Below are 57,671 nucleotides of genomic sequence, written 5' to 3'. Positions count from 1 at the left end.
AGACCAGGCATCATCACAAATACTCACAAAAAAGTCGCAATCGTTTTTTTTCATTTTTCGTATTAATGATGGAAAAGAATCCTCAAAACAAATCGGACTGGAAAAATGAAGGAGAGCGTCACCCTTTCCAGACTTTAAGGCAAAACTTTCAAATTCTTTTCCCGGAGTAAAAAATTCACACTCCAGCGAATTTTTTATTCCGTCTAAAAACTTAAAATCAAGAAAGTTCGGCCAGAATTCTGTAAAAGGAACCAAATGAATTTTATTATAAACTCCTACGCTTTCAGAATCTCGCGAAAAATAAAGGGCAGAATTGTGAGTTCCGTCTTTGTCTCTATGATTGTTTCCTATAATAAAAGAAGTTTTTTTGTTCTTTATATAGTTGATTACATTGAAAGAAAGTTCATGGCGTTGTAAGTCAGAATTATGGCTATAATGATAAAGAATATCAGGTACAATTGCAGTTTCAGGCCAAACAACAAGATTTGTATAAGGAAATTTATCAAGAGCCGCATCAGTAAGACTTTCAAGAAGGCTAACATCATTCTCAAAGTCTGAAATCGTGCGGGAAGGAGCCGAAGACGCATTTTGAATCAAGGCAATTTGTATCGGATATGATTTTTTTTCAGGGAAAAAGGAAGAAAAAACAAAAAATAAAAAGCTGCCGGCCAACAAGGAAAAAGAAAAAGACAGGCTTCTGAGATTTCTGAGCAGATTTTTTTCAAAAAACACTTTTGCCACAATTGAATTAAAAAGCAAAATCACAAGGCTTACACCCATAATTCCAAAAAGAGATGAAAATTTTAGAAAAACAGGATTTTTCCACTGGCTGTAGCCGATTATTCCATAAGAAAAGGCAAAAATTCCATGAGTACGAAGAAATTCTACTGATAAGACAAGACAAGCCCTAAAAATCCAGAAAAATTCAATAAAACGCGGTGGAAATACTTTTTTAGCCCAAACAAGAAGAAAAAACAACAGCGAATCATAAAAGGCAAAGAGAAGACAGACAAAAAGAAGAGCTACTGCTCCAAAAGAAGAAAGCCACCAACAAAGGCAAAAATAGGAAAGTGCTCCGTAAGCTCCACCCCAGAAAAAAGAATGTCTCATAGGAATTCGATTCAGAAGCAAAAAAAGGGGAATATAAGCAAACCAGGCACAAAAAGAAAGACCGTCCTCAAAAAGGAAGGACGGCTGACTAAGCGCAAAAAGTGCTACAGAAAGAAAAAAGAACAGCAACGAAAGCGCTTTATTTTTCAACAGGAATCCCCAAAAGAGCTTTTTTAAGTTCCTGTCCAGCCCGAAAAGCCGCAACATAATGCGGATCTACAGAAAGAACCTCACCAGTTTTTGGATTTCTTGCTTTTTCCCGACCCTTTCTCAAACGAGGCTCAAGAGTTCCAAACCCACGGAGCTCTATCGTTGCACCATCTTTGAGAGCATTTTTGAATTCATCAATAATTCCCTCAAAAGCTTCTAATAATACTTTTTTTTCGATTTTTGTTGTCTCATGAACCTTATCAACAATATCACTCTTCGTAACCTTTTTAGTAGACATACATACTCCGTCTAAAAAAAATGCTATCTGAAGTATCTTATAAGATAAAATCAGATAGCTTTTAGATAGCTTACCGTAAATCAGAAGCTATGATTCTTAGTTTGCAGCAGCAAATGTTACATTATACAATTTCTGCATACGAGAAACTTTTCGAGCAACAGCATTGCGTTTAAGGACACCTTTGCTACGAGCTGAGTCAAGGCGAGAAGTCATAGTAACAAGCTTCTCCTGTGCAAGTTTAGCATCCTTTGCCTGAACAGCTTCGATAAACTGTTTTACATAAGTACGGCACTCGCTTTTGATAGCTTTGTTGTGCAAGCGTCGAACTTCGCTCTGTCGGAATCTTTTCTGTGCAGATGTCTGGTTTCTTGCCATAAGGTAAAATCCCCCAAAATAATTTACAATCTAAAGTTATAAAAAAACCTTGCAAACGATTTTTGTTGCAAGGTGTAAGTTCATCTCCTAGCAGAATTGAACTGCTGTTGTCGGGATGAAAACCCGATGTCCTAACCACTAGACGAAGGAGACATCATTGCAACTCTTGTCGAGCTGACTTAGATACTATATCAGAATGAAAAAAGTTCGTCAACAAGAAAAAGAGTTTTTTTGAAAAAAAATCATTCTTCATCATCTTTTATACCGTATTCTTCAAGCTTGCGGTGCAGGGTTTTGCGACCGATACCTAGAATATCCGCAGTCTTGCTTTTGTTTCCTTTGTTGGCGGCAAGATTTTCCTGAATGATGATTTTTTCAGCCTCGTCCAAGCTGATTCCCAAAGGAAGGGAAATGCTTTCGACGGAAGAAGCCCTGCTCACGGAAGGCGGCAAATCTTCAAGGGTGATTTCTTCTCCGCTTGCCATAACGACCGAGCTTTCTACACAGTGCTGAAGCTCACGGATATTTCCCGGCCAGTCGTATTTGTAGAGAGCCGACCGGGACTGATTGTCAAAGCCCGTGATGTGCTTGTTATTCTCTTTGTTGTATCGCTCAAGGAAGGAATTTAAAAGAAGGGGCAAATCGTCCTTTCTCTCCCGCAGAGGCGGCACTTCTATATGGATTCCGTTAAGGCGGAAATACAAGTCCTCGCGGAAACGGCCAGCCTTGACTTCTTCCTCAAGATTTTTGTTGGTGGCCGCAATGACGCGAACATCTACTTCGATGGGAGACTCCCCTCCTACCCGCTCGAATTTTCTCTCCTGCAAAACCCGCAAAAGTTTTACCTGAACGCTGGGATTGATTTCACCGATTTCATCAAGAAAAATCGTTCCGCCATGGGCAAGCTCGAATTTTCCCTTGTGCATGCTTTCCGCATTGGTAAAGGCACCTTTTTCATGGCCGAAAAGCTCGCTTTCAAGAAGGGTCTCGCTCAGAGAAGAACAAACAACAGGAATAAAGGCCTTATTGCTTCGGGAAGAAAGATTGTGAATGGCATTAGCGACGACTTCCTTACCAACTCCGGTTTCGCCGGTAATCAGCACGGAAATGCGGGCATCAGCCACTTTTTTTACAAGGGTCATCACCTTCTGCATGGCAGCGCTCTTTCCGATTACCATGTCAGCCTTTTTTTTGGAATCTACCTGCTTCAAGAGTTCGGCGTGCTGAATCGAAAGTTCACGGCCTTCAAGGGCTCTTTTTACGATGACTTCCAGCTGCTCCAAATTAAGGGGCTTGGTGAGAAAATCGTAAGCGCCGTCCTGCATGGCCTTAACCGCAGCATCAATTGAGCCGTGGCCGGTAAGCACAATCACCGGGATTCCTGGCATTTTAGTGGTGACCTCGCGCAAAACCTGCTCACCGGAGATTGAGCCGGGCATTCGCAAGTCAGTAATCACCAGGTCAATGTCGCCTTTGGAGATAAGCTCCAAGCCTTCCTTTCCGTTTGCGGCGATTTTGACATTGTAGCCGTCCATCTCAAAGTCGGCGGCAAGTCCTTCCCTGATATTTTTTTCGTCGTCTATGATAAGAATCGTGAATTTCATGCCTTTTCTCCCGAATCAGAGCAATTTTCCTTAAAAGTGAGTAATTTTTTCTCGATTTGAGGAATCGGAAGGGAAATAGTGAAAACAGTTCCATCCCCCAAATCAGAAGAAACCGTAATATCGCCGTTGAATTCCTTGATGATTTTGTAACTCATGGCCATTCCCAAACCAGTTCCGTTGGATTTCGTGGTGAAATAAGGCTCAAAAACTCTGGAAAGAGTCTCTTCGTTCATGCCGATTCCGTCATCTTTGAAAGTGAGGATATAACGGTCGCCCTCGATTCCGGTTTTTATGCTGATTTTTCCGTGAATCCGGCTCTCGTCATCGTCGAATTTCTTTTGAATGGCAGAAATTGAATTTTGCGAGAGGTTCACGATGACTTCGCGGAAAAGTTTTGCGTCCAAAAGCAGGCGGACATCGCAGGAACACAAGTCAGACTGCAAGTCGATGTGCTTTTCGGTGAATTCCGGCGTAAAGAATGAAATGAATTCGGAAAGAATTTTATTGGGATTGGCAAGCTCCAGTTTTGCAGAAATCGGACGGACTGCCATCAGAAAATCAACGACAATTTTATTGAGCCGCTCAATTTCCTGGGTAATCACATCAAGATAATCCTCGGCATATTTTGCGGGAGGAAGAAGACCGTCCCCGTCCCGCTTTTTTTTGATTGCCTTCTGCATGAGCTGAATATGAATGGAAATCGCGCCCAGAGGATTTTTTATTTCGTGGGCAACGCTGGCCGCCACATTTGTCAGTCCTGCCAGAGTTTCCATGCGGTGAAGGAGAATTTCCTGATTGCGCTTTTCGGTCACATCATCGATTCGAATGATTGAGCCGATGAGATTTTTGTTCTGATTCTGATTCTGGACAAGCGGCGTGACATACATGTCGATAAAACGGACAGAGCCGCTGGCCGTGGTGACAGTGAATTCATCTGAAATATTGGTTTTATCGTTCTCGAAAGCGTTTTTTAAGAAGCGGGAAATATCCTCGTCGTCAATCAAAGTCCAGACAGAGATTTTTTCGGATTTTGCGTCCTCAGGATTGCTGAAAAAAGGCAGAAATCTCTCCGCCGCCTTGTTGATTTTTAGAAGACAGAAATTTTCGTCAACAATGACAAGGCCTGTGGGAAGACTCTGAAAGATTGAGTCCAGCATATCAATCTGAGCATAGCCGTCTTCAACCAGAGACTGAATCTGGGAGGGAGAAAGTTTTTCGATTTTTTGTGAGACCCGGCGGGAAAAATCTGTCATAAAGAAGCCCCCGACTGAGCCCAAGCCCTTTTTACGCTGGATAAATCACGGGAAAGCCGCTCAATGGCAGCGCCAGGAGAAATGTTAAAGACAGTGACCGAGTTGTAACATTCCCGGCAAAAGCCCACGATTTTCGCGCAAATTTCGCTTCTGGCAGCAGAATTTGAGTCTCCACGGGCACATTCCAAAATCCCGGTGAGGAAAATTTTAAGCAAAAAGCGGGGCTCAAAGGAAGCGCACTCTTTTACGATTGCGTCCGACAAGGGAATCTGACCGGTCATCAGGTAATTGAAATATGAAGAGGCTGATTTTTTGATTTCAGCAGGCTTTACCGGCAAAAAAAGCTGCAAGTAATCATTGATAAGGAGATTTTCTTCCTCTCCCCTTGCATGGAAAACCCGCTGAACCACTTCTCTCTGCTGGGGAGCGCTTCTCTCGCTGAAATTATATGTTCTCACGCGGGAAAGAATGGTGGGCATAACGGCTCCCCGGTTTGCCGTAGTGAGAATAAACACCATGTCTTCAGGCGGCTCTTCAAGAATTTTCAGAAGGGCATTACGCACGCTCTCAAGCATTCTCTCCGCGTTTTCGATGATGAAGATTTTTTTACCAGAGACGCTTTTCATGTGAGCCCAAGAGGAAGCCCTGCGAATCTGATTTATGGGAAGAGAATCGTACATAAAAGACGCGCTCAATTTGTCACAGTTTTTTACGATATCATCGCAGATTTTTTCAAGTTTATCAGAATCTGGCAAATCTTTTTCGGGATTGAGTTTTTCCATCTGCTCGTCGATTGCGGCAAGAATGGGAGCGAGTTTTGAGAGTTTATCATCGCCCTCCCACAAGATTTGGGAAAAACGCAGGGTCAGTTTGCGGACAGAACGGATAAAAAGATAGCGTACCGCCGTCAAAAAGCTGGAATTATCGAAAGAAGCCTGCAAAAAAGCCCTCTTTGCCGCAAGAATCTCAAGGGAACAGTCCCTGGGGCCTGCCAAAAGCACATTAGTGTTTGAAAGCTCCTTGTTTTTTTTGCAGGAAGGACAGTCACAGAGCCAGTGCCCCCTCTGATTGTATTTATTCTGGCCTGAGCAGGAAAGAATTCGGGCAATCTCCAAAGCACAGGTGAGTTTTCCTGAAGAAGAAGGCCCGCTCAAGAGGATTGCTCCCGGAAGACGATTGTTGAGAATATCCTCACGCAAAAGAGAAGAAGCGTTTTGATAGAGAAGATTATCGAACATTAGGCCAGCATCCCCCTGATATATACGATTGGCTGCTCAAGATAAGGAAGAAGAATCTTTGCCACGGTGCTTGACGACAAAAGCGAGTCAAAATCGAACCAAATCTGCGCCTTCATCAAAATCAAAATACAAGAAACGATTAAAAGCCCTTCAAGAGCTCCGAAAGCCAAGCCCAAAACACGGTCAAGGCTCTTCATGATTTCGCCGGAGAAAATCGCGCCCACGATAATCTGAATGATTTTGACAATGAGAAAGGCCGTGATGAATATCAGAATAAAGGCAAGAACTATGTCCACGGCTGGAATCTTGATGATTTTTTCGATGTGGGGAGCCAGCATACCGCAGAAATAGAATCCCGCCACCACGCCTGCAATCACGGCGAGTTTTCCGAACAATTCCTTAATGAGACCGTGAATCATTGCGACGAAAGCAAAAGCTGCGATTATAATCAAAAAAACAATGTCGATGAAAGTAAAGGTCATTTTTCACCCCCCAGAGACTCTTCCCAGACGATTTCAGCGATTTTTTGAGCGGGGCGTTTTCCTTCTGAAAGGGATTTTGAGGCAAGGCTTGCATTCATGAGGAAAGCCGAATCGCTCATTTTTTCGAGAGCGGCTTTTAAATGCTCGGAATCGGCCTCACCGCCCAAAAGAAGGAGAGCCGCCCCCTTCTCCTCAAAGAATTTAGCATTATCGACTTGGTCTCCCCTGGTTCCGCTTCCGCAGAGAGGAATCAGGACCATGGGCTTACCGAGAACGGAGGCTTCCCAGATTGAGTTGGCACCCGCCCGGCTTAAGATTATGTCGGCAGAGGAAATGACATCGCTCATCTCCTTGTAAATGAAAGGATGGAGGAAATAGCCCTCGTGATTTTGCGGCATTGAGTCCGCGTCCCTTGCCCCGCACTGATGGACGACATTAAATCGCTGTGTAAGCCAGTCAAGGTTTTCGGAAACGAGCAGGTTAATCTGATGGGCGCCCAGACTTCCTCCCAGAACGAGAAGAATTGGCTTTTGGGGATTGTAATCAGACCTGCCCTCAAAGAGGAATTTTTTACCGTTTTCGGGATTCGTGGAGTAAAAGACCGGACGCACAGGATTTCCCGTAACGAGAGCTTTTTTTGCCTTTGCCTCACCGAGATATTTTTTGGTCTCTTCGTAGGAAAGAAGGATTTTTGTGGCGAATTTTGAATTCAGTCTTGTGGCAAGCCCAGGCGTAAAATCGCACTCATGGGTGAAAACCGGGATTTTTAAAAGAGAAGCCGCCATACAAGGGGGAACGCTGACAAATCCGCCCTTTGAGAAAAGCACGGCCGGCTTGATTTTAGCCAACACAAAAAATGACTTTACGAGACCTGCGAAAATCTTAAAAAGATCGGTGAAATTTTTAAGGGAGAAATTGCGGCGCAACTTTCCGCTGGGGATTCCGATAAAAGTGTCAATGGAGCCGGATTTTTCCACCAAATCCTTGTCCATGCCGCTGGAATTTCCCAGCCAGATGATTTTTATTTGTTTATTCTGCTTTGAGGCGAGAGAACGAAGCTCGTCAGCGACGGCAAGCCCCGGATAAATGTGACCGCCAGTTCCTCCGCCGGCAAAAACGAATGTATTTTCTGATTTTTTCATTTTATTCCCTACAAAAAAAAGCCATATCAGAATCAAAAGACTCCGACATGGCTCATTATGACACAGTTTTAGAGAATATACAATTAAAACTACATCTTGAAGCGAAGGCTCAAAGCTCCACTCCAAATGCTTGTGTCACCTCCAAGATGGCGAAGGTCGGCACAGGCACTTGCGGTAAGCTGCATGAATACAAAATTGAAGCCAAGACCGCCATAAATCTGAGGCTGAAATCCTCCGAAGTTATCAGATGATACAGTTCCCTTTCCTGAAGTGGGATAGGCTGTACTACTGATTTCTGTTAGATAATCACCTTTGAATTTCCAGCTCCAGTCGTTGCTGTATTTAGAGACGATTCCCCGGAAGCCCAAGAAAGGAGTAAAACCAATTCGCGCAACAGGAATATTAAAGGCTTTTGAAACTTGAATCTGACCATACAAAGTCTGAACATCATAATCAACACTCGCCTCTGCATTATCCTGACTTACAGAGAAAGCGCCTTTATTGTAGGAATATCCCAATCCTATGGAAAGTCCTGGTGTAACAAGCCCGTCTTCAATGAGAGCGTATCGGACATCAGCGGCAATCGTAAAGAATTCAACCCCTACATCAACATCTGAAAAACTGATGTTGTTAATATCCAAAGTCATGAAGGAAAGACCGACATCAAATGGAAGTATCGCTCCGCCAACACGAATATCTGCATTCAAAACAGGAAAAAAATAAGAATTTTTGACTCCGCTGATTCCCAGCTTATCGGCGGCTTTTGCAAGCCCTTCCGTATTCAAGTGGGTTGCGCCTGCGTTAATACCAAAGGCAAAATGAGGAGGAACTGCCGGAAACAATTTACCTATGAAGGCATCCGCATAAACATTCTGCTGAACGGCGGCCTGTGGAACTGCAAGGGCAAGATTCTCAGAAAAATCCGTAAGTCCTGAATTAAAGACAGCGATATAGGAAGGATTATACTCAGCTGCATAGTCTGACGCAGAATCAGCAAATGAATAAGAAGTAAATGCCGCGAACAAGACGGCAGAAACAAATATTTTTTTTACGATTTTCATAGTATCTCCTTTCTGTAAGGAATTTTCATTTATAAGCACATTATAATTGATATTTTTCATATTTCAATAAAAATCACTTATTTTGAAGTTTTTTCAGAATTTTTTCACCCACCTTCCAGTTGTCGCCGGCTCCCATAGTCACGAAGACATAGCCGTCAGGGAAATCTTTTCCGCTGGGGGCAGACAGGAAAGAAAGACCGACTTCCACCGCCTGATCGAATTCACCGGCATAAGTGACATCGCCGTGATATTTTTTGGCATGGTCTGCCAGAATCTCTCCGGTGACTTTTGCCGCGCTGGCGTCTTCCCTTGCGCTTCCGTAAATCTTGTTGATAATGACTTTATCAGCAGAATCAAAAGATGAGGCGAATTCCTCAAGCAAAGCAGCCGTTCTCGTGTATGTGTGGCTCATGAAATCCACGATTATTTTGTGATTCTTGTAAAATTCCTTAAAACCTGCAAGAGTCGTTTTTATGGCCGTGGGATGGTGGCCGTAATCGTCAATGAAAATCACATCCTGACCGAGAGGAGTCTTTGCCCGACCGACTATTTCACTGCGCCTCTTTCCGCCGGCAAAATTTCTAAGACCGCGCTTTAAGTCTTCGATATAGTCTTTTGGATTTTTGCCCGCGCTCTTTAAAAGCTCACATGAGAGAGCCAGAGCCGCCGCCGCGTTACGAACATTGTGGTCGCCGGGAACGCAAATCGCACACTCGCCTAAAGCCGCAAGCGTAAAATAATGGCTGCCGTTCTCGACCCGGCCGAAAGTGAGCTTGTAATCGCCCTCTGCCTTTTCGCCGTAAGGAATGGCAAGTATGTCGCTTCGTTTTTCTTTTGCCAGAGAAATTGCCTGACAGGCTCCCATGTCATCGGCACAGTAAATGACCTGCCCGCCCTGAGGCAATTTGCAGATATAGTCAACGAAAGCCGAGCGTATATCCTCGTAAGTTGGATAATAATCCTGATGGTCGCTCTCAACGCTGGTAAGAATGATTTTTTTTGGCTCAAAGGCCATGAAATGCCTCTGATACTCACAGGTCTCGGCCACAAAATACTCGTGTCCTTTTGTCATAACGCAGGAATCCCCGAAGCTCTTGATAATAGAGCCTGCCAGAACCTGAGAATTCAGGGGAAGTTCTTTTAAGAGAGTGCCGACCAAGCCGGTGGTGGTGGTTTTTCCGTGAACGCCGCAAACACCGCAGGAATAAGAAGTGCTGCTCACCGCTCCCAAGGCTTCAGAATAAAGCATCATGGGCAAACCGCGCTTTTTTGCCTCGATAAGGTCGGGATTTTTTTCCACCGAATAGGCGCTTGAGTAAATCACGAACTGCACGCTGTCGGTGATGTTCTTCTCTGAGAAAGGCAGGGCTGAAATTCCCACCTTTTCAAGAATTTCGTCCGTGTAAAAACGCTCTGAGACATCGCTTCCAGTGATGACGGCCCCGCGGGCATGTAAAATCTCAACAAGGGCGACCATTCCCGTGCCCTTGATTCCGACAAAATGAAAATGAACTCCCGAAAATTCACTTGGGAACTTATATTCTGCCATTTTTTTCCTACTTCCTGTGGTTTATTTTTAAACCTGGAAATTATCGATTTGATTTCCGATTTGACTGATTGACTGCTTCATTTTATCAGAAATCGAGCCCAATGCGCTACCTGTTTCGCGGATTTTTATTGCGCTTGAACTCATGAGCATGACGCTGTCTTTCATGACTCCTGTAGCGTCCTTTAAGCGGCGGACTTCCTCAAGAATCTGCTTATTGCCCTCGCTCATTTCCGCGCTTGCCGTTTTGACTTCGGCCGTGCTGTCACTCATGTTGCGGAGGGCGTCCACAATCTGCTTGCTGCCTTCCTGCTGCTCTTCCATGGCACTCTTAATCTGGCGCACCAGCTGGTCGGTTTCTTTAATGCCGTCTGAGACAGAAGTGAAGGTCGCACTGGTCTCCTCTGAGGCAGAAACCACTGATTCGATAGAAGCCTTGATTTTGTTCAGCTGATCGCCAATTGTCTTTGACTGGACTGCACTGGTTTCAGAAAGCTTGCGGATTTCATCGGCGACGACAGAAAAGCCCTTGCCCGCCTCGCCTGCGTGAGCCGCTTCGATAGCCGCATTCATGGCCAGAAGGTTTGTCTGCTCGGCGATTGTTGCGATTGCCGCATTTGCTTCCTGCAGCATGACAGACTGCCGTTCAATCTCTACGATTCGCTCGCTCATTTCGTTCTGTTTTTCGTTTCCGGTTTTTGCCCGGTTTTCAAGCATTTCAAATGAGTTGGCCATTTTAGCCACAGACTGATTGACGCTTGAGATATTTCCAATCATCTCTTCTACTGCCGTTGAAGCCTCGCTCACACCGCGGGACTGGGTATCAATCATGCGCTCCAATGACTCAATATTTGAGGCGATTTCGTTCACAGCCCCTGCCGTCTCGTCAACGCTGGCCGACTGATGACCGATTTGATTCTGTACGCTGTCGATATTGGCAAGAATATCAGAAACAGAACGGGTATTTTCCGCAATTCCCTCCTGCATCTCACTTCCCGCCTCACTCAAATCATTTCGGGAAGACTTAACATCCTTCATGATATTCTGCAATTTTTCGACGAAAGTGTTGAATCCGCCAGAAACAGAACCGATATCATCATTTGAATGAACTTTGATTCGCTGGGTAAGGTCTGCGTTTCCAGAAGCGATTCCGTTAAGATTCTTGTCGAGGATACGGAGAGGCTTTAACATGCGGTAGACGGAAATTCCAGATGTCAAAATCAAAACAAGGGCAATTCCCAGGGCAAAAGCAAACATGATAAATGCAAGGGAACGGCTTGTCTCATAAACCTGAGCAGAAGGAACGCAAATCGCCATGCTCCAGGGAGTGCCGTTTACAGGCGAGTAGACCATAAGCTCATCACCTGACGGAGCATAAACCCAGCCGGTTCCGCTTTCACCGGCAACCATCGACCTGGCAATTTCCGGAAGACCCTTATATTCGGCATTAATCCGGGTAAAATTTTCCCTCATGACTATTTCGTGATTTGGGAAGGACATAATAGTTCCGTCCCCGGCAAGCAGAATAGCATAGCCGTTCTCGCCCACTTTAATTGCGTCAATAGCTTCTGACAGACGGGAATGAGAAACAGCTCCAGCAATAAAGCCGATTGCCTTTTTATTAATGCTCACTGACTTGCAGACATAATAGGCCGCATCTTCATTGCTTGTTCCGACAGGATTACTTATATACTGGGATTTTCCGCCGTTCTTCATGAACTGAAAATATTCCGTGCCAGAAACATCACTAGTCTCGCCCTCATCATTTGTAGCGATTCCCGTCTCATAATCACAGAAGGCTATTTCTTTAAAATCAGAGCTGCGGATTTTACGGTGGGCAACAATCCACTTTACCAAAGCCTCTTTTCCCTCACCAAACTGAACAGGATCTGCCATAGTGTACATGCGGAGCTGTTGCATGAATTTTGAATTACGATAACTCAAGCCCTGAACCTCCGCCTGAATCAGTTCTGTAGTAGAAGAAATATAAGTTTTTTCAGTACCCTTTCGCACTGCTAATATCGTAGCAAAAGCTAATACTGAGATTAAGACAACAATCTCAACTCCAAGCCGTATTCCAAACCTAAGGGATAAATTTTTCTTTTTCATACGCACCTCAACAGATAAATTTTTCATTGCACATTCTAACATATTAAGTAAAAAAGTAAAGGATATAAAAAATAGAGGAATTCAAAAATTCACCGTTAAATTTCTCTTTCACATTCCGATAATCATAATATCAGAACAAACGCCATGAGCGTGGAATGGAGAAAAATATGGTAAGAAGTCTTTGGACAGCAGCAACAGGTATGAACGGTCAGCAGCAGAATCTTGACACGATTTCAAACAACCTCTCAAATGTCAACACAACTGGATTCAAACAGCAGCGAGTTGAGTTCGAAGATCTTATCTATCAGAATGTGAAACTGGCGGGAACTCCGGCGACAGAAGATACCGTTACCCCGGTCGGAATCCAGCAGGGTGCGGGTACGAAAGTCGCGGCAACCCAGCGCGTCTTCTCACAAGGTTCTCTCCAGGCCACAGGCGTTGACACTGATGTAGCTGTCGTAGGCGACGGATTTTTCCGCGTAATGCAGTATGACGGAAGCTACGCCTACACAAGAGACGGCACTTTCAAAATCGACATGAACGGTCAGCTGGTCACTTCAAACGGACTCCGCGTTCAGCCTGAGGTAATCATGCCGGAAGGCTACGACATTCACACCCTTACCATTGACGACACAGGCCGCGTCTCAGTGAAGATTTTCGGTCAGGACGACCCTGTGGATGTAGCCCAGCTTGAGCTTTACCGCTTCCCTAACAACGCGGGGCTTGAAGCCGTCGGCGACAATCTTTTCAAGGTTACGAACGCTTCAGGCGAGGCAATCGCGGGCCGGCCGGGCTTTGAGGGCTTCGGCGTAACCAAGCACAAATTCGTCGAAATGTCGAATGTAAGCGTAGTAAACGAAATGGTTCAGATGATTGTTGCCCAGAGAGCCTACGAGTTCAACTCAAAGGCCATCCAGACCACAGACTCAATGCTCTCAACGGCAGTAAATCTTAAGAGATAATTAGAATTTAGACGCGGATAAACGCAGATGAACACAGATTATATATATCCGCGTGTATCTGTGTGAATCTGCGTCAAAAAATGAAGGGGATTTAATATGACAATCGGCGGTATTTCGGCAATTACTAAAGGCGAAGGCGCTTCTCTTAGCGCTAAGATTTCTTCTGAAAAGGGAAAATTCGACGCCCTTGTGAATGAGGCTAAATCCCTCGCTAAAAACGAAAATGCCGGAGTCGGTAAAAATCTTTCTTCCTCACAAACTTCTTATGACGGCCGCTTGAACGGAGACTGGACATCAGGCTTTACAGGAAGCTTCATGGCCGAAAGCGACAAACACGCCCTGCCTCAGGGAGCCGCCGCAAATCAGGCAAATCCCCATGTCGCACCAAGAGAAATCGACCGGACATCAAAACTCTACGAAAAATCCCTTGAGATGGAATCTTATGTGGTCAAAATGATGCTCTCATCAATGAGAAAAACCGTGATGAAAGCGGACGGCGAATCAAGCTACGCAAAAAACATGTACGAGGATATGCTCTACGACGAGTATGCCACGATGATGACCAAAAATGCGGGATTCGGCCTGGCAGACCAGATGTATCTCCAGCTTTCTCAGGGCGGAATCGAAGCCTGAAGTTCAGCGGAGTATTTTTAAGCCTTTTTCTTGCTTCGTTTTTTGGGAATGGTAATCGTGTAAGTAATATTCTTTTCGATTTCCTTCCCTGCCTCAAGCTCAATATTCCAGCACAAGGAAGCCACAAAAACATTTCCAGAGACAGTCGGAGTATCGTTTGATGTTGAAGGTCGTCGGAAAATAATGGGCATACAAACAAAATCACAAGGATCATTCGGAGTGTAGACAAATGAAATATCATTTGACGCATCTGTAATCTGGATATCGGTGACTCTTTTTGTAAAACGCGGCGAATCCTTCATTTCTATTTCATTTTTTTCATCGGCAGAAATTAGCGCGACCCTGTAAGAATTTGCCTTAACGGAAGAAAAATCAGTCTGAGCATAATTCGATTCAACTACAAAAACACCCTTTAGATCGAAGGGACTGTCATTTTTTAGAATGTACTGAATAGTAAAGCCAGTTGAATTCGCAATATATTTTTTTATAAGGGTGATAGAAGCCTGAATCGGAGAATAAGTGCCAGTTCCTGAAAACTTTATTTCATGACGGTGAGCATCAAAATCAAGCTGACGGAAAATAACCTGAGAAAAAACACCGTTCCCTGTGGGAGCACCACGCCGATAATCAGAGAATTCATCCAATGAGAAAAGATGGTCGATAAAAATTCCACGATGATATTTGTCGTCTACTTTGTCAAATTGCTTGATTCGGCTGGGAGAATCAGCATAATTTCCAGTATTGTGAATAATATCAAGTTCAGAAATCTGCGCTCCATTTGGAGAAATACAAGCATTGTACTGTTTCATTGCACAGATATATTCATTAAAACCGTCGCCGTTATAGTCATAGCTTGAAACAGTTTCCTTAAAATCACCGTTCTGCGCTTCGCGGACAAGTTTTTCTGCTTCAGTAAGATTTCTGTATGCAAGCTGGCGGACAGCGCTGTTTGCAAAAACACCGTCCGGGTCACAGACATAAGCCTCACCGCTCTGAGCAACCCATAATTTCTCGCGGGCAACCTTTTTTCGAATCTTATCTCCTTTACACTGATTTATAAGCAAAGAAATATAGAGCATTCTGTTGTAGAGGGCTTTGTTCTGCGGATATGTGAGCAAAAAATCAAAAATCGTTGGCTGGAAAAATGGTATTCCTGTTGACTCTTCGTAGGGGCGTTTTGCCCATTTCGCTACATCACTTTGAATTCCTGCTGGAATATACGAAGGAATTCTTGTTTCGGAACGATGTAAAAATTCCAAAGGCGTAGTGATTTTTATAGAATCCGGGAAGAATTCCTGAACGGCAGAAAAAAGTTTAGAAAGCCATTTTGATTCATAAAGCTTCTTAAACTGATTCTCATCAATTTTAATCGCAACGACCCGCTCTTCAGTAAGCATATTGTATGAATCATCTTTCGTGAGATAATTCACCGTATCAAAAAGATTGCGCAAATATTCCCTCGGCGCGATAAGCATATTCGGAATAAATTCGCGGCTCACAGCTATCACGGAAAGGCTTTTCCCCTGCTCTGTCACCAAAAGCGGAAGATAACTTTGTTTTTCTTTGGGAATGAGAGAACTGTCCAAAAAAACATATTCCATTCCGCATGACTGAAAACAAGGAATAAGGTTATTGTCCCAAATAGAGTGAGAGACGGTCATTCCGCGGGGGCGCTTGCCGATATAACGGCGAAGTTCCGATGTCATAAGCTCAATCTGACCAGTCCTGTCCTGTGAAAAAAGAAGCGGGAACAAAGGATTGTAATAGCCACCGCCAAGGAGCTCAGCTTGTTTTTGGCTGGAAAGTTTTGAAAGCAACTGGGTGAATTCTGAATGCTCGCGACCTATCCATGAAAGCAACTGCCCTGACAGAGAAATAGAAAAACAGGCATTTTTCTGCTCAAACAAAAAAGAAACAATATCTTTATAGATATGCTGGTATTTTTGCTCGAAATCATCTTGATGAGAAAGGATAGATGAGGTTCCTGTTACATAAAAACAAATGTTCAGAACTTTCATAAAAAACTAATAAACCTTTATCCCACCACCCAAGAGTTTATACCATACGCTCCAGAATTTAAACCCTTTTTTATTAACTTCCTCATTTTTTTTCACATAAGGCTCAAGGCGAATCAAATTCACAGGACAATAAGAGAGACATTTTCCGCAACCATTGCAGGCCGGAGAAATTTCTGCCCAGTTATCGCGGACAGAAATAGCCTGCTGAGGACAAACTTTTACACAATCGCCGTAGCCAATACAGACTTTGCTTGACTTATACTCTGATGAATAAATATCAAAAAGGAGACGGCAATTTTTCTCACCTTTGTAAATCAGCCGCTTCTGCAAGTCAAGATTTGAAGGCTTTTCTACCACAGCGACTTTTTCAAAATCAGGCTCAACAGTGGGATAGTCCAAGTCCGAAGAAAAATGCAGCTCTGTCGAAAGCATATTTGAGATTCCCTCGTATTTAAGGCGCAAAGCAGGAAGGAAAAAACAAAAAAGGTAGAAAATAGCACCTGAAATAAGCAAAAGCATAAGAAAAAGAAAGAAAAGAGATAAAATCATTTCGCACCACCTCCAAGATACAAATTAAACCAAGAGACATTAACACCGCAGATTGCGATCATCACAACGGCAAGGCACAAAAGGAATACGCAATAAATCTTTAATCCGCCCTCGACCGTATAAAAACTGACTCTCTGACGCACACAATGGAAAACCAAAACCATAAGATAAAAGGAAACGATGCTTGTAGCTGAAATTATCACGGCGGAACCAAGTGAAATTCCCTCAAAAAGAGCGAGGAATACGCTGAGAAGAGGAATTGAAAAATCTATAGGAGACTGACGAATTCCCACCCCGATAAATATTTCCGTAAGAGTTGAAAAAAGAATAAAAATCAAAGTCGCCACAAAAGGAAAAAGCTCTGTTAAATTGACCGGAACAAGAAGCCAGTTTATCAAAAGATAACTCACCGAGGTCGTAGAAGATGCGGCAAAAACTGACTTAAAGCAAGTCAAAAAAGAGGAAGAAAAAGAATCATCATGGGAAATTGATTTGTTTATGCCAATACCGTAAAAAAGAACCGCAGAAGCAGACAAAAGGTAATATATAATGGTAGCAAACATAATTATCGCAACTCCTCGCCAAAGTGATTTACCGGAGAATTCGCAAATATACGAAGTTTACGCAACAAGAAAATGTACAAAGCCAGAAGAGCCGAAATAAGAACCAAACTTCCTGGAATAGTAGCTATAAATGAACTGGCGTAGGCCGAATTCGTATTGTAGGGAAAATGAATTACAATCAAATGCTTCCAGCCAGGAAATGTAAGCGTTCCATAACCAAAAATGTCACGGATGAGGAAAAAAACAAGGGCAAAAAGTGTAATAAAGTAAGATTTTTTCATGTTTGAGCGAAGATGATTTTTGAGTCCGTAATCATAATTCAAAAAGAAAAATTCAATGATTACAGATGCCAGCGCCGGAAGAAATATGCAATATCCCAAAGTAAGAGCTGCGACAGGACAAAAAATCACCAGAAGTTGCTTGCAGAAAATGGTAATCGCAATAACAGCGAGTGAAAGAATCGCATTCCGCATATTCGCCAGATTAACATGATAAATTCCGTGGAAAATAAGAGTCATACATGCCGTCTGAATATTAAAAATAACAAGGAGAATCAGGGCGTAAGCAAAACGGCCTGGAACAGGTATCAAAAGTGCGAGATTCGTTGCGATATACAAATAGATTTTTTTATTGTCAATCATCAGTCTTTCCTTAGTACGACGAAGTTTTCTTTATGATTTTAGGTATCATGTCTTCCCAGTAATTCATAATAGTGCTGGAAATTTGCTTTTCAACAATCGCCTCTGCTTTTCCATTATCAATTGCATACCCGACAAAAGAAACTCCGGAATTTTCATTATAAATGAACACTGCAGGCAAAGGCCCCAGCAATGAAGGAATACGGACTATTATGCCGTAGTACATTTGATTCTTTCTTTCATCTTTTTTAAGCAAAGAATAAACTGCGACATTTGAGGAAAGGGCAGAATCTAACTGAAGGTTTCGGCTCACAGTGTATGTAGCCTCCGGGTATGAATCAAGAACTCTCTGCATTTCTATGGCAAGCCCATTCTTCCATGAATTCCGCGCGATTAAAGTGAAAATAACAAGGAGAACAGTAAAGGCGATGATGATTCCGAAAAAAGTGGAAAAAACAATAAGATTTTTTTTCGTTTCGGCTTTGATATTAAATTTATGCATCGAATCCCTCCCTTACAGCCTTTGCCTGCTCCAGCAAGACAGAAGCCGTATATTCTTTGAAGAAATGATTCTCAACGCTTTGGACAAAAAGAGAAAAAATATTGGTGACAAGAATGATAAAGACATAGCCTGCCGGTGAAAGCCCGATTCCAAGAATAAAAAAGGCAAGAATTCCGGCAAAAAGTCCGTATAATGTTTTTCCTCGATTTGTGAAAGGTGTCGTACCATGCCACTGAAGCATAAAGAATGTACAGAAAAGTGTTCCGCTTGAAAGCAAGGCAAGGATTACATCGCCCTGAAAAACAGTTCCGCTATAGAAAAAAGGCAGGGCAACTTTTACCAGGAGTCCATAAGTCAGCAAGAAAACACCGGGAATAATCGCAGGCAAGACATCAGTTCCCAGTAAAATAATCGATGAAAGCAATGTGAGCAGATTAAAACGGAATGCGGGAATATTTGCGTGTGAATCCCATAAGAGAGAAAAATAACCTTCAGGAATAGAAACTCCAAAAAATGCGAAAAGCCTTTTGTTCAAAAAATTAGTGACAGCAACATCAAAAGAATTAAGCGGGAAAGTTCCGTTTTTTATAAGAGACAAGGCAATATTCTTTGATTGCAAGGTTTCAAAAGGAATCTCAAAAGAAGGGAAAAAACTAGTTCCGATAAACCAGCAAACTGCAACCGTAAGTGCGACAGGATTCACCCAAGAATTCGCAAATCCGCCGAGCGTATATTTATTGAAAAACAGAACGGAAAAACTGACAAAAAAGACCGCCAAGGGAGGAAATCCCGACGGAAGCATAAGTCCTATCATAAGACCGCGAATTGAGCTTGCCATTATGACAAAAGAACTGCGGTAATTTTTTTCTTTATTGATAAAATCCACCGCATAAGAAGCCAGCAAAGAAGACAAGACAATTCCTACTGATGCAAAACTCTTTGTAACAAAAAGCATCACAAGCTGAAGAAGAAGCAATGAAAGAACGATATAAGCCTCTGTTCTTACGGATGGCCGCAAATAAGAGAAGGGACTTAAAAAAACGGATGAATAAAGATGTTCGTTATTCTTCATGGTAAGAATCCTTTAAGATTGAAATGGTCTGGACAAGCGGAAGCCGTGACGAACATACCGCGTTACACAATCCGCACTCGCTGCACAAAATTACAGACTTATAGGCATTTTTGTCGGCTTCGCATGCGTTTTCAAGACTGGAAAGATGAGCAATTCTGAATAAATTTCCGGGCCACAAATGAACCGGACAGATTTTGCGACAGTTTCCGCAGCGAACGCAATTCTCTCCGCACTGAAAAGTAACTTGACGGGCAGGAACAAACTCCACGGACTTCATTCCCCTGCTCACAGGAATATCAAGACTGCTTACCGCCTTTCCAGAAACAATTCCGTTGATGATGATTTTTGAAAGTTCCCGCTTAAAGCCGCCACACTGCTCCACTATATCTCTAAGCGGAGTTCCAACGCGAACATTAAGCATAGCCGCAGAATTCAAACAATCTCCTGTCACATGCACGAAAGTCGATACAAGCGGTTTGCGGAGCGCAACAGCATTATAGGCATTCAAGGAAGTACAAGAATCGACAAACAAATCTTTTTTACCAAGTTTTTCGACAGATTCAGATTTATTTGCCTTTTTGACAGCAGCCGTTATATCATGCATTGTCCCTGCAGGGTACTTTTTCGTATCAATTCCTATGCAAGAAAAGTCAGTGTCCGCACCGAAAAGAGCAAATGCTCTTTCTGCAAGCAAAGAATCGATTCTGTCTTTTAAATTATTCTTATCGGTGACAGAATATGCGAGAATCACAGATTTTACGCCGAAAGCGCGCGCTATAATGCCAGTGCCCTCAAGGACTTCGGCGAGATAATTAGAGGCCATAAAAGACTCTGTGACAAAACTTGGGTCACAGTCAAAAAGCCGAACAACGACAGCAGAACTATTTGCATTTTTTGTCTTTTTTATTTGCGTGGCAATCGGAATCAGTTTTCCGAAGGAATTCACCACTCCGGCTTCACGCAGGAGAAAAAGAATCGTCTGAGATTCATAGGACTGCCATTCCTGAGCTACAGATTTTTTTCCAAGATATGAGAAAGCACCGTTCAGGGCAACAAAGGCACACAAGCCCTGCTTTCCGTTACTGTACTGCATCTGCTTTATTTTTTGTACGATTCCAGGCACAGAAGAGTGGATATGCAAACCTTTAGTTTTTGCAATGACATCACCTTCTTTTACACGGTCGCCTTCACGAACGAGAACTTCGAGACCTTCCGTATCATCCTCAGAAAGCGGAATTACGGCTACTTTTGGCAGAAAGCCGTTCACTGAAGAGGAAAGCAAATCTTTATCGACAGAAATAAAATTAGATGCTGAGACCATAGCGTTTTCTTCCCATAATGTAATGGATTCCAAATGCGGCTGGAACTGCAATGAAAATAAGGAGCAAAATCAAGCCAAACCTCTCCGATGAAGACGATGAGGCATTGCGGGCATAGCCAAAACGGGCATTTTTCCCTTGTCTAAGCATCATCTTCTCAAGGGCAGGATACTCAAGTTTTTCAACGGCTTTATAAATTGATTCCCGGAATTCAGAATTATAAACGAAAGCCGGATTATTTGCGGCAAGGATCCTGCCGTTCTCTTCGCGGTAATCTGTAATTGAGACAACCTCACCTTCAGAAGGTTCTTTCCATTCAAAATCACCGATTTTTCTGTAGGGGAAAGTAACCGAATTCCAAGTCCAGGAAATAAAATCAGACAACTGAACAATTTCAGAATCTCCCCGACTTACAGGAGCAGGAAGGGATGGCATTGTCGCTGAAGAGGCAATCGATGACACATTACCAGAAAGCTTAAAGCAGAAAGAGAGAATGCAGAGAGAAACAAGAAGGGCGCCAAGCAGGCGGATTCCAAGCCGGCCGAACAGGGGAATCATACGCGCACTTCTGATGAGAAGAGGCTTGAACGGATAGCGGGCCTCTCGCTCCTGCTCAAAAAGCGAGTAAAGGTATACAAGGCTGACCGCTCCAGCGGCCGCAATAATATAAAAAAGAGAATGCAAGGGAGAAGAAAGCAAAAGCCCCAGCACAGGAAAAATCGAAAACAACAAAATCGCGGGACTGTTCATGGCGATTTTCAAAAAATCCTTGCGTCCCCAGATTCTATGGAAAATAAAGAAAGCGAATAAATAGAAAGACGAGGCAGCAGAGACCGTGTACAAGGGGCGGGAAAATGCCAGAATGACAAAAAATGCAGTTCCAGCCGTGAAGAGAATTCTTTCGTTTGAAAAAAAGACAAGAAGCACAAAGAAAAGAAGACAGATAACCGGAGCAATCCAGGGAAAGGAACTTTTGCCGTCCGTGCCGGCATTCGTAGACTTAAAAGCCGCCAATTCCCGGATCGAGCGGTCAAGCTGGCTACTTTGATTTTCTGGAATATAAAAGACCTGAGCCTTTTGCGCTCTGTCGGTAAAAAAAGCAGAACGACGATAAATGTAGGAATTCTCATCCTGAACCTGAACTGGCGAAATAGAAGAAACAATCGGAAGACGCTGGCGTCCATAAGAGATGACAGAAGAGCAGCCGTTTTTCTCAAGGATAGCGAGGATATCAGGTTCAGTAAGTTCTTCCGTGTAAACATAAAGCACACGGTAGCCCTTCCAAAACTGACTTACCGGAAGAGAACGAAACTGACAGAGCAAAAAAAGACTTATTACAGAAATGACAATCGGAATGATATGTTTCGACTCAAATTTCATTTTTAAGCTTATCCCCACCCAAATTTAATTTACAGCACGCAGAAGGCAATTCCGATGAAAAAACCAAGAAGACTTCCGACAAAGGCTTCCATCGGAGAGTGACCATTTACTTCCTTTAGTTTTTTGTAATTCTCCAACATGCCCTTTTCTTTAAGGAGTTCGCCTATTTCGTTGAGGCGGCGAGCCTGCATTCCATTGGCCCGGCGCACACCGACCGCATCACGAATCGTAACAAGATAAAAAACGCAGGCAAGAATAAAAACATCAGAATCAATGCCGGAACGGTAACCGATTGTTGTACAAAGACAGGCCGTTATTGAAGAATGGCTTGACGGCATACTCCCTGTTCTCCAAAAAAGAAGCTCAAAGAGCTCCGACAAACTGTGAACATTCCCCGAAAAAAGCTTGATAATAGCCTTGATGAATTGCGCGCACAACCAACTGAACACACATGCTAAAAAAACGGGACTAGAAAATAAGGTCTGTAAGTGCAATCCTGCATTTGATAACATGGAATTTATTTTATCAGTCTGTTTTGTTTTAGTCTATAATATAAGAAAAAATCACTGTATTCATTGTTGCATTTTATCATCTAAGAAGCGGACATCCTCTTCCCGGATTGAAGATATTTTTGCACAGGCGCAAAGCTTATCCCTCTCATAACTTTCGAACATATCATCAACGACACAGGAGACATAGACTTTTCTTTGCTTAATGGGCCCCGTAATAGGAAAACAAAGAAGAAGGGCATATTCACAGCCGGAAGCAAGCGGCATATCAGTTTTTTTTGCGGCAAAGACAATCCTTGAAGAATCAACATAAATAACCTTAGGTGCGTGAATCCGCTCGGCAATATTCTCGTTTTTTTCCGCGTTTTTCTCCGAAAGATATCTCTGAACGACCTTTTTATAATCATTTTTTGTAAACAGGGGGTAATTTTCATCAAAATCACAGAGAATATCCGTCTTCTGACTCTTATTCATGCCATTCTGCGCAGAAGACTCATAGTACACAGTAACAGAAAATCCTGAGCGGCTTTCAGGAATCTCATCAGGAAGCTTGTGGATTACAGAAGGAATCACAAGGGCAAGTCCGGTCGAAGCACGCTGAACCCTTGTGTCAAAATAAAGGGCAAGTTTGTTAAAATAAAACTGAACCCTGACATTTTTCCCAAAAAAAGACTCTACCGCACTTCCAGTATTTCTAAGAAGAATAATCCCCTCACCTAGCACTTTCATTTGTTCGGAGCGAAGAGCTACCGGGAAAGTCACGGAAAGGGATTCCGATTTTTTTTCCGGGAGATTTTCATTTTGAAGAGACAGGGTAAGAGGAGCGTTGCCATCCATTAGATATTCGAGCACAAGCTGTCTCTCAATGCCGGTGAGTTCATTTTTTTCCATTGAGAATCTCCCAATCGGCTATTTGAACTTGGTCAATCTGCCAGTTACCAGCCTTCTCGAAACAAAAAACGCAGAGGGTTAAGGTCGCCTCCGGTGCAAAAAACTTAATTGGAACTTCATAATAAACACCATCTAAAAAAGGTTCTCCCAACACGAATTTTGAGAAAAACTGTTTTTTGGAAGAATCATTAAAATCAAAGCAAGAAGAAAAAATCCTCTCAAAATCAGAATAAAAAATCGCCAGCGAATAAAGGCATTCTTTTTCAAAAAAAGAATCAGCATCTTCATTTCTGGCGATACTTTCTGAAAATGATGTAAGCATACTACGGAGAGGCTTTGAAATCAGGCTGGTGTCGAGAGAACCGAAAGAGCCGAGCGTGGGGAAAATTTTACTTGAACCGGAAGGAAGGCTTGCCAGCACAATAAGAGGCGAAAGATTCAAACGAGCAGAAATTCCTTCGACAGAGGAAACGGAGACTGTAAGCCTTTCAGCCTCAAGTTCTTCAGTCCACAAGGTCGCAGAGTCTAGTTCATTTGCAAGATAGCGAAGCGTAGAATTCTCATCATACCCGTCATTCTCCGACAAATTATTTGAGCAGGCGAAGAAAAAAAACAAGAGAAAAATGAAATGCAAAGTCAACAACAGGCGACGCATAATTCAGTATACCTTATATATCGGCTGATTTGAAGTAAAAAACTGGCAAAGAAAAGATTTTTCCGTCCTCTTTAATTGAATTCGCAGCAAACAATTGCATGGCATGTCAACGAAGATGGAAAACTTGAAAAGGATTAGTATTTATCATACAATCCTCGTATATATTTTCAATTTTAGAGGTACACAATGGCTCTTACGCTTGCCGAAAAAATCTTGCAGGAACACATAGTTCCAGAAGCCTGCCCCAACATCGATTTCAAAAAGGGAAAACCAATTCCACGAGGCGAGGACATCGCGATTCACATTGACCAGACGCTCACTCAGGACGCTACGGGAACAATGGCTTACTTACAGTTCGAGACAATCGGAATTCCCCGCGTAAAGACAGAGCTTTCAGTTTCATACATCGACCACAACACCTTGCAGACCGACTTCAAGAACATGGACGACCACCGATACTTGCAGTCAGTGGCAGCAAAATACGGACTTTATTTCTCCCGACCGGGTAACGGTATCTGCCATCAGGTTCACCTGGAGTCTTTCGGAAAACCGGGCAAAACACTTCTCGGCTCTGACAGCCACACACCCACTGGCGGCGGAATCGGCATGATTGCAATCGGTGCGGGCGGCCTTGATGTGGCCGTGGCTATGGGCGGAGGCGCTTTCCACACACCCATGCCAAAAATCTTCGGCGTAAAGCTCACCGGCAAATTAAAGAAAGGCGTCGGTGCCAAGGACATCATCCTTGAAGTTCTCCGCCGCGAAACCGTAAAGGGCGGAACAGGCGCAATCTACGAATACTTCGGTGAGGGCGTTGAAAAACTCACTGTTCCCCAGAGAGCCACAATTACAAACATGGGCGCGGAGCTTGGAGCCACCTGCTCTATCTTCCCGTCAGACGCCTCTACAAAGCGCTTCCTTGAGTCAATGGGACGGGGAAGCGACTGGAGCGAGCAGAAGGCCGATGAGGGAGCCGAATATGACAAATTGATTGAAATCAATCTGGACGAGCTTCACGCACTGGCAGCCTGCCCTCACAATCCTGATGTAATCGACAGCGTTAAAAACCTCGCCGGCAAAAAAGTCACCCAGGTCGTAATCGGAAGCTGCACAAACTCTTCTCTTGATGACCTTGAATCTGTTGCCGCAATCGTAAAAGGAAAGCACATAGCACCAGGAGTTGAGGCCGGAATCGCACCGGGAAGCCGCACTACCCTTCTTATGGCAAGCAAAGCCGGAATCCTTGAGGACTTAATCGAAGCTGGTTTCCGCATCCTTGAATCTGCCTGCGGTCCTTGTATCGGCCAGGGCTTTGCTCCCAACAGCGAGGGCGTAACTCTCCGAACATTCAACCGTAACTTCAAGGGCCGAAGCGGTACCGCCGACGCAAATGTATATCTCGTTTCGCCTGAGACAGCCGCAGCAGCAGCCGTAACAGGAGTCTTCACAGAAGCAGAAACTTTGAGCTATGAAGACCCGGCTTACAAGACAGGAGTCAGAATCTCAATGCTTGACGGAAACGATCCTCGATTGTCTAGCCCAATGGTCTTAAACTGCGCAACAAACCGTGCCATGGTTATCCCGCCGCTTCCTGAAAGCGAGGCTAGCAAAGTCGAAATCCTTCGCGGACCTAACATCAAGCCCTGCCCTGCCTGCCGTGAATACAAGTCAAATCTCTCCCTCCCGGTCCGCCTCAAGGCAAGCGACAATGTCTCAACCGACGACATCATGCCGGCCGGAGCAAAAGTTCTTCCATTACGAAGCAACATTCCTGAGATTTCAAAATTCACCCTGGCCCGTCTGGACGAAACTTTCTACACCAGGAGCGAAGAAGCAAAATTCGCTGACTGCTGTGTTGTGGGCGGCGAAAACTACGGACAGGGTTCAAGCCGCGAGCACGCAGCCCTCGGACCTATGTACCTGGGAGTTCGTGCCGTAATCACAAAGAGTTTTGCACGAATCCACAAGGCAAACCTCATAAACTACGGCATCATACCCATGACTTTCGCAAACCCGGCTGACTACGACAAAATCCAGCAGGGAGATACCCTTGAGCTCAAAGACCTTGACGATTCCCTCAAAAACGGAAAGCCGTTCAAAGTCCTCATCAACGGCAAGACCGAGATTGAGTGTGTGAACGACATAGCTGCCCGCTCAGCAAAAATCATCATGGCTGGTGGCTTGGCTGCCTACACGCGAAAGGGCGGAAACTAAGGTAAAATCTCCAAATACTCTATAAATTCATTTGCTTATAAAGAATTTATGAATTATAATAAGGTGTGTTCTGTTCGGGCACACCTTTTTTTTGGAGAATGTTTTATGAATGTACACAACATGATGGAAGACTTAGTCACGGCAGAAGTAAATGCGCTCTATGAGCAAGTCAAAAAAAGCAGTGCACCTTGGCTAACTTGTGATTGTAAGAATTGCCGCCTTGACACAATAAGTTATGTTTTAAATAGAATTCCACCACGATATGTAGTCTCAGGCCGTGGCGTCACTCATTCAAACGAAATTTTTGCTGACCATCAGCTCATAGCCGATATTTCTGCGGTAGCAATGGACGGTATGCGCGTTATCTCATCAACAAAACGCCCCTTCCATTCACTCCCTAGGGAAGAATGTGAAGTTCATCTCGAAGAGAACCCTAGTTTCAACTTTCCCACTTTTACAGGCACCCTCCTTGACGGAAGCACCTTTGAGCCTATTTCCGGGGCAAAAATTCTTCTCAAACTCGACGGAAAGCCAGTGGATATGGTCGATATGACTTGGGCAAACCCAACCCAGACTTTCCAGAGTACTAAAGGGGCTTTCACTTTCTGGGCAAGGCCTATTCCTGCCGAAAAATCAGGAGAAAGCCGCAAATTCGAGTTTGAAGTCGAAATCGATGCGGAAGGCTACGAAAAATCATACCACTATTTTGATGTGCCGATTATCAGCGATCCAAGCACAAAAACAGAACTGAATACGGCCTGTTCAATCAAAATCCGTGATGTGGTTCTCTTTAAACGCGAAGTTTTCGAAGAAGGCGAAAAAGCAGAGTCAAGCAAGGAAGAAGCAAGCGAAAAAAAGCCAAAGCCTACAAAAAAATCTGCAAAGAAAAAGGCTTCAAAAAAGAAGTAGATTTATATCAGAATAGGAATTTTACCGATTGACGCAAATTCCCTATTCTGATAAAATGACTCCATTCTTCGGGCAGTTAGCTCAGTTGGTAGAGCCCCTGGTTTACACCCAGGTTGTCGGGAGTTCGAGTCTCTCACTGCCCACTTTCAAACTCAAGGTCAGCCTTGAGTTTTTTTATTTTACCTAAGGGATTCGATGTTGAGGCTTCCGCCTTTAACGAAAGGAAGGACATTCTCGCAGCGGGCGATTTTCGTCCGCACGAAGACAGGGCCTTTTACATCAAAAGCCTTTTTCTGCCAGTCAGGATCCGCGTCCGCGTCAACAGACCTAATTCCGAAGCCCTCTGCGATTTTTAGCAAATCCGGGTTTGAGGCAAAAGTGCTTGCAGAATAGTGCTTGTCGAAGAGATATTCCTGCTGCTGTCGAACCATGCCCAAAGCTCCGTTTTCAAGGACGATAACTGTGACATTAAGATTATTCTCTGCCATTGTGGCAAGTTCCTGAATGTTCATAAGGATTGAGCCGTCACCAGAGATACAGACGATTCGCTTGTCTGGCTCGGCAAAAGCCGCTCCCAAAGCCGCGGGAAGACCAAAGCCCATAGTTCCCAGAGAGCCTGATGTTAAAAACTGCCGTGGTCGCTGAACGTCAAAATACTGGGCGGCCCACATCTGGTGCTGGCCTACATCAGTTGTAACGATAATATCATTTCCAGACGGAAGGGAGGCGATAAATTCCCGTGGATTACGGTAATTTGCCCCGCCCTTCTTGCCGCAAGTTTTCGCTCCGCAGCAATCTGCCGCTGCGCAGGACATTTCAAGCTGGATTTTCTCCTGATTTTTAAGCTCAATGCAAGAAGAAAGCCATTTTGCCCGCTCATTCTTAAATTCTGACAAATCAGCTTTTTTAAGGGCGGAATTCAACTGTGAAAAAGCATCAACCGTACTTCCGACAAAACTTATATATGAAGGAAGGATTTTATTTATTTCAGCCGCATCGATGTCAATGTGAATTATTTTGGCATTTGGGCAGAAGCCATCAGGTACGCCTGCTGCGCGATCATCAAAACGACTTCCTGCAGCAATAACTAAATCTGAATCATAGGCGGCCTTACCTGCGGTGAATGTGCCGTGCATACCCACCATGCCGAGGAAAGAAGGACAAGAACGGGGAACGACACCCAAGCCCATGAGGCTTGAAATTACCGGAATATCGTAAATCTTGAGGAATTCGGCGATTTTTTCGCCGGCCTCAGGAGAATTACAGCCGCCGCCCACATACAAAATCGAATTTTTTGCCTTGGCGAGAGAAGCGACAATATTATCGATGACAGAAGGAATTTCTGAATCTTTTGTTTTATTGCGCACTGCATGAGATACATATTCATCATAAATACGCTTGAAAGATGTGTCAAAATCTGACGGAACTTCACAAAGCTCAGTCTGAACATTGCGGGGAACATCGATTAAAACAGGCCCCGGTCGGCCGCTCTCTGCGATTGCAAAAGCAAGGGGAACAGCAGTAAGAAGCTCCCTGGCGCTTTTGACCATGACAGAGTGTTTTGTTATTGGGAAAGAAAGACCGAAAGTGTCAGCCTCCTGAAAAGCGTCAGTTCCGATAAGATTTGTGTTTACCTGACCGGTGAAAGCCACAAGAGGAATTGAATCACCTCGGGCATCGGCAACTGCCGTAAGAAGATTCATGGCTCCGGGGCCTGAAGTTGCCATACAGACAGCAGCCTTACCAGTAACGCGGGCAACCCCCTGAGCCATAAAGCCCGCCGCCTGTTCCTGACGGACAAGAACATGCTTGAAATTTGAGACAAAAAGTTCGTTGTAAAGGGGAAGAATCATTCCGCCGGGAAGACCAAAGACGACATCAATTCCGTTCTGCCGCAAGAGATTGATGATAATCTGAGAACCGGTCAACAGTGCCATAGAAGCCTTCCTTAACTGATTAGAATGTCGTTTAAAATAAAAAAAGTTGGCAGTTGTCTACTTTCCCGCGGTTTGCAGTATCATCGACGTAAAGGTGCTTGACTTCCGTGTTCGGAACGGGAACGGGTATTGCCACCTCACTATGACCACCAACGAATATAATACTATCAAAATCAGAAAAAAGTGTCAATACGATTTTCCTGAAAAATACAAGTAAATTTTATTTATGAATATCGAGATTGCGCTTATTCCATGTAGAAGGATTGTAAAGTTCAAGTTCTGTGATTTCCTTCCAGCGGTATTTTGGGAATGTTGGGGGAAAAAGCGGTTTGGGAGCAGGCTTCCTCCTTTTGTTGTTATCCTCAACGACTTTTAAAAGATATTCCGAAGTCTGCAATGATGCTCTCTCATCGCCTTCAGGGACTTTTACAAGATAAGGAGAACCAAATGCAATGATTCCGCCGTCAGAATCATACAAGGGTGTTCGATCGAATTTAGATGACTTCTGAATATTACGGATTTTTGTGCTTCTTCCTGTGGTACACTGATACACGCGGGAGCCAATTCTGAGATATTTATCAACAGAGAAAATTTTATCGCCGTCGGAAAAACTCGCTTTTTCGTAGGAATATGCCATTTCTGAAAGCCAGTAACGAATCCGATAAATTTCATTTCCGCCGCCACTTACATAATATGAAACAACTTCTTTGCTGAAAACAGGAGGCGCAATCATAATCCCGGAAGCAGAAGATGCGGCCCGGTAAAAACCGTCAGAATTTGATTTTTCGCTATTTTGTTCAGGAGTCAGACGCAAATCAGTTACAGAGGCGCTGTCTTTAATAAGGAAATCAAGGTAAATCTTTCCGTCAATAATGCAAATAGGAATGAGGACAGGGATTTTTTCGTGAGGATATTTTACAGAAAGCTCGTAGACGCCAGCCGTTTTTGAAGGATTTTCAACAATCGTGATATAGGAAATCTGAATGTCCTCTGCAGGACTTGTGGTCGTGTCGTTTCGGTCGCGGGATTTTAACTCTGAAAAGGAAGCCGGTTCGGCTGCCCGATCATTGTACCATTGATAGAATACACGCAAAACGAGGGCGAATTCATTTTCATTTGAGAACATAACGAGGCGGTCACTTCCCTGCCAGATTCCCTGCAAAAGAGAAGGAACTCGCTCGCTTGCAAGGCGGACAGAGACTTCTGGGATTCCGGCAGGCTCATTACGAACAGAAACAAGTCCTTCGCTTCCACTTGATGTCTGGGCAAAAAGTCCTGCCAATAAGAAAAAAAACAAAAACAGAGAGATAAACTTCTTCATAAATTATATTTACTTTTCCTTTCGTCCAAGGATTCCAGCCCTAGAAACAGGCCAAAAGCGATATGATGCAGAACCTAACATTCTGGCTCTGCTTACATATTGTGGAGCCATATTAGAATCATAATAAAGACTATATTCGTCATGAACTGTAAGCGGAGTTTTAACAACCGAGTAAGAATGACGCATATCAAGGGAATTGAAACGGTTGTCTCCCATCATAAAGTAGCAGTTCTTTGGAATATACTGAGGATTTCCATTCTCATCATTGGCCGGAAAAATCGGCATGTTACGATTATCAAGGATTTTCGTATAAAAATCCAGTTTTTGAAGCTCTGAAAAATATGAAGCGCGCAGTTCATCAGTCTGGAAACCAACATCAGAGACGCCACTCTTATACAATTGAGCATTACGCAAAAATAATTTTCCAAGAGTCAGTTTAGCCATTACATTCAACTTGAAATTTGCCTCCGAATACAAATCGCCCGAAAAATTCGGAATCGATTTTGCCCAATCCGTCATAAATAAAGCAAACCATTCAGAACCATTCACAGAGGAAAGCAATTCCGCACTCATATAGGTGCTGTTTCTGGCTAGGGTCTCCAAAACAAAATTATTTTTTGAAATTGAGAATGTTGCGTTTCGGTTCGTTTTAATCGTTTTGAAAACGGCGTCAAAATCCTCTGCAATTTTTTTAGCCTCTGAGGCCGCAGCGTCAAGAGAAAGATTTCGCCGTTCCTTTTCGCATGAAATCATATTGTCATAAGCCTTCTTTTCCTCAGACAAAGCCTCTTCCAAAGAGTAGTTCCAATGAAATTTATCCCGCCCGATTCCGCTCAATTCCTCACGATAGATACATGTAATAGGAAGTTTTTCGATTTTAAGTTCATTTTCTGATAGATTATATAAATCTTTTAGCTCATTTATGTTCCATGCCGCATAATCAGCGTCATCTGTGACCGCCTTGAATTCAGGAGAATCTTTCGTTCTGGCATACAAAACTCCGTCCTGCATCATAAGCTGCTCCCCTTCCAAACCACGAACTCTTTTTACAAGAGGATCTGCCTTTTCCCTGCCGTATTCGTCCACATTGAGATTCACCTTGGTGAGCGTGCACATATAGACAAGCTGGGAAAGAAATGTATGAACTTCGCTTTTTCGGTCATTGGCGTAGTGGGGATTTCGGAAAACGACGATGTCCCCCCGCTTGTATTTTTTTAAGTAAGGAAGCCCCACATCAGAAAGAGGAAATTTTGGCCCGCTAAGGGTTTTGAAGACAACGACCCGGTCTTTTATTAAAAATTCAGGAACCATTGATTCAGAAGGAATCTCATAGAGCTGAACGATGAAAATATTAAGGAGCAGAACCATGAAAACGGCCTGCACGAGAGCGTCTATCCAGCTTAAGATTTCGCGGACAGTGGATTTTACGAAAGATTTATTCTTGGGATTCTTGCGCTCAACCTTTTGCTTTTCGACAAAGGCCGCCCAGTCAGAGCTGACTTTTGAAATATGCTTGGGATTAAGGTAATGAAGAATCACTAGAGTCGTTCCAGAGGCTAAAAGCCAGAAGAGCACGGAAATCACATCAAGGGCAAAGCTCGTGCCGAATTCTCCTGCCCGGCGGAAAACAAAGGCGACAAGAAGCACATAAGGAAGATACTGCAAAAGTTCCCGGAAAACAGGAATCATAAAAAGATTCTGCTGGAAAAAAAGTTTTTTAATAGAAAAAAAGGCAAGGGACGCCGTAAAAACAAGGGCAAGAGGAAGGGCAATCAGGGAAATATCAGCGTGAAAAGAAAGCAAGGTCAAAGAAAAAAGTGCGGAAAAAGAAGCACAGGCGAAAGTCAGCCAAGAAAGTCTTTTTGTATTCATAAGGAAGAATTATAGCGTATATGAAAAAAATTGTCATTCTCAATTATGACATCGCAATTATGAATTATGCATTAGTAAAGGATTTTGCATTTTCAGTTATTATGCTATAATTAGGCCATGCAAGAACAAAAAAGTCTTTCAGATTTTGATTATTTTCCAGCCGAAAAGAGTCTTTCAAAAGTGGCCGAAAAGGCCTTTAGCCGGCTTTCATTCACATTCACGAAAGAGCACCTTGAAGCAATCATTCACTCAGCCCTTTCCCCGGATGCCAGCGACAACGACCGCTATGTCCTCGCCTGTATGCTAAAAAACGCTCAGGTCGCCTCTCAGGGAGTCTTCCCCCTTTGTCAGGACACTGGAATCGCAAATATCTTCGCATGGAAAAAAGGCTCTTTTGCAAGCGAAAATGCCTTTAAGGAATTGACCGAGGGGGTCAGAAAAATCTACGATGAAAAAAAGCTCCGCTTTTCAACGACAGTGCCGTCATCTTTTTATGAAGAATTTGACCCGAAAAACAATCTTCCGGCGCAAATCTCGATTTTTGAATCAGACTGTGCCCTTGCTCCTACCCCTTCATTTGTAAAGGATGCCCCAAAAGACTCATTAAATTTTCTTTTCTGCGCAAAAGGCGGCGGTTCATCGAATAAAACCAGTTTCATTCAGGGAACAAAAGCCTTTCTCACAAAAGAGCGTTTTTCTGCCCTCATGAAAGAAGAGCTGGAGCATTTCGGAACCAGTGCCTGCCCGCCCTACACCATTGCCATCGTAGCAGGAGGCTTAAGCCCGGAGCAGAATCTTCTGGCACTCAAACTGGCCAGCATGGGCGCCTACGACGGCATGACCTACAAGGCCAACGAATACGGCTTCAGGGACAAGGAACTTGAAGAGCTGGCAATAAAAATCGCCTCGGAGTCAGGATACGGCTCGCAATTCGGAGGCAAAAAATTCGCCCTCAGCGCAATTGTTGTCCGACTGCCCCGCCACGGAGCCAGCTGCCCGATTTCTTTTGGAGTCTCATGCTCGGCTCACCGCAATTTAAAGGCAATCCTCACAAAAGACGGCCTTTACCTTCAAAAAACGGTGGCAAATCCCAGCGAACTTGAAGGATTTGAAAAAGCAGTGGCTATGGCAGAAAAAAACACAGAAAATGGCGCAAAAGCCGAAAACGAGCGGATTATCACGAGTGAAGGAAACATTTCCTCAGTTCTTGAAACCCTTGACACTGCAAAACCTGGAGACAGAATCATCTTAAACGGGAAGATTCTCGTAGCCAGGGATGCCGCTCATGCCCGCTGGCAGAAATTGCTGGACGCAGGAAAACCACTCCCGGACTACACGAAAAAATACCCCATCTGTTACGCCGGCCCTGCCCGCACTCCGGAAGGCAAAATCATCGGAAGTTTCGGGCCGACCACAGCAGGCAGGATGGATGTCTACGCGGAAAGCCTTATGAGCCGGGGTGCGGCACTAGTCACGCTGGCAAAAGGAAACCGCAGCAAAGGCTGGACGACCGCCTGCAAAAAATACGGCTCTTTCTATCTGGGAACTCCCGGCGGAATCGCAGCCCTCATTGCAAGCGAATATATCGTAAGCCAGGAAATCATAGACTACGAAGAATTGGGAATGGAAGCAGTCCGTCTGGTTGAAGTGCAGAACCTCCCCTGCTTCGTCATCACAAACAAAAACGGAGAAGATTTTTATGAGCGATAAACTTCCTGTATTTGACAGAAAAGCCGCCCTTGACCTTTTGGACAATGACGAGGACTTGCTTCAGATTCTCATTGATTCTTTCCTTGAAGAAAATAAATTTGAAAAGAAAGTCCTAGAAAATCTAATCGCAAGCGGAAAGATGAGCGAGGCGGCAAGTTATGTCCACGCAACAAAGGGAGCCGCCCGCCAGCTCTGCATGGAAAAACTCAAGACATCAGGGCAAAAACTTGAAGACCTGCTCCGCGGAAAAAGCGATGGAGAAGCCCAACCTCTGGTTGAAGAAATGTTTGAGGATTATAAAGAAGCGGTAAAAGTCCTGACAGAATAAGCGGCAAGGAAATTCCTGTAAAGTGCTTCTGAAAACTCTTCTAGGCTCATATTTCTTAGCTGGCAGGCCTTTTCATAGACTCTTTTTATGTCTTGGGGGAAAGTCTCGGACTCGCCCTTTAAAGTTTGATAAGGTGCGTCTGTTTCAAGGAGAATGTTTTCAAGAGGAAGATTTTTAAGGCAATCTATGGCTGATTTTTTGCCATTTAAAATAGGTTTTCCGAAAGAAAAATAAGCATTGACTCCGTGATTTTTAAGGGATTCGGCCTCGCGAAGCGTTCCTGGAAAAGAGTGAAAGACGACGGCAGGGAGTTTTTTCAGTTCTTTTGAATAGGTAAAGATTTTTTCGATTGATTTTCTGAGATGAAGCACCAGAGGAAGATTGTACTTTTTAGCCAGAGAAAGCTCTTCGTTAAAAACGATTTCCTGCTCACGGGCGCTGGCTTTGTAGTCCGGCGTAAAAAAATCGAAACCGCACTCCCCGATTGCGATGATTTTCCTAGAGAGACAGAGAGATTCCAGCAAGGAAAGCATGGAAGAAAAATTATTTTTTATAAAGTAAGAAGTTACAATCTGTGGATGAATGCCGTAGGAAATAAAAGCGCAAGGGTATGTAGCTGTGGCGGAGCCAGTCGGAAGCGAAGCGGACGACCGAGGGCTACCGAGCGGCGGAACACCCGACCCGAACGGAAAAGCGCACGACAACGAGAGTGCGCGAGTGAGGGATGCGCCCGAAAAAAATTCAAATTCTTCCTGAGAGTGACAGGATGAAACGCAGAAATACTGCTCATTTTCGCCAAAATGCGGCTCTTTGGAGTGAGAAAGGTGGATATGAGCGTCACAAAATATCGTTTTTTTCAAAAAATCACCTTAAAAAAGCAAAAAAAGCTAAATGTTGCTTTCAGTATACCGAAAATATAAGTGTACGGCATCGCATTAGCGGTGGAAATTTTGAAAAAGTTGTCCAATTTGGGCTGGGAGAAAAATATGGGAACATACACACTTAAAAGCATTGGAAGCAATTCAGATTACATGACTGTCGTTCGTGAAATGGATGACGGATATGTCGTTCGCATCGTACGCGACAAAGACGGATACGATGATGTGACCACAGACTACATCAGCAAGGCTTTGTTTGAGAGTTGTGTTCGCACAGGATATTTGACGAAAGTATCTGAAACAGAAAAAATCGCGGTAAACGCGTAAATAAAACTCGACAACACAAAAAAAAGCGGGCTCTCGGTGTGAACCTGCCAAATAAGTCGCTGTGAGCATAGCTCAGGCGACTTTTTGTCAGAACCACACCTACGCCCGCTTTTTTATTGCATTTTCGGGTAACCTCGACTCCAACTTTCATCTTCCACAATCTTACAGGCGGCCTCGAATCGCTTTTCTACGCTCATTTCCTGGGGAAGCCAGTGGATTTGGATTCCTTTTTTTTCCATGCAGCGGAACCAAGTTTCCTGCCTTTTCGCGAACTGACCGATAGCCAGCTGCAAGAGATTTTTCATTTCTTCTTTGGATTTGTATTTTCCCTGTAAATAATCGCTTACGAAACGGTATTCAAGCCCCAAGGCTTCAAGGCGGCTCCACTCTGCCCCGTTCTCGCTTTTGTGGGCGTGGAGATTCTCAACTTCCTCGATGAGGCCTTCTTCCATGCGGTCGGAAAGTCTTTTGGCAATTCTCTCCCGAACTAAAGTGCGGTCGAGGGTTGTTCCAAGCACCAGCGGTTTTATCTCTGGCCGGGAAGCACGCAGCTTTTCCCGCTCAAGTCTGCACTCTTCTGAGATATTGAATCGGTTTATGAGGATTGATTTTATCATTCGCTCCTTGTCACCGAATTCGGAAGTGTTGTGGAGCTTTTCTTTTTCACGCGTGAGGATTTCTTCCAGCTCTTTTTCACTCTTCTTTTCAAGCTCTTCCCGCTCGCCAGGCTTTTCGACAAAGGGAATCATGTCGTAGTGCTGAAGGATTGAATCGACATACATGCCGGTGCCGCCTACGCAAATTGGGAGTTTTCCCCGGCTTGTGATGTCGGAAAAAGCTTTGTAAAAATCTTCCTGAAAGTCAAAAAGATTGTACTCTCGCTTTAAATCGCATACATCGATGAGATGATAGGGAATGCTTTTTCCGTTCAGAGTGTAGTCCGCCAAGTCCTTGCCGCTTCCGATGTCAAGACCTTTGTAGACCTGTCTTGAATCCGCGCTGATAATCTCGCCGTTAAAGCGGTCGGCCAGGCGCACACCGATGGCGGTCTTTCCCACGGCGGTAGGGCCGATTACGAAAATGCAGTTAAAATCTTTCACGAGTGTAATATAACATATTTCCGGCTTTTTTGCACAGAAAAAGCAAAGTTAGTCAGTAAAAAGAAACTGGCTCTTAATTGACAGTATACTTTTTTTTTATATAGTATTTCTAAATCATTTCTATTTTAGGAGTTAAAAATGAAAAAAATTTTAGCATCTCTTACATGCGCCGCATCCCTTTTGCTCTCAGCATGTACTTCAATCGAAGACTTGGGAAGATTCACTGTAATCTCATCAAAAAATGTAGACTTGTCACGGCTCGGTGAAATGCAAAGAATGCCAGAAAAAACAGAAACAAAAAAATATAACGCACGATTTCTCTTCATCAAGTACAGTAAAATATCTGACTCGTATGTTCTTGAAAACGCTTTGGACAGTGCCTTGGAATCAATTCCAGGAGCAGTTGCCCTTGTCGATGCAAAAGTTCAATACTATAAAAAAACCGGATTTTTAGGAATCACAGGAAAATGGGGCTATAAATTTGAAGGAACAGCCCTCATTGATTCTGCTATATTCGGTGAAAGCAATTTACCGACTGATAACGGAACGATTTTCGTAATTTCAAATGAAACAGACGGAAAACTTGCATTCGTAACCGAAAAAGAATTCAATTCTGTACTTGCTGAAATGTCAGAACTTTAAGATTCAGATGACCGTATTTCATTGCCGAAATACGGTCTTTTTTTGTCAGGAAAATTAAAATGAAAAAAATTATCACGTTTCTTCTTATTTCGCTGATTTCGATTTCAGCATTTTGCAAAAACATAAGCATCAAAGTAACTGGAGAAGATTACAATAAAATCAGAATCCACAACTATTCTTCTTTTGAAAAAATTAGCGGAATCGTAAAGAAAATGGAAAAATCCAATAACGGTTTCGGAGCACCGAGTATTTTAGACAGATTTACGGTCGAAGGTATTGACGGCGAAACTGACATAAAAGGGAAAATCAAGGAGGACGGTTATCTGGTCATCGTACTCGACAAGGAATATGATGGCAAAATCAAAGCAAGTCTGTCTTATAAAAACTATCCCGGCTATGATATTGTCATCATAAATTTTGAAGACAAATAAATTTGTTTTCACCTTTAACCAAAAATTAAACCGCACCGACGAAAGTCGTTGTCGGCTTTGAAAATTATGTTATGTGATATTAATCTACCACATATAATCCATGTAGTCTGTTATTTTCCTTGTCAAAGCAGTTTTGTATTATCGAATAATAAGAATCGTCACCATATTCAAAGTTTCTGAACAAAGAGAATGCAATCAAATCAGCAACTTGTATAGAACGCGAAATTGATGAGTCCAAAAACAGAGGAACTTCTGCAAAATTATTCAGTTTTTCGTTCAGTCTGTTTCCAAGTGTCTGATAGATTTTTGACCAGTTTTGATACTGATTTTCCATTTTGCTTTTATCAAAAATAGCAAGCCCTCTGGCAGACTCATCATGTTTCAAGAATTTCCGTTTTAAGTATTTGTCAAATCGGCTTGTAAGTTGAGAGAATAATTCCTCAGGAACATCTTCCGCTGAATTATTGATTACAGCACCAAACAAGATAAACTGTCTGGGATAATTCTCTTTTATATAATTGAGAGTATCTTTTAAAATCGCCTCTCTTTTATCTTTTGGAAAACCTCTCCAAACTCCTTTACCGCTTCTGATAGGACTTGCATGAAGTTCTAAATCAGATCTTCCTATGTGTTTTAGCATGATTTCATCCACAGCTTTTTGAATCCAAAAAGTTTGGTTCTCAAAGGTTGAGAAGCCTGCCAAAACACTGTATTTTACATTCGGATCTGATGAAACTCCTGAGTCATCTGCATACAAAAGGTACATAAAAACTTCCAAGACAAAAAAAAAGAGAGCCAAGCGAGAAACCTCGACGCACCACTTAAAGGCAGCACTCTTGACCCTTGATTAAAATATAACTACGGTTTTACAAAAAGTCAATACTTTAATATTTAACTTAATTTGTGAATGGTCTGTTAAAGTATTTCCATGTGCATATAATGCAATTGCAAAAATAAAACTCATGGATAAAAGAAAAAAGTTTCTTTATGTGTTAATTCTTAACAATGGATATTGATTAAATACATCAGCGCATATTAAATCTTCATTTAAATTAATCAGTTTTAAAACAAGAGGTCGTATAATCTTCTGTGAAAAGGAGCTCTTTTTCATTTCTTCCTGAAAAACTTCAGATTCTTCTAATGACAAAGTTATCTCCGAATTAGAAATTTCAAAACAACCAAGCCCGTCACATGAAATACGCTCAAGGAAAACCATACCATTTTGTATATTAAAATCTATAAAACAACTACCATCATAGCAGCCCAAACAATATTCTGCAGGGCGTGAATCAGGCATGTTATAAAGATAAAAAGTCAAATTTTTACATATTTCAAGTTCTCTTGAAAATAATACAGATTTAGTTTTCATATAATCTATCATTATTTCCATGCAATGCTTAAAAGCATCGTCATCTTCTTTTAGGCTATTGTAACTATCTTCATCAAGATATTCTAGAAAATGCCAAATGTTTACACATTCTTCATTTTCTGTAACCAAATATGGAACAGTACCTCTTCTAATATATGAAACAAAAATTATAGGACTGAATTTATCATGTACATAACGATATTGTATTATTTTATCCTTTTTTAAATAAAATGACGATTTACAATGATATCCATATTCTTCAAGAAAAGAATATTCTTTAATGAATTTTAACTTCAACTCTTTTATATTTGGAAAATAATAACAAACTGATAATGTTATGCAAAATAAAATAACAAGACCAATCAACCAAGGTAAACAATACCTTAATCTTTCTGACGTATCTGTAAGTCCAGGAGCGTTGATGCATAAAAAGGCTATCATAGTGAGTGCGTAAAATGCAAGAGATATTATACAAATTGTCTGAGGTTTATTTGGAATCCCCTCTATTCTTGTCTTCATACTTTTAAAACCTAAGCGCCCCAGTGCGGGCGTCCACATAACCTTTGTTATGCTTTTATTTATTCTATGAAAATCTACTTCGTGTAGAACTATTATTTTCAAGCTCCCTTACAAGTACAAATCATATCATCCCATAAATATTCTATGTTTATCAATATCCCATTTATTGTTCTTATATGAATTAATTGACCATTTTGAAGTTCTTCTATTTCATGAGATTCAATTAAGGTAGAGTTATTTATTGCATATCCTAACGATTTATATCCTGGATCTGATAGACAAGTTCCATAAAAATTAATTTTTTTTATATTAGAGGTCATAAACATTTTTTCGAGTTTATTTAGAAATTCTTCATAAGACTTTGTTTTAAAAACAGTCTTATTTTTTTTTGTCAAAGATTTTGTAAGTTGAAAATGCAGGAAATCCATTATTTTCACAGAATATTGAATAGTCATGTTTTCCATAATAAGTTATACCATTTTGTTTGAATAATTCATAAGAACCAATTGGCTTTATATTAGAAACAGAAAGTTTTCTTATTACTAATAAACAGGGAAAACAAATTATAGGGAGACCTAAATAAAAAGCTAACGCAATAATAATTCCCTTTTTTATATTTTTTCTTTTTAATTTATTTAATGCGATATTTCTTTCTTCTTCGGATTTACATTCATTTATTATCTTTTTTTGAATTTCAGAATTTTTTTTGAGTTCTCTTGAAATCAATTTATATATTACGAGAGCAGTGCAAATAATAAAAATACCTATAATCGAAAAAAATATAAACTTCATTATTTTTTTTATTTCCTAAAGCGCCTCAAGTAGCGGGCGTCCACATAACTTTCAGTTTACACGACCCGGCAGACCGCGCACTTCAGGTATTCTGACTTCGGGTAGCCCAGCAAAACAGGATGGTCGGGGCCGGCTCCGTATTTTGCGAGAATCTGCACCCGTTTTTTTGAGTCTTCGGCGGCTTTCATGAGCATTCCGTAAAAATGCTCGGCATCGAAGAAATATGAGCATGAGCAGGTGACGAGGATTCCCTTTGGATTCAAGAGGCGCATGGCACGGAGGTTGATTTCCTTGTAGCCGCCATAAGCCTTTTCGATATTCTTGGCGCTTTTGGTGAAAGCCGGCGGATCGAGGATAATCAAATCGAATTTTTCGCCTGATTTCTCGTATTCTTTTAGCAAATCAAAGACATCGGCACAGACGGCCTTCATTTTTGAGCCGGCTTTGTTCATCTCAATGTTCTTCTTGACCAGCTCCACTGCCTCCGGGGAAATATCCACGGAAATGACTTCCTTTGCCCCGCCCTTAAAGGCATTCAAGCCGAAGGCACCTGTGTGGGTGAAGGTATCCAGAACCCGCTTTCCCTGAGAAAGGCTTCCTGCCACGCGGCGATTGTCTTTCTGGTCAAGGAAGTAGCCGGTTTTCTGACCGTTTGCAAAATCCACCTCGATTAAAACATCGTTTTCACAGATAGTGATTTTTTCTTCCCTGACTTCACCGTCCCAGCAGCATCTCAATTTAAGGCCTTCCTTTTCTCGGCTGGGAGCGTCGCTTTTCTCGTAGACTCCGTAGGGCTTAATGATTTTTCGCAAGGCGTGCATGATTTCCTTTCGGAAGACCTCACAGCTTAAAGTTGAGAACTGAACCACGAGATAGACATTTTTGTTCACATCGACGAAACGCTCGACGATAAGGCCGGGGATAAAGTCTGTCTCGCCGTAAACAAGGCGGTAAGAATCCTTTATTGAATAATGCAGCTTCCGCAAATCGTAGGCGGCCTGAATCTTCTCGTCATAAAAAGCCTGTGCGTCTGCCATAATCTGGTCGGCGTGCTCGCTTCCAATCAGGCGGACGGTGATTTTTGATTTTTTGTTGATTACGCCGCTTCCCAAAAAAGCTCCGCCCTTGGCAAATACTTCAACGACGCTTCCGTCTTTTACATCGTCACAAGCACTACATTCTGCCAAAGAGGCCTGCTTTACGCCCTCAGCAGAATCATATTTGATGTGAGAAATCTCGTTATCAAAAACCCAGGGAAAGCCCTGCTTGATTTCCTCTTCTTCATTCTTGTTCAAAAAAATTCGCGCGTACATAAAGACAGTATAGATTTTTTTTCGGGAAGAAACAACTGAGATTCCTAAATAAAATTCCGTAAAAAACGCTTGACAATGAAAAAAAAAAAAATGTATAATAGAATTTAGATTTTATTCAAAAGGAGTGTATTATGAATAAAAAACTTCTCGCTGTTAGTGCAGCATTGTTGATTAGTACTAGTGCAAGTATGTTCGCAGACAACATCGGTCCTGGTCTCGGTCGTGTCTTGCTCAAGGGCAAACAGGGAAAACTTTGGGAATTCTTGGGTACAACCTTGAACGGTCTTTGTGGTAACGGCATGTTCGCTCTCACGACAGGTACATTGGGTTATGAAGAAGGAGCGGCTATCGCGCTCGCTGATACAAACCGCTTCATCGCCGATAACATGGACAACCTCGCACAGGATATTGCTATGGGCGATGGTGAATATTTGGATGTTTTGGCAGATATGCTCGCTGTGTCTGACAAAGCAACTTTCAAGAGCACACTTCAGGCAAACTTCAACGACATCTACTCATCAAGCGATGTTTCGGCAACAGAAGTTAGTGCGAAAATCTACGCTCTCGTAGGCTAATGTGTTAGTCTGTTCCATACAGAAAAAAAGCAGACGGTTAGTATGCCGTTTGCTTTTTTTGTTTTTATTTCTGATTCCCGCAAGAATTTTTTCTCAATCACAATACGAAGATTCCCTTATTCAAAAGGCGAACGATCTTTCTTTATACAAAGATGATTACTGGCTTTTGCTCGGTCATTACAAGCGCACGCTTACAGGTTACAAGAGCCTAGTTGACGGAGAGGAATTTTTTCTCGCCCCTGACGGAAAGCAAAATCCAAAGTCAGAAATGGAAGCTACGATAAGGGCATTCTTCTCTCCAAAAGAAGACGGCAAGGAACATCCGACTTATGTATATTCAGCCCGCTACAAATGGCTGTGCCAAAAACTCGAAATCGACAAATCCCAGATTCTGTATGACGGTGACAAAGACTATGAAATCGTAAAAAGTCGCATAAAACCGACTGCCATATACCTTGTTTTTCCTGCCGCATATATGAACGACCCTGCCTCTATGTTCGGTCATTTGTTCTACCTGATAGAAAGCGAAAACATTCCTCATCTTGCGGGGCTTTCCGTAAACTACGGCGCGATTGCCACAGACCCGCCGAGCCTCATATATGCGATAAAAGGTCTTTTAGGCACTTATCCTGGAAGATACGATATAATTCCGTATTATCAGCAGATTACGAAATACAGTTACCTTGATATGCGCGACACATGGGAATATAAACTTTTACTGACAGACGATGAAATCGACTGGCTTTTGCGCCATATAATCGAAATGACTTTCACCTACTCCGACTATTATTATCTTAACGAGAACTGCGCTTATTGCATGCTTTTTCCGATTGAGGTCGCCCGCCCCGCAACAAAACTAACCGACAAATTCGGAATGATTGTAGAGCCGATTCAGGTCATTCAGAGACTTCAAAAAGAAAAATTGCTTGACGAAGCCCAATACAGACCGTCACTTTACAGCAAAATGCAATACGAAAAATCTTTTTTGACCAGAAAACAAAAGAAATTCATAAAAAAACTCTGCTTCGGGAAGGCAGATGTGTCATCGCTTCCATCTGACGGCATGAAAAAAGAAGAGCTGGCAAAACTCTGGGAATTCAGTGCGGATTATCTGAAATATCTTTTGTCGGAAAGTAAGATTACACAGCAGGAATATCAAAAAAGATTTCTCACAGTTCTTTCAGAGCGCAAAAAAATTTCCGAGATGGAGTCCCTGTCGAAAAATATTCCGGTTCCAGACGAGCAGCCGCAAAAAGCGCACGGGTCTTCGATGCTTTCGCTAGGAGGCGGAGTCGTTGACAAAAACGCTTATGGAGAAGCGAGATTCCGATTGCTCACGCACAATCTCATGGATACAGATTCAGGTTATACGCCAAATTCCCAGATTGAATTTCTTTCAGGATGCGGAAGATATGATTTTTCGCAGGAAAAATTTTCATTGCGCTATTTTGACCTTGCGAACATAATTTCTCTCCCTGTCAGCGATACTTTCATGAAGAAAAAGTGCATTCAGTTCCGCACAGGACTTTCTCAAAATCTCAGCAAAGACGGAACTGAAGACTTAGCATGGCGACTAAAACTCACGCTCGGATTAAGCACCTTGCTCACAAAACATAACCAAATCTATTTTTTCTTGGGTGCGGACACATTTTTCTCGCCAGTCTATGACTATTGGGCAGACGCGCTCGCAGGCGGAGAAATCGGTATTATCACGAGCGCAGGGATATGGAAACAGCACCTCCATGCGACGGCATATCAGTCGCCAGTCGACATAAAACACACCCAGTTCAGCCTTTGCGCAGAAGAACGAATCGCCCTGCATCAGAATGTCGCGCTGAAAGCCTACTACAGTTTTTCAGGAGATTTCAGGCAAACATGGCATGAGGCGGGCGGCTCGCTGAGCATATATTATTAAAGAATAATTCCTAAAATCCATACTCCACGTCTTCGCTTTTTTTGACGGCGGGCTGGAAAATCTGGGTCATAACTTCCATTGCCTGACGAACCGGGATAAATGTAATGCCTTTTTTAACATGATCAGGAATGTCGTCCAGGTCCCGCTCGTTGGCTTTGGGGATAAAAATCGTCTTGATTCCGTTTCGGCGGGCAGCCACAGTCTTTTCACGAAGGCCACCGATCGGCATTACAGCTCCCGTTAAATCAAGCTCGCCCGTCATGGCAACATTCGGCTTTATGGGCCGGCCTGTCAAAAGTGACATTAAAGTCGTGGCCATGGTGATTCCCGCACTCGGACCGTCTTTGGGCGTTGCCCCCTCAGGAATGTGAAGGTGAATTGTATTCCGCTCGAACCACTGGGCTTTTTTGATGTTGTGCTCAATCGCATACTGTTTGACCCAGTTCATGGCAATCTGGGCAGATTCCTTCATTACATCTCCCATCTGGCCGGTGAGCTGAAGGCCTCCCTTGTCGCTTGGGAAAGTGATTGACTCGATTAAGAGTGTGTCGCCGCCCATGCTGGTCCAGGCAAGCCCTATTGCCGTTCCCGGCCGGTCAGCCTTTTTTATTTCGCTTTCGTCGAAGACAGGCTTTCCAAGGTACTTGTCAAGATCTGGAGCGTCAATCACAAAAGTCTCTTTTTTGAGGGAGCCGATTTCCTCATCGGTGACGGATTTAGTGACAGCCCCAAGCTTTTTGCTTTCGGCAGGAATTCCTGTGAGAATCTGGGTGATGAGTTTCCGGTGGATTTTATCGACGCACTTTTCATAATGGCGCACACCGGCTTCACGGGCATATTCCTCGGCGATTCGGAGCAATGCTTCCTTGGTGTATTTGACCTGATTTTTAGAAAGGCCGTTCTTAACAAGATTTTTGGGAATAAGGTATTTTTTTGCAATCTCAAGCTTTTCCTGATCGATGTAGCCTGCAAGGGAGATGATTTCGGCACGGTCAAGGAGAGGCTCAGGGATTTTGTCCAGTGTGTTTGCCGTAAGAATGAAGAAGACATTTGAGACATCAAAAGGCAAGTCCAAGTATGAGTCGCGGAAACTAACATTCTGCTCAGGGTCTAAAACTTCAAGCAAGGCAGAAGCCGGGTCGCCGCCGGAGTAGCTGGCTCCCATTTTGTCAACTTCATCAATCAAAAAGACCGGTGACTTTGTTTTGGCGATTTTCAGGCCCTGAAGGATTTTTCCGGGCATTGCTCCGACATAAGTGCGGCGGTGGCCTTTTATTTCAGCCTCGTCCCGCATTCCGCCCACAGAAAAACGGTAGAAAGGCTTGTTCATGGCCTCGGCGATTGAGTGACCGATGGAAGTCTTGCCCACGCCCGGAGGCCCCACGAGAATCATGATTGAGCCCTTGTTGTCTTTTTTGAGCTTTCGGACGGCAAGATATTCCATGATTCGCTTCTTAACATCGTCAAGGCCGTAGTGGTCGCGCTCCAAAATCTTTGCAGCCTTTACCAAATCATAATTTTCCTTTGACTCGTCCTTCCATGGAAGGGTGCAGACAAGCTCCAGATAATTCCGTGAGACAAAATACTCGCTGGAACTTGGATCCATGAGTTTGAATTTCTCAAGCTCGTTCTCAACCGTGTCTAAGATTTCTCCCTCGAATTCAAAATCAGCGATTCTGGCCTTGAATTTCTGGTAGTCAGAGCCGTCCTCGCCCACTCCCAACTCGTCCTGAATCATTTTCATTTCTTCACGGAGGAAGTATTCCCGCTGGTTCTTCTCAAAATTCTCGTTGAGTTCGTTCTGAATCTTTTTCTGGATTCTAAGCAGATCCTGATCTTTTTTGATGTAGACCAGAACCTGCTCCATTCGGGCGCGAACATTGGTCTCTTCAAGGACTTTCTGCTGGTCAGCCTTCTCAACATTGAGGACAGAAGCCACGAAGTCAGCGATTTTACCGGGATTATCGATATTGACCATGTTAAGGCGCATTTCCTCGCTGAAAAGAGGATTGTTCTCGCTGATTTCCTTCATTTCGCTGATGAGGGCGCGGGTAAGTGCCTTTACCTCAAATGTGTCGAATTCTTCGTCTTCAAGATACTCAACGGCGGCCACAATCGGGTTCGACGCGCTCAAAGTCTTCCTGATTTTGAAGCGCTTGATTGTTGAGATAAAGATGTTGATTCCGCCGTCAGGAAGGTTGATTTTGCGCACGATACGGGCCACGGTTCCCACCGTGTACAAATCCTTGATATTGGGAGTCTTGTCGCCGTCTTTTGAATCATCGTCTTTTAAAAGAACAAGGCCGATAAATCCGTCACCCTCGTAGACGCTCTCCACGGTTTTTGCGTCTTCGGGAGAGTTAATCATAATGGGCGTGAAAATGCCAGGGAACATGGGGCGGCCCGCCACAGGAATTATGTTCAGTTTTGGAGGCAAAAAATCCTCGATGGGCATGATTTGTGCGTCCTCGCCCAAATCCTTGAGGGAAACCTTTCGGGTACGCTTACCTTTTTTTTGGGATGAGGAATCAGACTTTTTTTCTTCAGAAGATGCATCGGGCAAATCGTCAAGATTCACCTCAACATCAAAATTATCCTTCATAAAATCTTTGAAGGCATCTTTAGATTTTTCTATATCTTCGTTGTTTTCTTTATTTTCACTAGAAATACTTTCGCTTTCTTTAGTATCTTTGTTTTCATCGTCGTGTTTAGCCATACTATAAATATAATGGAAAGAAGGGCTATCGGCAAGGAAGTTTTTTACTTCTCAAGCCCGGCGTTCACAAAAAGAGTGTCCTGGTACCAGTCAATAATCATGCTGAATTCTTTTGTCTTGTAGTCGGGGCAATCAGCGTGGATTTTCATAACCTTGCCGCTGGTCAGTTCTTTCTGGGGAACTTTCTCGAAGGGAACGAAAGCGCCGTTGTAGAGAACCGTAAATTTCGTCTTGTTAGTAAGGATTTCGCCACTTTTCGCATCGAAGGCGCGGGTCTGCACCGTAACGGCTCGCACTACCCTCTGCAAGTTGTCGAAATTCATATTCACGCTCTCGCCGTTCACTTGAAAACTTGACCACATCACATAAGAACCGATGAGGATTTTGACCCGGTAAGCTCCGTCTTTTAAATAAACAGGCTTTATCGACAGGTACTTGATGTTCTTGTTTGAGCTTTGAGAGACAGTCTTTCCGCTTTTTGTCCTTGAGATAAGGCCTTCGCTCTGCTTAAAATCCCGCTGACTTCCAGGCACTTCCGGCAAGTCGGGGTCACTTTCGTCAAAGAAATAGGCTTTTACAGGAATGTCCATGCCGTAAATGTTGTTCTGCACTCCTGCCACCGGGGTGACCAGATTGAGGGTGACAGGCTTGTACCAGGGACTTAAAATCGATGCGTGGAAAATTCCCGCGTTCCAGGCATACATCCCCAGACAGAAAAGAGCCACTGCAGAAAGAGCATAGCTTGCGATTTTTACTCCCAGCCGGCTCTTTTTTTCAAATTCAGGGATTACGAACTGATTTTTCGACAAGATGATTTGAGCCAGGGAAATTCTGATTGCGTGGGTGTCGTAGTCCCTCAGGTATTTCTTTACGATTTTGATGACAGAATCGATGGACTTATAGCGTTTTTCAGGATTAGCCTTGAGCATTTTGTGAATCATGCGGCATATAACCACGGGAATTGACGGGTCGATTTTCCGGGGATTGATGTACTTGCCCTTTTTGATTTTTTCAAGATTTTCAGCACTGATTGTCGAAGGAAAGGGCTTAGAACCAGTGAGCATTTCATAGAGCATGACGCCCATGGAATAAATGTCTGCCCGATTGTCAACAGAACGGGAATCCATAATCTGCTCAGGGCTCATGTAGGCGGGGGTTCCCAAAGTGACTCCTGTCTGGGTGACATCTCCCGCAACCTTGGTTACAATCCGCTCTGATTTTGTGACCGCGATTTCCTCTATGTCGTCGCTGGCGGCAATTCCGAAGTCAGCCAGTTTCACTTCGGCACGGCGGCTGATTAAGATATTTCCGGGCTTAATGTCACGGTGAACGATTCCTCTTGCATGGGCGAATTTGAGCGCGTAGCAGGCGTCAAGGAAGACAAGAAGAGAAAGTTCCGTACCAAGCGACACCTGTTTTTCAATGACTTGGGCAAGGGAAAGACCATCAACGAATTCTTCTACTATATAATGGCTGTTTCCCTCAACGAAATAATCAAAAAGATGCACGATATAGGGACTTTGCATGTCAAGGAGAATCTGAGCTTCCCGCTTGAAACGCTCCCGAATGGTGGCATTGCCCTTTATCGTGAGTTTCTTGAGAATGACCATGCGGCGAAGAGTCGGATGAACGGCCTTGTAAACAGCCCCCATGCCGCCCTTAGCCACAAGCCCCATAATTCTGTACTTTCCAATCATCTGAGGAAGATTCTCTGCCATCATTTTCTCCATATATAAATTTCTCACAGAGTTCAGGAGTACACAGAGAGCTTCTTTTTAAGGGAGTATTTTCACAAACCATAAGAAACTCTGAGACCTCTCTGCCCTACGAGCATAGCTCTTCGGGAGAATCGCTAAAATTGCTTTGCAATTTTTTAACGCTCCCTATCCGTGAGGAATTTTTATTTTCTTTCTATATCTATAATATCCCGCTCTGGATCGAAGTCGCTCTCTGGAAGAAGCAGGGCCACTTGCTCCACATCGGGATTATGAATCTGAATCAGGCGGTCGCCTTGACGCAGGGCGTACTTCCCCAAAACCGGGCGGTGACCTGTAAAATACAAAGCCTCTTTTTGCGCTGATTCCGGAAGCAGCTCCCTGAAAAGATGCTCCACAGTGCCGTCCTCTGCAGCATCGTTTGCCGTCCATGTGAGGGCAAAAGTGACGATTGAGCGGTCTGCATGATAATTTATAATCTGCTCCCTAGAAAAAAAAGTCGCAGGCTCGGCGTGGCTCACCAAAAAACGGGGAAAAGCGGCGCAAACAGGAAGGGCTTTCTCAAAACAGGAAATTTCATGCAGAATCAAGTCATCGTAAAAATGACGCAAAAAATCAGCCACCATGTTGCCCTCGTCACAGAATTTTCGGAAAGGCACATTGCCGTATTTTTCCCGGTGGTTTTCATTCGTCACATTCTCATGATTTCCTTTTAAAATATGAAAATGAGAGGCAAAGGCTGATTTTAAAGAAAGAATAATTTCCAAAAGGGAAAGATTTTCCAGCATTTCCTGACGCAGAGGTTCATTTACCAGATTCCCCGCCATGCACTCTAAAAAAGCGTTCTTCCACCGCTGTCGGCCACGGTTCTCCGAGTGAAAAATATCACCTACACAGCAAAGAAAAATCCGGCCTTTCTCCAAAAGTGAAAGAACTTTCTCGCCATTTAGTTCAAAATCAAGGATGTCAAGGAGGAATTTTCCCCGACCGTGCAAGTCAGGAATAACAATCACCGGAAGAGAAGCATTTTTGGAATCAGTAAAATCAAGAAGACCGCCGGCATTTTTTTCATCATCTTTGGGTCGGTAGTCCGCGTTTTCCCCCTCAAGCACAGAAATTCCCCCTTCCAGAAGAGAAAGAAGAGCCTCATGACTGGGAAACTGGGGAGAATCAAGATAAGACTGAAGGAGAAAGCGAAGATTTGACAAGGGCGTCCCTGTTTTAAGACATTACCAGTGTCGTTGCGCCTATCGTGATTTTGTCGCCAGGATTGAGCTTGACATACTTATCCGGCGGAATGCGATGACCGTTCAAGAAAGTGCCGTTTGTGCTTTTTTCGTCTTTCAAAAAGTAAGCGTCACGGATTTTCTGAATGGTCGCATGCTGACGGCTGGCCAGTTTGTTATCGATGACAATGGAACATTCAGTTGAACGGCCGATTGTCATCTTCGCCACAAGATTAATCTTCTTTTGATTGAACATTAAATAAGAGACAGGCGCACCCTCAGCTACCTTTTCCAAGTGCTGTCCGATTGGGCTCGTCGTCGCGATAGTTGTATCATTTGCCATATGGCTTGATTATAACACCACATGCCGATTTTTACAAATTATTTCCCTAAAACAAAAACAGGCTCCCAGCGTGAACCTGAAAAAAAGTCGCGGTGAACAAGTTCAAGCGACTTTTTTTCAGAACCCCGCTTCCGCCTGTTTTTGCATTAGCTTACACATGTAAACATCACATGTGTTCTACTCAAGCGTGAGATCACCTTCTTTAATCCAGCCGATTTTGCGGAGGAGGAGGCCGAAGGCCCAGCTTAAAAGGCCGGGGAGGATAAAGCAGACCAGGATAAGGCCAATCCAGTCGAATGCTGACGGGGAAATTGCAGCCGCTCCGTGGGCAAGAGCCGCCTCGCTGGGTGAGTACCAGCCTGCAATCACGCCAATCTGGCCTACAAGGCCGCAGGTTCCCATGCCGCTAGAGACAGCCGCGCCGTTCATTTCCATTTTGAAAAGGCAGGTTGCAATCGGGCCGGTGATTGCCGAGGCAAGCGTAGGCGGAATCCAGATTTTCGGATTTTTGATGATATTCGGCATCTGGAGCATGCTCGTTCCCAAGCCCTGAGAAAGAATGCCGCCCCAACCGTTTTCGCGGAATGAAAGGACTGCAAAGCCCACCATTTGGGCAGAACAGCCGGCCACAGCAGCCCCGCCCGCCAAGCCTACCAAACCGAGAGCCGCACAGATTGCCGCAGAAGAAATAGGGAGAGTGAGGACGATTCCCACGAGAACAGAAATGATGATTCCCATTACGAAAGGATGAAGTTTTGTCGCCCAAACAATGATATTTCCGATTGAAGAAGCCGCAAGACCGATATAGCGGGCAAAAAGAACCGTGAGAAGAGCACCTGAAAGAATAGTCACCAAAGGAGTGACGATGATGTCAACCTTTGTTTTTTTGCTGACCAAGTTACCAAGCTCTGCTGCCGCAACTGCAATCACGAGGACAGCCAAAGGACCGCCCGCCCCGCCAGTCACATTTGCCGCACTGCCGACCGCGACCAGTGAAAAAAGAACCAGGGCAGGAAGCTGCATTGCAAAACCGATACCCACAGCCATTGCCGCGCCGACGACATGACCGTCCGTGGCAAAGTTTCCCGCATCGACTAAAAACTGAAAGACAGGATTTGTTCCCAATCGAAGGAGCTGCTGCCCCAAAGTCTTGATGATTGTTCCGATTAAGAGGGAAGCAAAAAGTCCCTGAGCCATACCGCTGAGAGCGTCAATAAGATAACGCTTGACATACTTGTTCATACGAACTCCTTGTTCAAAAGAACCTTGTGAGAGAATAAAAAAATTGGATTTTTCATTGAGTCACTTCTGATGTAGACCTAGGAGCCTTCGTGAACCCGTTAGACAGTACGCATGAATCTTAAAAGAAGCGGCGAGTCTGTCATCAGTCATCAAAACCGTAACATCTGATTAAATATGTCAGAAAATGTAACAGAAAACTAGAAAATATGCTACTATAAATTATGAAAAAAGGAATCTTTTATGCCGTTAGCACCGGAGCGGGAAATCCAGAACAGATTACATTTGAGGCCATTCGAGTTCTGCGTGAATGTGACGCGATTTTCTTCCCGGAAAGCGAAAAAAACACCATCGCCCTCCACTCAATTTCCCAAATCTCAGGACTAGACCTTTCCCGAAAATCGCTCATTCCCTGCCGCTTTTCCATGACGGACGACAAGGAAAAATCCGCCGCCGAATATGGGAAAGTCGCTTCTGACTGCCTGAAATTCTTACAGGAAGGAAAATCTGTGGTCATGCTCTCCATCGGCGATGTTTCCCTCTACTCCACTGCCGCCCGCACTGTCCGCCTTATACAGAAGGCCGGATTTGAAGTCAAATTTATTTCCGGGGTAAACTCATTTTCTGCCGCCGCCGCTTCCAGTGAAATTTCTCTTTGCGACAGGGATGAAAAACTCACCGTAATTCCGGGAGACGCATTTTTCTCACAAGGAAAGCTAAAATCCGCCTTAAAAGACGAGGGCACAAAAGTCTTAATGAAAATGGGCCGCCACCTAAAGGAAATTATCTCGATTTTGGAGAAGCTGGACATGATTCAAAATGCCACGCTGATTCAAAAAGCCAGCTGCCAAGACGAAAAAATCTTCCGAGGCAAAGAAATCGCCGCCATGACAGAAGAAGACATAAAAGCGTCATACCTTTCCGTTATGATAGTAAAATGCTGATTGCTAATCGCTAATTCCTAATTTCAAGTTTCTGTGCTATACTTCTCTTATGAAAAAAAATATTCTTTCTATATTTCTTGCGCTTTTTGCTTTCTCTGCTTTTTCTCTTTCAAAAGCATTTGATTATAAAAATTACACGCTCACGGCCTACTATCCTGAAAGCGTCCAGCCGGGAGATGCGGTCTTTATACGCCTTTGCTTTGAGTCAAAAAACAAAAATTTCATCAAATCTCTTCCCGCTGCAAAGGAATCAGGCAGTCTTGAAATATTCCGAGTTAAAGAGGATGGAAATCTTAACGAAAAGGCGACTTCAAAATCACTTTTTTACAAAATAGAAGAAAACAAGACAAAAAAACTTCTTCGCTCGGTGCTGCTTTCAGGCGCTCCTCTTTCAACTTACGCAAAAACCGGAGACTATTCAGCAGAAATTAAATTTTCGGTCCTTGGGGAAGAAAACAAAATCTCCCTTCCCGTAAAAATCATCGAAAAAGAATTCGTCTCGGAGACCATTCCCCTCAACGCGTCAAACACGGCAATCAAAACAAATGTCTCTTCTGAGCGCATGGATCAAATCAACCGACTCAACAAGATTCTGGACACAAAAAACGCAGACGCAATATATTTTGACGCCGCTTTTAATCCGCCGAATCCAGCTACACGGCGAACTTCTTTCTTCGGGGACCGCCGTATTTACGCATACAACAACGGAAAATCTTCCACAAGCCTGCACTACGGAATCGACTACGGAGTTCCCACTGGAAGCGAAGTCCGTGCCTGCGCCGGCGGAAAGGTCGTTATGGCAGAAGACAGGATTTCCACAGGATGGAGCATCTGCATTGAGCATCTTCCCGGCCTTTATTCCCTTTACTATCACATGAGCGAGCTTAAAGTCGAAGTCGGGCAGATGGTAAAACAGGGAGAACTTATCGGGCTTTCAGGGGCCACTGGCCTTGCCACAGGTCCTCACCTGCACTGGGAAATGAGATTAAACATGGAAGCCGTAAGCCCGGACTTTTTCGTAAGTGATTTTACCTTTAAAGAAGAGGCAGGCAAAAAGAAAAATTAACTTCCGTTCACTAAGCGAAGGAATTCCTCTTCATTGATAATAGGAATTCCGAATTTGGCGGCTTTAACATTCTTGCTGGAGCCGCTTTCCGTGTCGTTGGTAACCAGGTAGCTCAGGTCTTTTGTAACGGAAGATTTGCAGCTGCCTCCCGCTTTTTTGACCATAGCCTCAGCGTCAGTCCTTTTCATAGTGCGAAGCTCGCCTGTAAAACAGAATGATTTTCCGCTCAGGGCTCCGCCACCGATTTCCTCGATTTGAATAATGCCATTTGCCACAAGGGAGCGCATTTCCTCGGCGTTTTCAGCCAGCCCTTCCACAAAGATTTTGGCGGTGATTTCGGCAAAGCCGTAGACGGCGGCAATTTCTTCTTCGCTGGCAGAAAGGAGTTTTTCGAGAGAATTGAAGCCAGCGTCAATGAGTTTTTGTACCATGGTTTCGCCCATTCCCTCAATGTCAAAGCCCGCGATAAAGACAGCAAGTGCCATTCTGCGGTGATTTTGTATGCTCTCATAGACTTTTTTTGCGCCAAGGGAATCTTTCTGGCTTTCTATTGACTCTTCGTTTAAAAAATAAGGGACAAGGCTTTCTGTCGTAAGGGAGTAAATGTCTGAAATTGAAGAAACTTCCTTATTTTTAAAAAGGGAGCGCAAAAGAGTGTCGCCGAAGTCGCGGATATCTACCACGCCAACCCATTTTTGAAGCTGGTGCAGCACTCTCTTCTCGCAGGATTTATTTGGGCAGAAAAGCCGGCTTCCCTCGTCCCGAAGTGGACTTCCGCAGACAGCGCAGGTACTGGGGAAAATAATAGCGCTTGTTTTCTGCCCTTCTTCCTCAGGCAGAACGCTTTCGATTTTGGGAATGATTTCTCCACGCTTTACGACCACAACCTTGCTTCCGATTTTGACTCCCAGAGAGCGCATGGTGTCGGGATTTGCAAGGGAAGCGCGCTGAACAGTGGTTCCGTTTAGCTGAACTTCGTCAAAAATAGCCACCGGGGTGTAGGTCGCGCCCGACTCGCTCCACTCAACCTCGCGCAAGACAGAGACTGCCTCTTCAAGGGAAAATTTAAATGCAATCTGCCGGTCAGGGCGGGCGCGGCTTGCGTCTGCCAAATCAATCCGTCTCTCTTTTATGACAAGACCGTCGATGTCGTAGTCAAGGCTTTTTCGCTCTTCCATTACTTCTGCCCGATAAGAAATTACATCTTCCGCGCTTTTGCAGATTTTTAATGGAGAAGTCTTAAAGCCCATGCTTTTAAGCCAGCTGATTTTTCCCTCTTCGTCTGAAAAAGGACTTTCCCCTTCCGTGGCAAGGGCATCATAAGTCATAAGAAGGAGATTTTCGCTTCCGCTTCCGTCCTTTCTCTTCATGAGACCGTTGGCGGCATTACGGCAGTTTGCCTTGTCGGAATAGAATTTTTCGTGGACGGTGTGGCTCATAATAACTTCGCCGCGAATTCCGCCCGTAAAATCGATTTTTTTGTGTTCACAATCAAAGAGGGCTGCCTGAACGCCCTGCATTTTTTTTGCGTTGGCCGTGATGTCGTCTCCAATCGTTCCGTCGCCGCGGGTAACAGCCCTCATAAGCTCGCCGTGAACATATTGAAGTTCCAAAGATGCTCCGTCCAGTTTGTACTCAACCAGATATTCATCGTAAGCGTGATTTTTTGCCCATGCCAAAAATTGTTCCGGGTTCGCCGCCTTTTCCTGGCTTCCCATAGGCATAATGTGGCGGATTTTTGCAAAGTTTCCGCTGTCGGCTCCGACCCTTTGCAAGACAGGATTATTCGGGTCAAGGGATTTCAGCTCATCCCAGAGCCTGTCGAATTCTGCGTCGGAAATTTCTCCCTCGCCGTTGTAGTATGAGTCCTGATATTTTTTGATGAGTGTCGCAAGCTCGCTGATTCGAGCCGATTCGTCAATGTCAAATAAATCTGCCATAGGTAATCCTTTTTTTATCAGACGCAGATATACGCAGATACACACAGATTTATTGTTTGGCCATCTGCGTTAATCAGTGCCATCCGCATCAAATTCTTTCAAACATCATTTCGTTGATGACACGGTTTGCGTCAATGCCTTTCTGCTCGAATCTCGTCTCAGGCCTCCATTCCTGGTGTGGAGCATAGCCTTGGTAGCGATTTTTAAGTCCCTCAGTCGCCGTCAGTTGCTCCATGCCGAACTCTGCATAAGGAAGCCAGTCGGTCACAAAATAGAGATAGCCGCCTTTTATGAGCTTTTGTGTCATTAGGTCAGTGCGGGGGCGCTGAATCAGTCGGCGCTTGAAATGGCGCTTTTTCTGCCAGGGATCTGGAAAGAAAATGTGGAAGGCAGAGACGCTTTGGTCAGTGAGTTGATTTTTAAGCACTTCCATAGCGTCATACTCAATAATCCTGAGATTTTTAAGTCCCCGGTCACTGATTTCACCAAGAAGTTTTCCAACGCCTGGTTTGTGGACTTCAATTCCTATGTAATTGATATTTGGATTTTCACTGGCAATGATTGCGGTGGCCTTTCCCATGCCGAAGCCTATTTCGACCACCACAGGATTTTTATTTCCGAAGATTTTCTCAAAATCAAGCTTTTCTTCTGAATAAGGAAGGCAGAATTGGTCATGAAGCTCCTCGTAAGCCTTTCGCTCACTGGCCGTAAAATGCCCCTGACGGAGGACGAATGTGTGTATCTCCCGATGAATTCCGTCGGATTTTCGAACTATTTCATTATTGTTATTATCGTCACTCATTTTAATACCTTTTTTCCGTTTTCAACTTTCAGTTTTCCGTTTTCAAGTTTTCTGCCGGCATCATACAGATAATACTGTTTCCTGGTGCGACATAACAAATTCGTTTAGTACGGGCAAGTTTGTAGTCTCTGAGAATCGCATCATTATTTTTCCACGAACTTTTTGCCTTTCCCATAAAAAGAAGCTCGCCAGATGCATCGTAAACAGCAACATTCTCCGTAACATTGGAGAGAATTTTTTTGCAAGCAGTGGAATTTGCCGAAAGCAGCTCTTTATCGTAATTTACCGAAAAACGGATCGAATCCTCACTGCCAGCTGCATCTTTATACAAAAGCATATATTCTCCAGTCGGAAGAGAATCGCCTTCAGGTACATTTAGATTCAAAGAATAAGCATAGCTTTTATTCAGGCCTGTGAAAATTCCAGGTTTGGCAACTGACCATGTATAGCCTGATTCAGTATTTGAAATCGTAAAATTATCCGCTCTCTGTATGTCGCTCGTAACCTGAACAAAAACGGCAAGGCGAACGGAAGGAAGCGATTCACTGTCAGAATAATCAAAAACTACCGTAGCGGATGCAGATACAACATCGGCCTCGCTTTCTGCACATGAAAAAAGAGAAAAAGAAAAAAGCGCAATGAAACAGAAAAAAACTGAATGACGCACGGTTAAAAATTGAAAATTAAGTTGATAACCGTCAAATCCTGATTAGCGAATTCATTAACGATAGACTCGAATTTGACATTGAGTTTTTTACAGGCATCGTCAAGGTAAGAAAGATAGTACAAGCCCAAATCCGTGCTGCCCTGACCGTCTGGAATTTCACGGTAAAAATCGATAAGGGAGCGTTTGTTTGTATCGGCAGCCATTTTATCCTCAATGTTTGCCTTAGCTTCCTGATTTTCGTCACTTTTGTTAAGGACCATAATCTGCAAGCGCCCCTGCTTACCGATAGCCGTTGAGCCACCGCCTAATTTCCATGACAGTGAAACAAGTTCGTGCTTGCGTTTGAGTTCTGCTATGATTTTTGAGCGAACTTCTGGGTCAAAAAGCAATGCGTCGAGGTCATCCACACCATTATAGAGAACTTTCGCTTCTTTTTTGAGATTCTGGTTTTCGGCATTAAGAGCAAGTTCCATAAGAAGGATTGAAATATACTCTGCAACACGAGATTTCTCCATATAAATCTGAAGAAGATGGCGGATTGCGATGTTAATCTGAGTGAAAGCCTCTTTATCCTTGAAGAATTTCAAGATGATGTACCAATTCATGAGAGAAAGCCGATTAAGGAATTTTTCGGTCATGAGAAGATAAATGTTGCGCTCCTCAAGGGAATATTCCTTGTTTTCCATGATTGACTTCCAGACTGGGTCAAGGATTTCTTTTTTTGCCTGACGGACAACAGTTTCTTTTTTGGAAATCATTCCGCGCAGCTGTTTGTCTTCGATTTTGGTGCGCTCATCAATGA

The 57,671-nt window shown here is 43.6% G+C and carries 53 protein-coding genes, 2 tRNA genes and 1 rRNA gene (1 of these 56 running past the window's edge); 14 read left to right on the top strand and 42 right to left on the bottom strand.

The window, feature by feature from the left end; translation table 11 throughout:
- The 12 genes from lnt to B2089_RS06680 form a co-directional block, all read right to left on the bottom strand.
- Positions 1-1,317, bottom strand: partial view of an apolipoprotein N-acyltransferase gene (gene lnt, locus B2089_RS06735; RefSeq protein ID WP_296322378.1) — the 5' portion only. It extends 312 nt beyond the left edge of the window; the window shows 1,317 of its 1,629 coding nt (coding positions 1-1,317); the start codon lies at positions 1,315-1,317; the stop codon falls past the left edge of the window.
- A complete protein-coding gene (locus B2089_RS06730) occupies positions 1,250-1,558 on the bottom strand; it encodes an HU family DNA-binding protein (RefSeq protein ID WP_296322381.1) in 309 nt (102 codons plus the stop codon). Before B2089_RS06730 ends, lnt begins: the two co-directional genes overlap by 68 nt.
- Before the next feature lie 96 nt (positions 1,559-1,654).
- Positions 1,655-1,933, bottom strand: coding sequence for a 30S ribosomal protein S20 (gene rpsT / locus B2089_RS06725; protein WP_296322384.1), 279 nt, complete (start codon positions 1,931-1,933; stop codon positions 1,655-1,657).
- 81 nt (positions 1,934-2,014) lie between these two features.
- Positions 2,015-2,086: transfer RNA gene (locus B2089_RS06720), tRNA-Glu, on the bottom strand.
- 89 nt (positions 2,087-2,175) lie between these two features.
- A complete protein-coding gene (locus tag B2089_RS06715) occupies positions 2,176-3,537 on the bottom strand; it encodes a sigma-54-dependent transcriptional regulator (protein ID WP_296322387.1) in 1,362 nt (453 codons plus the stop codon).
- Positions 3,534-4,790: a two-component system sensor histidine kinase NtrB gene (locus B2089_RS06710; protein ID WP_296322392.1), complete on the bottom strand. Its 1,257-nt coding sequence runs from the start codon at positions 4,788-4,790 to the stop codon at positions 3,534-3,536. Before B2089_RS06710 ends, B2089_RS06715 begins: the two co-directional genes overlap by 4 nt.
- Positions 4,787-6,028, bottom strand: a complete 1,242-nt coding sequence (locus B2089_RS06705; protein ID WP_296322395.1) for a DNA polymerase III — start codon at positions 6,026-6,028, stop codon at positions 4,787-4,789. The genes B2089_RS06710 and B2089_RS06705 overlap by 4 nt, the downstream gene beginning before the upstream one ends.
- Positions 6,028-6,510 (bottom strand): CvpA family protein, encoded by a 483-nt coding sequence (locus B2089_RS06700; RefSeq protein ID WP_296322399.1) that lies wholly within the window; start codon positions 6,508-6,510, stop codon positions 6,028-6,030. The genes B2089_RS06705 and B2089_RS06700 overlap by 1 nt, the downstream gene beginning before the upstream one ends.
- The gene (murG, locus tag B2089_RS06695; RefSeq protein ID WP_296322402.1) at positions 6,507-7,652 is read right to left on the bottom strand and encodes an undecaprenyldiphospho-muramoylpentapeptide beta-N-acetylglucosaminyltransferase; all 1,146 of its coding nucleotides are present in this window, start codon (positions 7,650-7,652) and stop codon (positions 6,507-6,509) included. Before murG ends, B2089_RS06700 begins: the two co-directional genes overlap by 4 nt.
- Before the next feature lie 89 nt (positions 7,653-7,741).
- A complete protein-coding gene (locus B2089_RS06690) occupies positions 7,742-8,713 on the bottom strand; it encodes a hypothetical protein (protein ID WP_296322405.1) in 972 nt (323 codons plus the stop codon).
- A gap of 73 nt (positions 8,714-8,786) precedes the next feature.
- Positions 8,787-10,262, bottom strand: coding sequence for a UDP-N-acetylmuramate--L-alanine ligase (gene murC, locus B2089_RS06685; RefSeq protein WP_296322408.1), 1,476 nt, complete (start codon positions 10,260-10,262; stop codon positions 8,787-8,789).
- Positions 10,263-10,289: 27 nt separating this feature from the next.
- Entirely contained in the window at positions 10,290-12,368 is a 2,079-nt protein-coding gene (locus tag B2089_RS06680; protein WP_296322412.1) for a methyl-accepting chemotaxis protein, read from the bottom strand.
- 167 nt (positions 12,369-12,535) lie between these two features.
- On the opposite strand from B2089_RS06680, the gene flgG reads away from it, so the two are divergent.
- The gene (gene flgG, locus B2089_RS06675; protein ID WP_296322415.1) at positions 12,536-13,330 is read left to right on the top strand and encodes a flagellar basal-body rod protein FlgG; all 795 of its coding nucleotides are present in this window, start codon (positions 12,536-12,538) and stop codon (positions 13,328-13,330) included.
- Positions 13,331-13,426: 96 nt separating this feature from the next.
- Positions 13,427-13,963, top strand: coding sequence for a rod-binding protein (locus B2089_RS06670; RefSeq protein ID WP_296322418.1), 537 nt, complete (start codon positions 13,427-13,429; stop codon positions 13,961-13,963).
- Between the two features lie 17 nt (positions 13,964-13,980).
- Here B2089_RS06670 and B2089_RS06665 read toward each other — a convergent pair whose 3' ends face one another.
- Genes B2089_RS06665 through B2089_RS06615 form a run of 11 tightly spaced genes read right to left on the bottom strand, consistent with a single transcriptional unit; the run spans position 13,981 to position 24,059 of the window.
- Positions 13,981-15,981, bottom strand: a complete 2,001-nt coding sequence (locus B2089_RS06665; RefSeq protein WP_296322422.1) for an alpha-amylase/4-alpha-glucanotransferase domain-containing protein — start codon at positions 15,979-15,981, stop codon at positions 13,981-13,983.
- Positions 15,982-15,987: 6 nt separating this feature from the next.
- Positions 15,988-16,530, bottom strand: coding sequence for a 4Fe-4S dicluster domain-containing protein (locus tag B2089_RS06660; protein WP_296322425.1), 543 nt, complete (start codon positions 16,528-16,530; stop codon positions 15,988-15,990).
- Positions 16,527-17,093, bottom strand: a complete 567-nt coding sequence (locus B2089_RS06655; RefSeq protein ID WP_296322427.1) for a hypothetical protein — start codon at positions 17,091-17,093, stop codon at positions 16,527-16,529. The genes B2089_RS06660 and B2089_RS06655 overlap by 4 nt, the downstream gene beginning before the upstream one ends.
- A 2-nt stretch (positions 17,094-17,095) precedes the next feature.
- Positions 17,096-17,734, bottom strand: coding sequence for a hypothetical protein (locus tag B2089_RS06650; protein ID WP_296322430.1), 639 nt, complete (start codon positions 17,732-17,734; stop codon positions 17,096-17,098).
- A gap of 10 nt (positions 17,735-17,744) precedes the next feature.
- Positions 17,745-18,233, bottom strand: coding sequence for a hypothetical protein (locus B2089_RS06645; RefSeq protein ID WP_296322433.1), 489 nt, complete (start codon positions 18,231-18,233; stop codon positions 17,745-17,747).
- Positions 18,226-19,305, bottom strand: a complete 1,080-nt coding sequence (locus B2089_RS06640; protein ID WP_296322435.1) for an RnfABCDGE type electron transport complex subunit D — start codon at positions 19,303-19,305, stop codon at positions 18,226-18,228. The genes B2089_RS06645 and B2089_RS06640 overlap by 8 nt, the downstream gene beginning before the upstream one ends.
- Positions 19,295-20,626 (bottom strand): 4Fe-4S dicluster domain-containing protein, encoded by a 1,332-nt coding sequence (locus B2089_RS06635; protein WP_296322438.1) that lies wholly within the window; start codon positions 20,624-20,626, stop codon positions 19,295-19,297. Before B2089_RS06635 ends, B2089_RS06640 begins: the two co-directional genes overlap by 11 nt.
- Positions 20,610-22,004: a hypothetical protein gene (locus B2089_RS06630; RefSeq protein ID WP_296322441.1), complete on the bottom strand. Its 1,395-nt coding sequence runs from the start codon at positions 22,002-22,004 to the stop codon at positions 20,610-20,612. The genes B2089_RS06635 and B2089_RS06630 overlap by 17 nt, the downstream gene beginning before the upstream one ends.
- 29 nt (positions 22,005-22,033) lie before the next feature.
- On the bottom strand, positions 22,034-22,516 hold the full coding sequence (locus tag B2089_RS06625) for a divergent PAP2 family protein (RefSeq protein ID WP_296322443.1): 483 nt from the start codon (positions 22,514-22,516) through the stop codon (positions 22,034-22,036).
- Between the two features lie 60 nt (positions 22,517-22,576).
- The gene (locus tag B2089_RS06620) at positions 22,577-23,404 is read right to left on the bottom strand and encodes a hypothetical protein (RefSeq protein ID WP_296322446.1); all 828 of its coding nucleotides are present in this window, start codon (positions 23,402-23,404) and stop codon (positions 22,577-22,579) included.
- The gene (locus tag B2089_RS06615; protein WP_296322450.1) at positions 23,391-24,059 is read right to left on the bottom strand and encodes a hypothetical protein; all 669 of its coding nucleotides are present in this window, start codon (positions 24,057-24,059) and stop codon (positions 23,391-23,393) included. The genes B2089_RS06620 and B2089_RS06615 overlap by 14 nt, the downstream gene beginning before the upstream one ends.
- 186 nt (positions 24,060-24,245) lie before the next feature.
- Between B2089_RS06615 and B2089_RS06610 the strand changes: the two genes are divergently transcribed.
- The 3 genes from B2089_RS06610 to B2089_RS06600 all read left to right on the top strand — a co-directional run bounded on the left by B2089_RS06610 (position 24,246) and on the right by B2089_RS06600 (position 27,325).
- Positions 24,246-26,273: an aconitate hydratase gene (locus B2089_RS06610; RefSeq protein WP_296686435.1), complete on the top strand. Its 2,028-nt coding sequence runs from the start codon at positions 24,246-24,248 to the stop codon at positions 26,271-26,273.
- A gap of 105 nt (positions 26,274-26,378) precedes the next feature.
- Positions 26,379-27,182, top strand: coding sequence for a late competence development ComFB family protein (locus tag B2089_RS06605; RefSeq protein WP_296322455.1), 804 nt, complete (start codon positions 26,379-26,381; stop codon positions 27,180-27,182).
- Positions 27,183-27,252: 70 nt separating this feature from the next.
- Positions 27,253-27,325, top strand: a tRNA-Val gene (locus B2089_RS06600).
- Between the two features lie 36 nt (positions 27,326-27,361).
- Here B2089_RS06600 and ilvB read toward each other — a convergent pair.
- The 4 genes from ilvB to lepB form a co-directional block, all read right to left on the bottom strand.
- Positions 27,362-29,119, bottom strand: a complete 1,758-nt coding sequence (ilvB, locus tag B2089_RS06595; RefSeq protein ID WP_296322458.1) for a biosynthetic-type acetolactate synthase large subunit — start codon at positions 29,117-29,119, stop codon at positions 27,362-27,364.
- Between the two features lie 44 nt (positions 29,120-29,163).
- A 5S ribosomal RNA gene (gene rrf / locus B2089_RS06590) occupies positions 29,164-29,273 on the bottom strand.
- A gap of 66 nt (positions 29,274-29,339) precedes the next feature.
- A complete protein-coding gene (locus B2089_RS06585) occupies positions 29,340-30,440 on the bottom strand; it encodes a hypothetical protein (RefSeq protein WP_296322462.1) in 1,101 nt (366 codons plus the stop codon).
- 9 nt (positions 30,441-30,449) lie between these two features.
- Positions 30,450-32,312, bottom strand: a complete 1,863-nt coding sequence (gene lepB / locus B2089_RS06580; protein ID WP_296322464.1) for a signal peptidase I — start codon at positions 32,310-32,312, stop codon at positions 30,450-30,452.
- Positions 32,313-32,429: 117 nt separating this feature from the next.
- On the opposite strand from lepB, the gene B2089_RS06575 reads away from it, so the two are divergent.
- Both B2089_RS06575 and B2089_RS06570 read left to right on the top strand, forming a co-directional pair.
- Entirely contained in the window at positions 32,430-34,022 is a 1,593-nt protein-coding gene (locus tag B2089_RS06575) for a FumA C-terminus/TtdB family hydratase beta subunit (RefSeq protein WP_296322467.1), read from the top strand.
- The gene (locus B2089_RS06570) at positions 34,012-34,350 is read left to right on the top strand and encodes an Hpt domain-containing protein (RefSeq protein ID WP_296322470.1); all 339 of its coding nucleotides are present in this window, start codon (positions 34,012-34,014) and stop codon (positions 34,348-34,350) included. Before B2089_RS06575 ends, B2089_RS06570 begins: the two co-directional genes overlap by 11 nt.
- Here the strand turns inward: B2089_RS06570 and B2089_RS06565 are convergent.
- Positions 34,317-35,210, bottom strand: a complete 894-nt coding sequence (locus B2089_RS06565) for a TatD family hydrolase (protein WP_296322473.1) — start codon at positions 35,208-35,210, stop codon at positions 34,317-34,319. The two genes, B2089_RS06570 and B2089_RS06565, sit on opposite strands and share 34 nt — an antisense overlap.
- Positions 35,211-35,336: 126 nt before the next feature.
- Here B2089_RS06565 and B2089_RS06560 point away from each other — a divergent pair, with 126 nt between their 5' ends.
- Positions 35,337-35,555, top strand: a complete 219-nt coding sequence (locus B2089_RS06560; protein ID WP_296322476.1) for a hypothetical protein — start codon at positions 35,337-35,339, stop codon at positions 35,553-35,555.
- Positions 35,556-35,668: 113 nt separating this feature from the next.
- Here the strand turns inward: B2089_RS06560 and miaA are convergent, their stop codons facing one another.
- On the bottom strand, positions 35,669-36,655 hold the full coding sequence (gene miaA / locus B2089_RS06555) for a tRNA (adenosine(37)-N6)-dimethylallyltransferase MiaA (RefSeq protein ID WP_296322479.1): 987 nt from the start codon (positions 36,653-36,655) through the stop codon (positions 35,669-35,671).
- Between the two features lie 138 nt (positions 36,656-36,793).
- Between miaA and B2089_RS06550 the strand changes: the two genes are divergently transcribed.
- Complete coding sequence (locus B2089_RS06550; protein ID WP_296322481.1) at positions 36,794-37,297, top strand: hypothetical protein; 504 nt, start codon at positions 36,794-36,796, stop codon at positions 37,295-37,297.
- 59 nt (positions 37,298-37,356) lie between these two features.
- Positions 37,357-37,728 carry a hypothetical protein gene (locus B2089_RS06545; RefSeq protein WP_296322483.1) on the top strand — a complete coding sequence of 124 codons (372 nt, stop codon included), beginning with the start codon at positions 37,357-37,359 and terminating at the stop codon, positions 37,726-37,728.
- Between the two features lie 79 nt (positions 37,729-37,807).
- Here the strand turns inward: B2089_RS06545 and B2089_RS06540 are convergent, their stop codons facing one another.
- From B2089_RS06540 to B2089_RS06525, 4 genes are all read right to left on the bottom strand, one after another.
- Entirely contained in the window at positions 37,808-38,527 is a 720-nt protein-coding gene (locus B2089_RS06540; RefSeq protein ID WP_296686427.1) for a DUF3800 domain-containing protein, read from the bottom strand.
- Positions 38,528-38,713: 186 nt separating this feature from the next.
- Complete coding sequence (locus tag B2089_RS06535; protein ID WP_296322489.1) at positions 38,714-39,718, bottom strand: hypothetical protein; 1,005 nt, start codon at positions 39,716-39,718, stop codon at positions 38,714-38,716.
- 276 nt (positions 39,719-39,994) lie between these two features.
- Positions 39,995-40,342, bottom strand: coding sequence for a hypothetical protein (locus tag B2089_RS06530; protein WP_296686424.1), 348 nt, complete (start codon positions 40,340-40,342; stop codon positions 39,995-39,997).
- A 122-nt stretch (positions 40,343-40,464) separates the two neighbouring features.
- Positions 40,465-41,721, bottom strand: coding sequence for a class I SAM-dependent rRNA methyltransferase (locus tag B2089_RS06525; RefSeq protein ID WP_296322495.1), 1,257 nt, complete (start codon positions 41,719-41,721; stop codon positions 40,465-40,467).
- A gap of 131 nt (positions 41,722-41,852) precedes the next feature.
- Here B2089_RS06525 and B2089_RS06520 point away from each other — a divergent pair, with 131 nt between their 5' ends.
- Entirely contained in the window at positions 41,853-42,296 is a 444-nt protein-coding gene (locus B2089_RS06520; RefSeq protein WP_296322498.1) for a DUF3015 family protein, read from the top strand.
- Between the two features lie 49 nt (positions 42,297-42,345).
- Positions 42,346-44,211 carry a DUF4105 domain-containing protein gene (locus tag B2089_RS06515; protein ID WP_296686419.1) on the top strand — a complete coding sequence of 622 codons (1,866 nt, stop codon included), beginning with the start codon at positions 42,346-42,348 and terminating at the stop codon, positions 44,209-44,211.
- A gap of 10 nt (positions 44,212-44,221) precedes the next feature.
- Here the strand turns inward: B2089_RS06515 and lon are convergent, their stop codons facing one another.
- From lon to B2089_RS06490, 5 genes are all read right to left on the bottom strand, one after another.
- Positions 44,222-46,813: an endopeptidase La gene (gene lon, locus B2089_RS06510; RefSeq protein WP_414717866.1), complete on the bottom strand. Its 2,592-nt coding sequence runs from the start codon at positions 46,811-46,813 to the stop codon at positions 44,222-44,224.
- 158 nt (positions 46,814-46,971) lie between these two features.
- Positions 46,972-48,645: a serine/threonine protein kinase gene (locus B2089_RS06505; protein WP_296322503.1), complete on the bottom strand. Its 1,674-nt coding sequence runs from the start codon at positions 48,643-48,645 to the stop codon at positions 46,972-46,974.
- A gap of 182 nt (positions 48,646-48,827) precedes the next feature.
- A complete protein-coding gene (locus B2089_RS06500; RefSeq protein ID WP_296322506.1) occupies positions 48,828-49,850 on the bottom strand; it encodes a metallophosphoesterase in 1,023 nt (340 codons plus the stop codon).
- A 13-nt stretch (positions 49,851-49,863) separates the two neighbouring features.
- Complete coding sequence (locus tag B2089_RS06495) at positions 49,864-50,211, bottom strand: FHA domain-containing protein (RefSeq protein ID WP_296322508.1); 348 nt, start codon at positions 50,209-50,211, stop codon at positions 49,864-49,866.
- 177 nt (positions 50,212-50,388) lie between these two features.
- Positions 50,389-51,453: a PTS transporter subunit IIC gene (locus tag B2089_RS06490; protein ID WP_296322511.1), complete on the bottom strand. Its 1,065-nt coding sequence runs from the start codon at positions 51,451-51,453 to the stop codon at positions 50,389-50,391.
- A 221-nt stretch (positions 51,454-51,674) separates the two neighbouring features.
- Here B2089_RS06490 and cobI point away from each other — a divergent pair, with 221 nt between their 5' ends.
- Positions 51,675-52,394 (top strand): precorrin-2 C(20)-methyltransferase, encoded by a 720-nt coding sequence (cobI, locus tag B2089_RS06485; RefSeq protein ID WP_296322512.1) that lies wholly within the window; start codon positions 51,675-51,677, stop codon positions 52,392-52,394.
- Between the two features lie 49 nt (positions 52,395-52,443).
- Positions 52,444-53,460, top strand: coding sequence for a M23 family metallopeptidase (locus B2089_RS06480; protein WP_296322515.1), 1,017 nt, complete (start codon positions 52,444-52,446; stop codon positions 53,458-53,460).
- Here B2089_RS06480 and ligA read toward each other — a convergent pair.
- From ligA to B2089_RS06460, 4 genes are all read right to left on the bottom strand, one after another.
- Positions 53,457-55,400, bottom strand: a complete 1,944-nt coding sequence (gene ligA, locus B2089_RS06475; RefSeq protein WP_296322518.1) for an NAD-dependent DNA ligase LigA — start codon at positions 55,398-55,400, stop codon at positions 53,457-53,459. The genes B2089_RS06480 and ligA overlap by 4 nt on opposite strands.
- Before the next feature lie 88 nt (positions 55,401-55,488).
- Entirely contained in the window at positions 55,489-56,202 is a 714-nt protein-coding gene (gene trmB / locus B2089_RS06470) for a tRNA (guanosine(46)-N7)-methyltransferase TrmB (protein WP_296322520.1), read from the bottom strand.
- Between the two features lie 28 nt (positions 56,203-56,230).
- Positions 56,231-56,869, bottom strand: a complete 639-nt coding sequence (locus B2089_RS06465; protein WP_296322523.1) for a hypothetical protein — start codon at positions 56,867-56,869, stop codon at positions 56,231-56,233.
- Between the two features lie 2 nt (positions 56,870-56,871).
- The coding region (locus B2089_RS06460; protein WP_296686412.1) for a hypothetical protein at positions 56,872-57,671 on the bottom strand (800 nt) is incomplete at its 5' end.

The organism is Treponema sp. UBA3813, from assembly GCA_002368605.1.
Lineage (GTDB): Bacteria > Spirochaetota > Spirochaetia > Treponematales > Treponemataceae > Treponema_D.
The sequence above is the reverse complement of the archived record's forward strand: the minus strand, read 5'-3'. Positions and strand labels throughout refer to the sequence as shown.

What these genes read in the sequence shown, in the direction of transcription:
- B2089_RS06730 (WP_296322381.1), bottom strand. Translation starts at nt 1,558, where the DNA reads ATGTCTACTAAAAAGGTTACGAAGAGTGATATTGTTGATAAGGTTCAT.
- rpsT (WP_296322384.1), bottom strand. Translation starts at nt 1,933, where the DNA reads ATGGCAAGAAACCAGACATCTGCACAGAAAAGATTCCGACAGAGCGAA.
- B2089_RS06715 (WP_296322387.1), bottom strand. Translation starts at nt 3,537, where the DNA reads ATGAAATTCACGATTCTTATCATAGACGACGAAAAAAATATCAGGGAA.
- B2089_RS06710 (WP_296322392.1), bottom strand. Translation starts at nt 4,790, where the DNA reads ATGACAGATTTTTCCCGCCGGGTCTCACAAAAAATCGAAAAACTTTCT.
- B2089_RS06705 (WP_296322395.1), bottom strand. Translation starts at nt 6,028, where the DNA reads ATGTTCGATAATCTTCTCTATCAAAACGCTTCTTCTCTTTTGCGTGAG.
- B2089_RS06700 (WP_296322399.1), bottom strand. Translation starts at nt 6,510, where the DNA reads ATGACCTTTACTTTCATCGACATTGTTTTTTTGATTATAATCGCAGCT.
- murG (WP_296322402.1), bottom strand. Translation starts at nt 7,652, where the DNA reads ATGAAAAAATCAGAAAATACATTCGTTTTTGCCGGCGGAGGAACTGGC.
- B2089_RS06690 (WP_296322405.1), bottom strand. Translation starts at nt 8,713, where the DNA reads ATGAAAATCGTAAAAAAAATATTTGTTTCTGCCGTCTTGTTCGCGGCA.
- murC (WP_296322408.1), bottom strand. Translation starts at nt 10,262, where the DNA reads ATGGCAGAATATAAGTTCCCAAGTGAATTTTCGGGAGTTCATTTTCAT.
- B2089_RS06680 (WP_296322412.1), bottom strand. Translation starts at nt 12,368, where the DNA reads ATGAAAAAGAAAAATTTATCCCTTAGGTTTGGAATACGGCTTGGAGTT.
- flgG (WP_296322415.1), top strand. Translation starts at nt 12,536, where the DNA reads ATGGTAAGAAGTCTTTGGACAGCAGCAACAGGTATGAACGGTCAGCAG.
- B2089_RS06670 (WP_296322418.1), top strand. Translation starts at nt 13,427, where the DNA reads ATGACAATCGGCGGTATTTCGGCAATTACTAAAGGCGAAGGCGCTTCT.
- B2089_RS06665 (WP_296322422.1), bottom strand. Translation starts at nt 15,981, where the DNA reads ATGAAAGTTCTGAACATTTGTTTTTATGTAACAGGAACCTCATCTATC.
- B2089_RS06660 (WP_296322425.1), bottom strand. Translation starts at nt 16,530, where the DNA reads ATGATTTTATCTCTTTTCTTTCTTTTTCTTATGCTTTTGCTTATTTCA.
- B2089_RS06655 (WP_296322427.1), bottom strand. Translation starts at nt 17,093, where the DNA reads ATGTTTGCTACCATTATATATTACCTTTTGTCTGCTTCTGCGGTTCTT.
- B2089_RS06650 (WP_296322430.1), bottom strand. Translation starts at nt 17,734, where the DNA reads ATGATTGACAATAAAAAAATCTATTTGTATATCGCAACGAATCTCGCA.
- B2089_RS06645 (WP_296322433.1), bottom strand. Translation starts at nt 18,233, where the DNA reads ATGCATAAATTTAATATCAAAGCCGAAACGAAAAAAAATCTTATTGTT.
- B2089_RS06640 (WP_296322435.1), bottom strand. Translation starts at nt 19,305, where the DNA reads ATGAAGAATAACGAACATCTTTATTCATCCGTTTTTTTAAGTCCCTTC.
- B2089_RS06635 (WP_296322438.1), bottom strand. Translation starts at nt 20,626, where the DNA reads ATGGTCTCAGCATCTAATTTTATTTCTGTCGATAAAGATTTGCTTTCC.
- B2089_RS06630 (WP_296322441.1), bottom strand. Translation starts at nt 22,004, where the DNA reads ATGAAATTTGAGTCGAAACATATCATTCCGATTGTCATTTCTGTAATA.
- B2089_RS06625 (WP_296322443.1), bottom strand. Translation starts at nt 22,516, where the DNA reads ATGTTATCAAATGCAGGATTGCACTTACAGACCTTATTTTCTAGTCCC.
- B2089_RS06620 (WP_296322446.1), bottom strand. Translation starts at nt 23,404, where the DNA reads ATGGAAAAAAATGAACTCACCGGCATTGAGAGACAGCTTGTGCTCGAA.
- B2089_RS06615 (WP_296322450.1), bottom strand. Translation starts at nt 24,059, where the DNA reads ATGCGTCGCCTGTTGTTGACTTTGCATTTCATTTTTCTCTTGTTTTTT.
- B2089_RS06610 (WP_296686435.1), top strand. Translation starts at nt 24,246, where the DNA reads ATGGCTCTTACGCTTGCCGAAAAAATCTTGCAGGAACACATAGTTCCA.
- B2089_RS06605 (WP_296322455.1), top strand. Translation starts at nt 26,379, where the DNA reads ATGAATGTACACAACATGATGGAAGACTTAGTCACGGCAGAAGTAAAT.
- ilvB (WP_296322458.1), bottom strand. Translation starts at nt 29,119, where the DNA reads ATGGCACTGTTGACCGGTTCTCAGATTATCATCAATCTCTTGCGGCAG.
- B2089_RS06585 (WP_296322462.1), bottom strand. Translation starts at nt 30,440, where the DNA reads ATGAAGAAGTTTATCTCTCTGTTTTTGTTTTTTTTCTTATTGGCAGGA.
- lepB (WP_296322464.1), bottom strand. Translation starts at nt 32,312, where the DNA reads ATGAATACAAAAAGACTTTCTTGGCTGACTTTCGCCTGTGCTTCTTTT.
- B2089_RS06575 (WP_296322467.1), top strand. Translation starts at nt 32,430, where the DNA reads ATGCAAGAACAAAAAAGTCTTTCAGATTTTGATTATTTTCCAGCCGAA.
- B2089_RS06570 (WP_296322470.1), top strand. Translation starts at nt 34,012, where the DNA reads ATGAGCGATAAACTTCCTGTATTTGACAGAAAAGCCGCCCTTGACCTT.
- B2089_RS06560 (WP_296322476.1), top strand. Translation starts at nt 35,337, where the DNA reads ATGGGAACATACACACTTAAAAGCATTGGAAGCAATTCAGATTACATG.
- B2089_RS06550 (WP_296322481.1), top strand. Translation starts at nt 36,794, where the DNA reads ATGAAAAAAATTTTAGCATCTCTTACATGCGCCGCATCCCTTTTGCTC.
- B2089_RS06545 (WP_296322483.1), top strand. Translation starts at nt 37,357, where the DNA reads ATGAAAAAAATTATCACGTTTCTTCTTATTTCGCTGATTTCGATTTCA.
- B2089_RS06525 (WP_296322495.1), bottom strand. Translation starts at nt 41,721, where the DNA reads ATGTACGCGCGAATTTTTTTGAACAAGAATGAAGAAGAGGAAATCAAG.
- B2089_RS06520 (WP_296322498.1), top strand. Translation starts at nt 41,853, where the DNA reads ATGAATAAAAAACTTCTCGCTGTTAGTGCAGCATTGTTGATTAGTACT.
- lon (WP_414717866.1), bottom strand. Translation starts at nt 46,813, where the DNA reads ATGAAGGATAATTTTGATGTTGAGGTGAATCTTGACGATTTGCCCGAT.
- B2089_RS06505 (WP_296322503.1), bottom strand. Translation starts at nt 48,645, where the DNA reads ATGGCAGAGAATCTTCCTCAGATGATTGGAAAGTACAGAATTATGGGG.
- B2089_RS06495 (WP_296322508.1), bottom strand. Translation starts at nt 50,211, where the DNA reads ATGGCAAATGATACAACTATCGCGACGACGAGCCCAATCGGACAGCAC.
- B2089_RS06490 (WP_296322511.1), bottom strand. Translation starts at nt 51,453, where the DNA reads ATGAACAAGTATGTCAAGCGTTATCTTATTGACGCTCTCAGCGGTATG.
- cobI (WP_296322512.1), top strand. Translation starts at nt 51,675, where the DNA reads ATGAAAAAAGGAATCTTTTATGCCGTTAGCACCGGAGCGGGAAATCCA.
- B2089_RS06480 (WP_296322515.1), top strand. Translation starts at nt 52,444, where the DNA reads ATGAAAAAAAATATTCTTTCTATATTTCTTGCGCTTTTTGCTTTCTCT.
- ligA (WP_296322518.1), bottom strand. Translation starts at nt 55,400, where the DNA reads ATGGCAGATTTATTTGACATTGACGAATCGGCTCGAATCAGCGAGCTT.
- trmB (WP_296322520.1), bottom strand. Translation starts at nt 56,202, where the DNA reads ATGAGTGACGATAATAACAATAATGAAATAGTTCGAAAATCCGACGGA.